We start from the raw sequence: 56,985 nt of genomic DNA on the forward strand, positions 1-56,985 counted from the left end.
GTAGCGGGCGAAATGCCGTAGTGACGGCAAAGAGAACGGATGTTCGCCCCGTCTTGCGAGGCGAACAGAACAAACTCGGTACGTAATGACATGGTATCTCTCGCATCCCAGGGCATAAGCGACTCCAAAAACGGGTTCGTATGCCTTAGTTGTAAGTGTCTACCATGTCCCCGAACAAGTGTTCATGATGTCCCCGGACCGTACACTCCCACGGGGAGAGGGAGAAAAGCAAGCGAGTTCCCTCTCCCACAGGGAGAGGGTGGTCAAGTTCCCTCTCTCGTTGGGAGAGGGGTAAGGCGTGATGCGCAAATCAGAAGCTATAACTCGCCCCTACCTGCACCGTGCGGTCGCGCCCAATCCAGCAGTTTGTCGCGTCGTAGCAGGTAAACGTCTCTTTGTTAGTGATGTTCTGCGCGCTGGCTTTCAGGGTCAGCCCTGCCAGTGACGGCATGATTTCACCCATCTGATAAGACGCGGCCAGGTCATACTGCGTGGTGCCGCCCAGTTTGCCCCGATCGTTGGTCGGCGCAATCTCCATCGGTCCGGTATAACGCGCTCCGGCTCCCAGGTTTAGCCCTTTCAGCGGCGTGCTGTCGAAGGTGTAGTCGCCCCACAGGTTAAAGGCGTTTTCCGGCACCTGCGTCGGGCGTTTGCCTTTGTACTTCTCGTCTTCGGTGTTGATCGCGTGGGTGTAGGCGTAGTTAGCGATCAGCGTCAGGTTATCGGTCGGACGGCTGATGGCCGACAACTCTGCCCCTTTCGATTCCACTTCACCGGTCTGGCGATAGTTGAGGAAGCCCGGATCGGTAGTGACCACGTTTTTCTGGCGAATGTTAAATACCGACGCAGTAAAGGTGGTGGCGTACTCTTCCAGCAGGTATTTCACCCCGCCCTCAACCTGTTTGCTGGTGGTCGGTTTGACGTCTTTGGCGGTCAGCGTGCCCTGCGGTGATACCGGCGCAAAGCCTTCGGAGTAGCTGATAAACGGTGAAATGCCGTTTTCGAAAGCATACAGCGCCCCCAGACGTTTGGTCACGCGGTCCTGCGACACCCACGCTTTATCGCCATTTTGCAGATAATCGGTGGTGACTGAACGGTAGTCGTCGTAGCGCAGACTGCCGAGCAAGTTCAGGCCGCCGAATTCAATCTGATCCTGCAGGTAGTAACCGTTCTGCTGATAGCTCAGACGGTTTTTCTGCGCGGTATACAGACCGAGCGAACCGTCGTTAACCTGTGAGTAGTCCGGGTCGCGCATATCGATGCCCGGCGTGTTAGACGCATAGCGATAGTGGAAGTGCGAGTTCAGCTTCTGATAGTCAAACCCGGCCAGCAGATGATGTTTCCAGTCGCCCAGTTCCAGCGTTTTGGTAACCTGGTTATCGATATTAACACTTTGCAGATCTTCATCGGTGGTGTAGGCAAAACGGTTCAGTTCATAGACCTGGGCGCCCGGGCCAGTGGAGTAGATGCTGCGCTGATGGGTGTCCACATCAAAATAACGCGCTTTTTGATTGAAGCCCCAGCCGCTGTCAAACTGATGTTCAAAGCTGTAGCCCAGCATCCACTGACGCTGTTTGAATCCGCTCCACTCGTCGCCCGCGTAGTCGCGTCGATCGGCGTATTTGGAACGCAGATAAGAGAGCGGCAGCGGGTTAGATGGCGTCAGGCTTGGGGAATTTTGCGCCAGCGCGTCAATCGTCAGACGCGTTTTATTATCGGGCTGCCAGGTGACGGACGGGGCCACCAGATAGTTTTCTGTGCGCGTGGTATGCGGCTGGTCGTCGCCCTCCGTCGCTTTACCCAGCAGGCGGTAGTTCCAGTCGCTGTCGGCGATTTGCCCGGTAGAGTCGAGAGTCCCCTCTTTCAGATTACGCGTCCCGGTATTGAAACCCACTTCCGTCTTCGCCGCTTTTTGCGGCTTTTTGCCCTGAATATTCACCAGCCCACCCGGCGAGCCGCCGCCGTAGAGCACGGAGGCCGGACCTTTCAAAATATCGACGCTCTCAATTAGCAGCGGGTCGATGCGCGCTTTGGTGTTTCCAGTGACGTTGTAGGGCAGTTGCAGTCCGTTGTAATACTCCTGCTCAACGGTGAAACCGCGAATTTTATATTCACTCATATAAGAGGTGTTGCCGCGCACTTCCGTCGACACGCCCGGCGCATAGCGCAGGATTTCGTTGACCGAACTGGCGTGACGCTGTTCGATCTCGGTAGCGGAAATGGTGTTGATGACCTGCGGGGTTTTACTCTCGGCCACCGCTGATTTGGTGGCGCTGTTGGTCCACTCTGGAAGCAGGCTGTCCTGTTCTGCTCCGGTGACTACAAGGGTTGATTCTTCCGCAAACGCACAGGTTTGCAACGCCAGTGTAACGGCTCCTGCCAAAGCACATACTGCAAAACGCGAGGTGTTCATAGTGTCGTCTTATTATTAGATGATACAAAGAACGACAATTATTCTCATTTCGATTAACAAAGCAATATGAGGGCAAAAAAAACGGCCCTCGCGATGAGAGCCGTTTCGGTGTTTATGCCCGTCTGAGTAAGCGGAATATCGCCAGCACAACGATCGCGCCCACCACAGCTACCAGGAAACTGTGCAGATTAAAGCCGCTAACGCTGCCACCGACGCCAAACATGGTCGCCAGCCAGCCGCCGACAACTGCACCCACAACCCCAAGCACACAGGTCAGAATAAAGCCGCCACCATCACGTCCCGGCATAATGAATTTTGCGATAACGCCGGCGATAAGACCAAAGACAATCCAGGCGATGATACCCATAGCGATGCCCTCTTGCAGATGAAATGCATGCGCTGAAAATGTTTCGCGCAAGTGACTTAAGTATAGGTCACCGCGTTAAAAGCGTTTTTTTCTCACCGACTTAATTACCTCTCATTTTTGAAAAAAAATCACCGGTTTGTATTAAGTTCCGCTCGCCATTGCCGATACTTCAGGGACAGTCCGTCAGACAATCGAGGAGCCATTCGGCGTGAGTAATTACAGTGAGCAGTTCCTGAAGCAAAATCCGCTGGCTGTATTAGGTGTATTACGCGACCTGCACAAGGGCGAAGTCCCTCTGCGCATAAGTTGGGCTACAAATCAGTTTATCAGCAAGATCCTTGAGGCTACTCCAGAACGCCTGGTCATTGACTTTGGCAGCCAGGAGTACGAAAACCGGGCAATACTGCGGGCGAAAAATATCTCTGTGATGGCGGAAACCAAAGGGGCAAAGGTTGAATTTGTGCTGCCTCTGGTGGAACAAGGTGATTATCTCGATCTCCCGGCCTTTATTACCCCACTGCCGGACAGCCTGTGGTTTGTGCAGCGCCGGGAGTATTTTCGTATTAACGCGCCGATGCATCCTTCCTATTTTTGTAAGGCCAAAATGCCGGACAAAAAAGAGATTCGCTTTCGCCTGTTCGACCTGTCATTAGGCGGGATGGGCGCATTGATGGACACACCACGACCGGACGGACTGGTAGAAGGGATGCGTTTTTCGCAAATCGAGCTGGATATGGGCGGCTGGGGACGCTTTTACTTCGACGCGCAGTTGATTGCGATCAGTGAACGCAAAGTGGTGGACAGCAAAAATGAGACCATTACCACACCACGACTGAGCTTTCGCTTTCTGAATGTCGGGCCTGGGGCCGAGAGGGAACTGCAGCGGATTATTTTCTCACTGGAGCGAGAAGCGCGGGAACGCGCGAATAAGGTGCTCTGAAACGCGCCGGACAGCCTTGCGCTGCCCGGCAACGACATTACATGGCGTCCATCGCTTTCTGTACTTTCCAGATATAGCGCGGCGCCTGTGGTGCCGGATGGTTGTTCACCACATGGTCAAAGAACTCGTCTTTGTCCATGCCGTTAATCTCTTTGATGGCCTTTTTGCGATCCGACGAGAAGGTTCGCAGTAACGCCCCCGCCCCGTTCACATACGAGACCACCAGCGCATACTGCATCACTTCCGGGTCCTCGATACCTTTCAGAATACCGTGCTCCAGAATGCTCAGATACGCGGTCCCCATCGATATATTACGTTCCGGGTTTTTCAGCTCGCTGGTCGACGGCTGACCTTTCCAGCCCATATAGCGATACACTTCGGCCCCGGCGGTGGAGGCTTTCAGCTGCATTAAGCCGACCGCATTGGATTTACTGACCAGTGTCGGGTTACCGCCGGACTCGACTGCAATGATCGCCGTCACCAGACGTGGGCTGACGCCCCAAGCCTTGCCCGCTTGTTCGCTGATTGGCATCCACTGCATCGCGCGTTTGACTGGCACTTCCGGGTTCCACGGCGGATTTTGATAATCCTGTTTTGAACTACAGCCCGCCAGCAATACCATCAAAAAAGCAAACCATCTCAATTTCACGTCATCTATCCTTATTGCGCTTACATATCCGCCCTTGAAGCAGACCGCCTACAGGCGGCATGATATAGGCATTTAGTTTCTCATTCAGCAAGGATTTGCCATGTCTCAGTTTCATCTTGTTGCCCCGTCCGGGTACTGCATTAACCAGGACGCTGCCCGGCTGGGCGTTCAGCGTCTGGAAGCATCCGGTCACAGGGTCGCAAACCAGACGATTATCCCCCGCCGTCTGCAGCGTTTTGCCGGAACCGAGCAGCAAAGAGTGGCTGATATCAACGACCTGGTCACGCTCGAAGGGAAAAACCAGATTATTCTGGCGGTGCGTGGCGGGTACGGTGCGAGCCGTTTACTGGAAACCATCGACTGGGACGGACTCGCCCGCCGTCAGCAGAAGGACCCGCTGCTGTTGTGTGGACACAGCGATTTCACGGTGATTCAACTTGGCCTGCTGGCCCTTCATAACGTCATCACCTTTTGCGGCCCCATGCTGGCCGGGAATTTTGGCGCACCGGAGCTGAATGCGTTTACCCAGGAACATTTCTGGCGTGCGTTACAGAACCCAAGGTTTAACGTGGAATGGCAGGGTAACGGCCCGGCGTGTGAAACCGAAGGACAGCTGTGGGGCGGCAATCTGGCGATGCTGGTGTCGCTCATCGGCACGCCGTGGCTGCCGCAGATTGAGAACGGCATTCTGGTGCTGGAGGATATTAACGAACATCCGTTCCGCGTCGAGCGGATGCTGTTGCAGCTGATGCACGCCGGTATTCTCTCCCGTCAGCGGGCGATTGTTTTAGGCAGTTTCAGCGGGGCGACGCCGAACGATTATGATGCGGGATATACGCTTGAAACGATGATCGATTATCTGCGAACACGTGTGGATATTCCGGTCATCAGCGGGCTGGCGTTTGGTCATGAACAGCAAACGGTGACTCTGCCGCTGGGTGCTCAGGCTATCCTTAAACACAATGAGGCTGGCACGGTATTAACGATTAGCGGTCATCCGATTATAAGCGCATAAAAAAGCCGTATTTCCACCTCAATAAAACGCTGTTTCTGTCGTTAATATGGTAGGGTTTTAGTATCAGCAACAACATTGAGGTGGGAGTAACAGAACATTGGATGCCGCAGCGATAATCAGTCTTTTCATTCTGGGTTCAGTATTAGTAACCTGCAGTATTTTATTAAGTTCATTTTCATCGCGCCTCGGCATACCTATCCTTGTTATCTTCCTGGCCATCGGCATGCTTGCGGGCATCGACGGCATCGGCGGTATTCCATTCGATAATTATCCCTTCGCCTACATGGTGAGTAACCTCGCGCTGGCGGTGATTTTGCTGGACGGCGGGATGCGCACCCAGGCCAGCTCCTTTCGCGTGGCACTCGGCCCGGCGCTGTCGCTAGCGACCGTTGGCGTACTGATCACCTCCGGCCTGACCGGGATGATGGCCGCCTGGCTGTTTCATCTGAATATCATGGAAGGCTTACTGATCGGCGCGATTGTCGGCTCGACCGATGCGGCGGCGGTGTTTTCTCTGCTCGGCGGTAAAGGGCTGAACGAACGTGTCGGCTCGACGCTGGAGATTGAATCCGGCAGTAACGATCCGATGGCGGTATTCCTGACCATCACCCTGATTGAGATGATTCAGGCGCACGAAACCGGCCTGAGCTGGATGTTTGCCTGGCATATTCTCCAGCAGTTTGGCCTCGGAATTGTGATTGGCCTTTCCGGTGGCTATTTGCTGCAGCAGATGATTAACCGTATTTCCCTGCCCGCCGGGCTGTATCCGCTGCTGGCCCTGAGCGGCGGAATTTTGATTTTCGCCCTCACCACGGCGATGGACGGTAGCGGTATTCTGGCGGTGTATCTGTGCGGTTTCCTGCTGGGCAATCGCCCGATCCGCAACCGCCACGCGATTTTGCAGAACTTTGATGGCCTGGCCTGGCTGGCGCAAATCGGCATGTTCCTGGTGCTCGGCCTGCTGGTGACGCCATCTGATTTGCTGCCGATTGCCATTCCGGCACTGATCCTCTCGGCGTGGATGATTTTCTTCGCCCGTCCGCTGTCAGTGTTTGCCGGGCTGCTGCCATTCCGCGGGTTTAACCTGCGCGAACGGATATTTATCAGTTGGGTGGGCCTGCGCGGCGCGGTGCCGATCATTCTGGCCGTGTTCCCGATGATGGCCGGGCTGGATAACTCCCGCCTGTTCTTTAACGTCGCGTTCTTCGTGGTGCTGGTGTCGCTGCTGTTCCAGGGAACCTCGCTCGGATGGGCGGCAAAAAAAGCCAAAGTGGTGGTACCACCGGTCGGATTGCCGGTCTCGCGCGTGGGGCTGGATATCCACCCGGAGAACCCGTGGGAGCAGTTTGTTTATCAGCTGAGCGCTGATAAATGGTGCGTGGGCGCGTCGCTTCGTGACCTGCATATGCCGACGGAAACGCGGATTGCGGCGCTGTTTCGCGATAACGCCCTGCTCCATCCGACGGGCAGCACCCGTCTGCGCGAGGGGGATATCCTCTGCGTGATTGGGCGTGAAACGGATTTACCGGCGCTGGGGAAACTGTTCAGCCAGTCGCCGCCGGTGGCGCTGGACCAGCGCTTCTTCGGCGATTTTATTCTGGAAGCCAACGCGAAGTTTGCCGACGTGGCGTTGATTTACGGCCTGGACGAAGGGCTGGAGTATCGCGATAAGCAGCAAACACTGGGCGAGATTGTGCAGCAACTGCTGGGCGCTGCGCCGGTGGTGGGTGACCAGGTGGAGTTTGCCGGAATGATCTGGACCGTCGCCGAGAAAGAAGATAACGCGGTGCGCAAGGTGGGCGTGCGTCCGATGGAGGATGAGCCGGAGTAGTTTTTGTGCCGGGTGAAGTGCGGTCTGGTGCCCTCACCCCGGCCCTCTCCCACAGGGAGAGGGAGAAAACACTAAAAAGGCAACCTTGCGGTTGCCTTTTGCTTTTTACCTTGTAGGCCGGATAAGGCGCAGCCGCCATCCGGCAAGATGTTACACCGTCACAACTGGTACACGAGGCGCCAGAGCGGTCAACAGCTCATACCCCACCGTCCCCGCCGCTGCGGCCACGTCATCGACTTTCACCTCGTTCCCCCACAGCTCCACCGGCGAACCGATGCCTGCTTGCGGGCATGGCGTTAAATCTATCGCCATCATATCCATCGACACCGTGCCGACAGTGCCAGTACGAACGCCATCAATCCACACTGGCGTGCCTGTTGGTGCAATGCGCGGATAGCCGTCAGCATAGCCACCCGCCACAATGCCAATCCGCTGCTCGCCCGTCGAGTGATAGCGGCTGCCATACCCGACGGTGTCGCCCGCTTTTAAGGTCTGAATACCAATGATTTCACTGCGCAGGGTCATGACCGGTTTCAGGCCGCTGTTGGCGATATCCTGCCACTGGCCCGACGGCGACGCGCCGTACAGAATAATGCCTGGACGCACCCAGTCGTAATGCGCTTCCGGGTGCCAGAGCGTCGCGGCGGAGTTAGACAGGGAGCGAGCGCAGTCCAGCCCTTCTGCCGCCTGGTTGATACGCAGCATCGCGTCGTCAATACCGTCCGGTTTTTCAGCATCGGCAAAGTGCGCCATCAGCGTCATTTCCCCGACGTTTTTCAGGGCCCGCAGCTGTTGCCATACCGTATGTACGCGATCCGGCTGGAAGCCGAGACGGTTCATGCCGCTGTTCACTTTCAGGTAGATGTCCAGCGGCGCATGCAGTTTGGCGTTTTGCAGGGCTTTAATTTGCCAGTTGCTGTGTACGCTGGTGGTCAAACGATACTTATCCAGTAGCGGCAGTTCGTCGGCGTGGAAAAAACCTTCAAGCAGCAGAATTGGCCCTTTCCAGCCGCGTTCGCGCAGCAGGATCGCCTCTTCCAGATTTAACAGCGCAAAGCCATCGGTTGCGCTCAGCGCACTCCAGATGGACTCAATTCCGTGACCGTAGCCGTTGGCTTTCACCACCGACCAGACGCGAGAGCCTGGCGCTGCACGGCGGACTATCTGCAGGTTGTTTTTCAGCGCCTGCAAATCCAGCTGAGCCAGAATAGGACGGGACATGACTGCTCCTTGTTAATTATGCGCGCCATGCAGATGCTGCGGGCGAGATGGCGTGAATCCGGACTGATAGCGCGCGGCACTTAAGTCATCAAACGGAATCGCCGGGGTGCGGCCCGAGATCAAATCACTCAGCAGTTGCCCTGAACCGCAAGCCATCGTCCAGCCCAGCGTTCCGTGGCCGGTATTGGTCCATAGGTTCTTAAACGGCGTGCGGCCCACAATCGGCGTGCCGTCCGGCGTCATAGGACGTAAACCGGTCCAGAACGTGGCCTGCTCAACAAAGCCCCCGCGCGGGAACAGATCGCGTACCACCATCTCCAGGGTTTCGCGGCGCGGTTTTAGCAATTCCGTATTGAAACCGACAATTTCTGCCATCCCGCCGACGCGGATACGATCATCGAAGCGGGTAATAGCGATTTTGTAGGTTTCATCAAGGATAGTTGAAACCGGCGCGCCGTTGTCCTCTTTCACCGGAATGGTGAGCGAGTAGCCTTTCAGCGGATACACCGGAATATCGAGCAGACCTTTCAGCATCGCCGTGGAGTAAGAGCCAAACGCCATCACGTAGGCATCGGCTTTGATCACTTCGTCGCCGCACTTCACGCCGTAGATTTTTTCGCCTTCTGACAGCAGCCGATCGACGGAGGTGTTGTAGCGGAACATCACACCCGCTTGTTCGCACATCTTCGCCAGACGCTGGGTAAAGAGCTGGCAGTCGCCGGTTTCATCGTTCGGCAATCGCAGTCCGCCCGTCAGTTTGTGTGCCACTTCAGCCAGCGCCGGTTCGACCTGCGCCAGCTGGCTGGCTTCGAGCAGCTGATACGGTACGCCGGCATCTTCCAGTACGGCAATATCGCGGGTAGCGTTTTCATACTGCTGCGCGGTGCGAAAGAGCTGGAGAGTGCCCCCCTGCCGCCCTTCGTATTCAATACCGGTAGTGTGGCGCAGCGCTTTCAGGCAGTCGCGGCTGTACTCTGCCAGGCGCACCATGCGGCCTTTGTTTTCCATGTAGTGGCGTGTATCGCAGTTGCGCAGCATCTGCCACATCCATTTGAGCTGGGAAGTCGTGCCATCAAGGCTTATCGCCAGCGGCGCGTGGCGCTGGAACATCCATTTAATGGCTTTCAGCGGCACGCCCGGAGCCGCCCACGGCGCCGCATAGCCTGGGGAGATTTGCCCGGCGTTAGCCGCGCTGGTCTCCAGTGCCGATCCCGGTTCGCGATCGATGACCGTCACCTCATGTCCTGCCTGGCTCAAATACCAGGCGCTGGTGACGCCGACAACCCCACTTCCCAGTATGACAACTCGCATAGCCACTCCATTATGAGCAAAAGAACAATCTTCTAATTACAGATTGATAACCTAGTTGAAAATATTATTCAACATACGACTTTTTTATGGTGACTTATCTCACACCTTCCCCAGCCAGCGGGGATGGCGCTTATTTAGGATCTTTTCCTGCGCGCTCTTTTTAGCCAGCAGAAAATTCTGTGAGACACCCGTTTTATGTGGGATCGAAAACGGGAAATCGCAAAGAAAAAATTTCTGTGTCAGCACGCTTTTCAATGCGTTGTTCTATGCTTGAAAAGAGGTTCTCCAGACTAGAGAGAGCTATCAACAACGAGGGCGCGCTAATGGCTACACTTGACTCCATGAACAAGGACAGCACTCGTCTCAGCGATGGACCCGACTGGACCTTCGAGCTGCTGGATGTCTATCTGGCCGAAATCGACCGGGTGGCAAAGCTGTATCGGCTGGACACCTATCCGCACCAGATCGAAGTCATTACCTCCGAACAGATGATGGACGCCTACTCAAGCGTCGGGATGCCGATTAATTATCCGCACTGGTCATTCGGTAAAAAATTCATTGAGACGGAGCGACTCTATAAGCACGGTCAGCAAGGGCTGGCGTATGAAATAGTCATTAACTCCAACCCCTGTATCGCCTATTTGATGGAAGAGAACACCATTACCATGCAAGCGCTGGTGATGGCGCACGCCTGTTACGGGCATAACTCGTTCTTCAAAAATAACTATCTGTTCCGCAGCTGGACCGATGCCAGCTCGATTGTTGATTACCTGATATTCGCGCGGAAATACATTACCGAATGCGAAGAGCGCTACGGCGTGGACGAGGTGGAAAAACTGCTCGACTCCTGTCATGCGCTGATGAATTACGGCGTCGATCGCTACAAACGGCCGCAAAAAATCTCCCTGCAGGAGGAGAAAGCGCGGCAAAAAAGCCGTGAAGAGTATCTGCAAAGTCAGGTAAATATGCTCTGGCGCACCCTGCCGAAACGCGAAGAGGAAAAAACGGTCGCCGAAGCGCGGCGTTATCCGTCTGAGCCGCAGGAGAACTTACTCTACTTTATGGAAAAAAATGCGCCACTGCTGGAACCGTGGCAGCGAGAAATCTTACGTATTGTGCGTAAGGTGAGTCAGTATTTTTATCCGCAAAAACAGACGCAGGTGATGAACGAAGGCTGGGCGACATTCTGGCACTACACCATTCTTAATCACCTGTATGACGAAGGCAAAGTGACCGAGCGCTTTATGCTCGAGTTTCTGCACAGCCACACAAACGTGGTGTTCCAGCCGCCTTACAACAGCCCGTGGTACAGCGGGATTAACCCGTATGCTCTTGGTTTTGCCATGTTCCAGGATATCAAACGCATCTGCCAGTCGCCGACGGAAGAGGATAAATACTGGTTCCCGGATATTGCCGGCTCAGACTGGCTTGAGACACTGCATTTCGCGATGCGTGACTTTAAAGATGAGAGTTTTATCAGCCAGTTTATGTCGCCGAAAATCATGCGTGATTTCCGCTTCTTTACCGTGCTGGATGATGACCGGAATAATTATCTGGAAATTTCTGCGATTCACAATGAAGAGGGCTATCGCGAGATACGCTCACGTCTCTCTTCACAGTACAACCTGAGCAATCTGGAACCCAATATCCAGGTCTGGAACGTGGATTTACGTGGCGATCGTTCTTTGACGCTGCGCTACATTCCGCACAACCGCGCGCCGCTGGATAAAGGGCGTAAAGAGGTGCTCAAGCATGTTCATCGCCTGTGGGGTTTTGACGTGCTGATGGAGCAGCAGAACGAAGACGGAAGCGTGGAGTTGCTGGATCGTTGCCCGGCGCGAGCTAATACGTTGTAGTTGTTGTGCCGCTTTTTACCGGGTGGCGGCTGCGCCTTATCCGGCCTACAAAATGCGTCTTCGTTGGGCAAAAAAAAGCCTCTCAATCGAGAGGCTTTTTTTCTGTTAATGGCCGTGAATCGCTAAATCACCCGGCAGATTCTTCTGCATCCGATGCCAGATCTCGCCGCTGTCGTGACCGTAGCGGCGCACTGTTTCGTAAACCTGATCGTGCAGGCCTTCCGTACACAGTTCACTCAGCTTATGGTAGAAACCCATCGCCAGACTGCGTGCTTCCGGATTGGCGAAGTAGTGACGACCAATGCGGGTATACAGCCCTTTCATGCCGTTGAGGATCAGTCCATAAATTGGGTTGCCTGAGGCAAACGCCAGACCACGGAAAATGTTGTAATCAAGGGTCGCGAATGCGTCAGCATGATCGTCAACCGACGTCGCCGTGGCAAGCACTTCCAGCGCTTTATCAGGATGCTGGCGGAAAGCAGTACGGATAAAGATGGTGGATATATTGGTGCGTACCGACAGCAGATTATCAATCAGCTGCGGAACGCTTTCGTGATCGAGACGGGCAAGCGTTTCAAGAATATTCAGGCCCGACGTTTCCCAGAAGTTATTCACTTTGGTCGGTTTGCCGTGTTGAATCGTCAACCAGCCATCACGCGCCAGACGCTGAAGCACTTCGCGCAAGGTGGTGCGAGTCACGCCAATCAGTTCAGAAAGTTCACGTTCAGCGGGAAGGATCGTTCCAGGAGCAAAACGGTTATTCCAGATACTTTCAATGATGTACTCTTCAGCGAAACCCGCCGGGCTTTGCGCCTTAATGACCATAGTGAGATTTCCATTACACAGCTTTAGCTAATTCACTCATCATACCAGAGGCTGACTGTGGCAGGTAGCGCAGCGATACCGGAAAAAAGGGATCACCGTTTCATTTTTATCAAATACCCGTCCCTTGCTGTGCGTCAAATTTACCCTCATTCGTTATACGCAATAATTGACACAACCAGATATACTGGCCGCGTATTAAGTCCTGGTAACGGTCTGTTCGCTATCCGGTTTGACTTTTTGCATTATAAACATCCAATTACGCTTTATTTTGCCAGGACCCTCTGACGCTTAAATCGTTTTGGTTTACACTGCGCTTTCTGAACCTGTTCCAGGGAAATGATTATGTTGCGATTTTTGAACCAGTGCTCTCGCGGTCGCGGAGCATGGTTGTTGATGGCCTTGACCGCCTTTGCGCTGGAAATGGTAGCGCTATGGTTCCAGCATGTGATGTTGCTGAAACCCTGTGTGCTGTGTATTTACGAACGTTGTGCGCTTTTCGGCATCATGGGTGCAGGGCTTGTGGGTGCGATTGCGCCTAAATCCCCGCTACGTTACGCCGGGATCGCCATTTGGTTGTACAGCGCCTGGAAAGGCATTGAGCTGGCCTGGCAGCACACTATGATGCAGCTGCACCCATCACCGTTTATGACCTGCGATTTTGCTGCTCGCTTCCCGAGCTGGTTGCCGCTGGATAAATGGCTGCCACAGGTGTTTGTGGCCTCCGGAGATTGCTCCGTTCGTCAGTGGGAATTCCTGACGCTGGAGATGCCCCAGTGGTTAGTCGGTATTTTCGTCGCTTACTTCGTGATAGCGCTGCTGGTGCTGATTGCCCAGCCGTTCAAACCGAAAAAACGCGATTTGTTTGGCAGGTAAGTCTTTCCCCCTCTCCCCGTGGGAGAGGGCCGGGGTGAGGGCATCAGACCGCACCGCACAATCCCATTAAAAAAACCCGCCTCGGCGGGTTTTTTATTTATGCATGTTTGGGATGGTTGAGAATATGGTCTTCCCAGTCCTGCACTTCTGACTCTTTCACCGCAATATGTCTGACTGAGATGCGCTCGCCATGCATCGCCGCTTTGGAGCCCGTCAACAGCGGATGCCAGTCCGGCAGCCCTTTTCCTTCCGCCAGCAGGCGATACGCGCAGGTATGCGGCAGCCATTCAAAAGTCGGGAGATTGTCGCGGGTCAGCTTGATGCAGTCCGGCTCGTATTCGAAACGGCGCTCGTAGTTGCGGCACTGACAGGTTTTGATGTTCAGTTGCTTGCAGGCGACATTAGTGAAGTAGATTTCGTCGGTGTCTTCGTCCATCAGCTTATGCAGGCAGCACTGCCCGCAGCCGTCACACAGCGATTCCCACTCCACGTCGGTCATTTCGTCGAGAGTCTTGCTTTGCCAGAAAGGGGTTTCGCTCATAAGGATGTCCACACGTCAAAAGAAAGCGCACCTTATAACCAGTCTGGCACGTGGATGCAAGTTTTGCCGCCGATTAACAGCGGCAACGGCGTTTTACAGCACGCGGGTCTTAACGGATTGCCCGTTAAAACCAATGTCGAGTTCGTCACCGCTGGCAAGCGGGCCGACACCTTCAGGCGTACCGGTGAGGATCACATCGCCCGGTTTGAGGGTAAAGTAACGGCTCATGTAGGCGATCAACGGCAGGATTTTGTGGATCATGTCTGAGGTGTTGCCCTGCTGGCGGACGTCACCGTTAATTTTCAAACTCAGGGACGTGTTCTGCGGGTCGGCGTTAAATTCTGCGGCCGGAATAAAACCGGAGATCGGACATGAATTATCAAAGCCTTTGGCTTTTTCCCACGGCTGCCCGGCTTTCTTCATTTTGCCCTGAATGTCGCGCAGAGTCAGATCCAGCGCAATGCCATAGCCCGCGATCGCTTTCTGCACGTGCTCCTCAGATGCCTGACGCAACGTGCCGCCAATCAGCACTGCCAGTTCGACTTCATGGTGAACCGAACCCAGCCCCTGCGGCAACGCCAGCGGCTGGCGGATATCGCAGAGCGCCGTTTCCGGCTTGATAAACAACACAGGCTCTTCTGGCACGGCACTGCCCATTTCCTGAATGTGCTTCGCATAGTTGCTGCCGACGCAAACCACTTTGCTCACGGGATAATCCAGTAATGCGCCTTGCCAGTTGTGATGTTGATACATGCTCGTCCCCTAAACGGTTGATATGTCACCCACGGAGTTGGCCGGGGTTATTTTATTCCGTCACCCGCGAGATGCTGTTTTAATAAATTCTCAGGAGGTGGCGGAAGCTGTAAATAATAGCCCTGTTCTTTCAGCGCAGTTTTGACTTTTTCCAGATCGGCATTCACCAGTTTTTTACGACCATCCAGCGGCAGCAGCATCGCCAGCTGCGGCGCACCGAAGCCTTTCATTAATTCTTCCGGCACGCGGGAAAAATCGTCTTTTTTCTCGACATAAAGATAGGTCTGGTCGCGTTTAGTACTTCTGTAGATCACACAAAACATGTTTTTACTCTGAATTATCGGTGGTTGCTTGCCTCAATATACCAGTGACTATAACATGCCTGATACTCTTCGGAATATCGCAACGAATGTGCTGCGATTAACAGCAAATTGAGTAAGGCCAGGATGTCAAACACGCCCATCGAGCTTAAAGGCAGTAGCTTCACCTTATCAGTGGTTCATTTGCATGATGCAAAACCCGAGGTTATTCGTCAGGCGTTAGAAGACAAAATCGCGCAGGCCCCCGCTTTCCTGAAACACGCCCCTGTGGTGGTGAACGTCAGTGGTCTGGTCGCACCTGTAAACTGGCAGCATTTGCAACAGGCGGTCTCCTCGACCGGTCTGCGTATTGTCGGCATTAGCGGCTGCAAAGATGCCCGACTGAAAGATGAAATTGAGCGCGCCGGGCTTCCTCTTCTGACCGAAGGGAAAGAAAAAGCCGCGCGTTCTGCGCCAAAAGAAGCCCCAACACCCCCGCCGCCCGCGCAAAACGTTACACCAGTCACAAAAACGCGAATGATTGATGTGCCGGTTCGTTCCGGTCAGCGCATTTATGCACCAAACTGTGATCTGATTGTAACAAGCCACGTGAGTGCTGGCGCAGAGCTGATTGCTGATGGCAATATTCACGTCTACGGTATGATGCGGGGACGCGCGCTGGCGGGTGCCAGTGGCGATCGGGATGCGCAAATTTTCTGTACCCATCTGACGGCGGAGCTGGTTTCCATCGCAGGTGAATATTGGCTGAGTGACAAGATCCCAGCCGAATTTTATGGCAAAGCGGCGCGTCTGCGTCTGGCAGAGAACGCTTTGACTGTTCAACCGTTGAATTGATCCCTTTTTAACAAGGAATTTCTATGGCACGCATTATTGTTGTGACTTCGGGTAAAGGAGGCGTTGGCAAGACCACCTCCAGCGCGGCCATCGCTACTGGTTTGGCCCAGAAGGGAAAGAAGACAGTTGTTATCGACTTCGATATCGGCCTGCGTAACCTCGACCTGATCATGGGCTGCGAGCGTCGCGTGGTGTATGACTTTGTTAACGTCATCCAGGGCGATGCGACCTTAAACCAGGCGCTGATTAAAGACAAGCGCACGGAAAACCTCTTTATTCTCCCGGCCTCTCAGACGCGCGACAAAGACGCGCTGACCCGTGAAGGCGTGGAGAAAGTGCTCGACGAGCTGAAAAAGATGGAGTTCGACTTTGTGGTCTGCGACTCCCCTGCCGGTATCGAAACCGGTGCGCTGATGGCGCTGTACTTCGCTGACGAAGCCATCATCACCACCAACCCTGAAGTGTCGTCCGTGCGTGACTCAGACCGTATTCTGGGCATTCTGGCCTCTAAATCGCGTCGCGCGGAGAATGGTCAGGACCCGATTAAAGAGCACCTGCTGCTGACCCGCTACAATCCGGGCCGCGTCAACAAAGGTGACATGCTGAGCATGGAAGACGTGCTGGAGATCCTGCGCATCAAACTGGTCGGCGTGATTCCGGAAGACCAATCCGTATTACGCGCCTCTAACCAGGGTGAGCCGGTTATCCTGGACATCATGGCAGACGCAGGTAAAGCATACGCCGATACCGTTGATCGTCTGTTGGGAGAAGAACGTCCTTTCCGCTTCATTGAAGAAGAGAAGAAAGGTTTCCTCAAACGCCTGTTCGGAGGATAAGTTATGGCATTACTGGACTTTTTTCTCTCGCGGAAAAAAAGCACCGCTAACATCGCAAAAGAGCGACTGCAAATTATCGTTGCGGAACGCCGCCGCAGCGATGCTGAACCTCACTATTTGCCTCAGCTGCGCAAAGACATCCTGGAAGTGATTTGTAAGTACGTGCAGATCGACCCAGAGATGGTGACCGTGCAGCTTGAGCAGAAGGATGGAGATATTTCGATTCTGGAGCTGAACGTGACGCTGCCAGAAGCGGAAGAATCACGCCCGTAGCAGCATTGTAAACATGTCGTTTGTAGGCCGGGTAAGCGCGCAGCGCCACCCGGCAAATTCCCCGGTGGCGCTTCGCTTACCGGGGCTACAAAACCAACATATCCTCTGTTTACTGCGGATAGGTTTCCAGCAGGGTTTTCAGTCGTTCGCCCATCAGTTCCCCGCGCCAGCCCGCGATCAGTTCCGGCAAGCCATTGTTCGGTTTTAACTTCCAGTGCCAGTTCAGCAGCTGATTGATCTGACGGCGTGAGGCCAGCAGCTCAGGGCTAATCTTATTTTCCGTTCCCACTTCCAGCACCAACGCTTTGATATCTTTAAACGCTTTGCGATAGCCTGGCATGTCCATCAGATTTAACAGCGGTTCAGGCAGTTGGTCTTCTGGCAATTCCTGCGCTTTTGCAACCAGTGCCAGCAGCGTTTTACCGTGGAAGCGAATTTCGCTACCGGATAAACCAATGCTGTCCAGTTCACCCATGCTGCCCGGCATGTAACGCGCCACGGCCCACAGATGCTCTTCACGCACCACAAAGTTCACCGCCAAATCGCGCTCGCGCGCTTTGCGCAGACGCCAGTCGGCCAGTAATTGCAGGCAGGCAAGCTGGCGCGTACGCAGCTGCCAGGCATTGGTGATTTCGCGCCAGGCATCTTTCGGATCGAGAACTTCCTGACGACGCTGCTGGGTCATACGGCATTCGTTGAGCGCCGCATCCAGCCAACCCGCCTCTTCGGCCTCTTTCATCAACTGGCCGCAGATCGGCAGCAGGTAAAATACATCGGCGGCCGCATAATCGAGCTGACGCTCGGTCAGCGGACGAGCCAGCCAGTCGGTGCGTGATTCGCTCTTGTCGAGTGCAATCCCGGTGTACTCTTCCACCATTGCGGCAAAGCCCCAGGAAAGCGGACGGCCTGAGAAGGCGGCGAGGATTTGCGTATCAATCAGCGGCTCCGGCATCACACCGAAGGTATTCATGAACACTTCCAGATCTTCACTGCCCGCGTGCAGATATTTGGTGACAGCCGTATCGAGCAGCAGTTCGCGCATCGGCGTCCAGTCCGTAATCCCTAGCGGATCAATCAGCGAGACTTTCTTGCCGTCGTACATCTGAATCAGACCCAACTGAGGATAGTAGGTCCGCGTGCGAACAAACTCGGTATCCAGAGCGATGGCGGGAAAATCGCGGGTGACGTCGCACAGCGTTGCCAGCTCGTCGTTGGTGGTGATCATCTGGTAGTTCAAAACGATTTCTCTTTGGTTTGCGCCCATAAAAAACGCCGGCTAACCGGCGTGTGATGGCGACTCACTCGAAGCTTAGGCTTTATTGTCCACTTTGGCGCGGGCTTCGTCACGTAATTCTCGTCGTAATATCTTCCCGACGTTCGATTTTGGCAGCTCGTCGCGGAACTCAACCAGCTTTGGCACTTTGTAGCCGGTGAGCTGACGGCGACAGAAGGCGACCAGTTCGTCTTCTGTTAGCGAGGCGTCTTTTTTGACCACGAAGATCTTCACCGCTTCACCACTGCTGCCGGACGGTACGCCGACGGCAGCCACTTCCTGCACGCCGTCGTGCTGCATCACCACGTCTTCGATTTCGTTCGGATAGACGTTAAAGCCGGAGACCAGGATCATGTCTTTCTTGCGATCGACAATGCGCAGGAAGCCCTCGTCGTCCATCACTGCGATGTCGCCCGTGTAGAGCCAGCCATCTTTGATGATCTCGTCCGTCGCGTCAGGACGCTGCCAGTAGCCGAGCATCACCTGTGGGCCTTTGACGCACAGTTCACCCGGCTCGCCGTGCGGCACTTCGTTACCTTCGTCGTCGACCAGTTTGGCTTCCGTCGACGGTACCGGCAGACCAATACTACCGCTGTGATAATCGATATCATGCGGGTTGACGCTGACCAGTGGCGCGCACTCCGTCAGACCGTAGCCCTCCAGCAGATACTGCCCGGTGAGTTTCACCCAACGGTCTGCAACCGCCTGCTGAACCGGCATCCCGCCGCCCGCAGAGAGGTGCAGCGAGGAAAAGTCGAGCTGCTGGAACTCTTTGTTATTGAGCAGCGCGTTAAACAACGTGTTGACGCCGGTCATCGCGGTGAAAGGATATTTCGCCAACTCTTTCACCAGCCCCGGAATATCGCGCGGGTTAGTGATGAGTAAATTCTGTCCGCCCAGCTCGATAAACAGCAGGCAGTTCATCGTCAGAGCAAAAATGTGATACAGCGGCAGCGCCGTGACGACCAGCTCTTTGCCGCGATGCAGCAGCGGGCCGTAGGTCGCGTTGACCTGTTCGAGGTTCGCCAGCATGTTGCGGTGGGTCAGCATCGCCCCTTTTGCTACGCCGGTGGTGCCGCCGGTGTACTGCAGGAAGGCCAGATCGTCTGACACCACTTCCGGTTTCACGTACTGCATGCGATACCCGCTGTGCAGCGCCCGGCGGAAGGAGATGGCATCCGGGAGATGGTATTTCGGCACCAGACGCTTGACGTATTTAACGACAAAGTTAACCAGCGTGCCTTTGGCGGTCGAAAGCTGATCGCCCATTCGGGTCAGGATCACGTGGCGGACCTGGGTCTTATCAACCACTTTTTCCAGAGTATGGGCAAAGTTAGAGACAATAACGATAGCCGCCGCGCCGCTGTCGTTGAGCTGGTGTTCCAGCTCACGCGGGGTATACAGCGGGTTCACGTTAACGACGATCATCCCCGCGCGCAAAATACCGAATAGCGCCACCGGATACTGCAGCAGGTTCGGCATCATCAGCGCGACGCGGTCGCCCTTCTTCAGCCCCAACCCTTCCTGTAAATAGGCCGCAAACGCCCGACTGCGTTCTTCCAGTTTGCGGAAGGTCATCACTTCGCCCATGTTCACAAACGCAGGCTGATCCGCATAGCGCGAAACCGAGTGCTCAAATAATTCAACCAGGGATTGATAACGGTCAGGATTGATCTCCGCAGGCACATCTGCGGGATAACGGTTAAGCCAAACCTTTTTCAATGCATCACCTCTGAAATGAGTGTTCGTCGTCATCACAACCCCGATAATAAACAGTTCGTTAACATTATATTAACTCAGCGTACCAGTTTATTAATTGTTCGGATTTAAGGTTGCGAAGCGCGTCACTCTTTTTTTGTGTTTCGTCCGTAAAAAACAGAGACAGCGGCTGAGCCGCTGTCTCTTATCTAAATATAACAGTAACTTACTCGGTAACGATGGTCTGCACTTGCGCCGGGCCTGGGTTGTACCAACCCCATCCACCGTAGCCGCCATAGCGATAAGGGTGTGGTCCCCACATCCACGGGTCCATCGGCTGCGGCGGTAGCATGACCTGCTGTGTCAGGTGCCAGCGTTTATAACCGTTCGCCTGCATGGTCATGAATTTATACGGCGTGTTGCCGATTTTGCCCTGTACCGAACCGGTAATCGGCCCGACGACCGTCACCAGCTGACCACGAAAATCCACCGGGTCGAGGAAACCGTTCACGTCGGCGTAAATGCGCCCACGTGAGGGTTCGCCAAGGGTTGGTCGTGCCCCGCTGTCCAGCGGTACCGTCGCAATTTCAAGGCGGGTTTTGCCCTGCTGGTTCTGGATATCGACCACTTTACCGCCGAAGCGCGCTTCCTGGCCGACGTACAGTTCAGGGGCATTCATCACCCGCACCAGATCCTGCTGCGGCGTTGGGCTGCTCCCTTTGATCGCGTCAGGAACGGTGACACATCCACTTAATGCCACAGCGATAGCGCCCGCTATGAAGAGGCGTACAACTTTTGTTTGAACCGCCATGATGCGACTCCCTTTTCTCAGTGCTTATTACTGAGATTCACGCCCTGCCCGGAAGTTTCTTCCAGGCCACTTCATTTCGCAAATAAACTGGCTCAGCGTGTTCAACGGCCACGGTTTTTCCCGCCGCCAGCAGCTGACAGGCGATCGGCAGCATGTCTTCGGCATGCGGAAGTAACACCTGACCATCGACTAACGAGAGACCGCTGTTTTTTGCCATATCCGGCCAGGCTGGCCAGCCTGTACCGACTGTAGCCCAAACGCCCGTAAGGTGTTTCAACCGTTCAGCAACGGCCTCAGGTTTGAGCACCGATTCGGTCTCTTCCCCGTGCCAGACGCCCTGCTCATCGCGGGTGTATTCCGCCCAGTAGACTTCGCCCATGCGGGCGTCAATAGCGGCCAGCACGCGCGTCGCGCCCGTCATGCGCCATGCGCCCTGCGCCATCGTGGCCAGCGTCGAGACGCCGATCATCGGGAGATTGGCACCCAGCGCCAGGCCCTGAGCGATACCAATGCCGATGCGCACACCGGTGAAGCTGCCTGGCCCACGGCCAAACGCCAGCGCGTCGAGTTCAGTTAAGGAGGTGTTGCCCTGGTGAAGGATCTCTTTCACCAGCGGCAGAATACGTTGGGTATGTTCCCGGGGGCACTCTTCAAAATGGGCAAAGAGGGAACCGTTATCCCACAGGGCTGCCGAGCAGGCCTCTGTAGCGGTATCAATAGCCAGAATTCGCATGGGTCTCGCGCTCTCGCAATAGTCAGTCACAAAATGGCGCGCATCTTAGCACACCCCAAGGGAAATTACTCCGCCGTTGGATTCGCCAGGAAACGCACCGCGCGATTAATGTCCCGCGTACGCGGTGCGGGCGGCAGGCTGGCGAGGAATGTCGCGCCGTACGGGCGCATCACCAGACGGTTATCGCAGATAACCAAAACGCCTCTGTCATCCGTATCACGGATCAGACGCCCGACGCCCTGTTTCAGGGTAATGACCGCATCCGGCAACTGGACGTCATCGAAGGGATCGCCCCCGCGCAGACGGCAGTCTTCCATCCGCGCTTTCAGCAGCGGATCGTCCGGCGAGGTAAACGGCAGTTTGTCGATGATGACTAATGATAGCGCATCGCCGCGCACGTCCACTCCTTCCCAGAAGCTGCTGGTCGCTACCAGCAGCGCATTTCCGGCGGTGACGAACTGCTGCAACAGCTGGCCTTTGCTGGTTTCGCCCTGTAACAGCACGGGCAACGTCATGGTGGCGCGGAATTGCTCGGCCAGATCGCGCATCATGGCGTGCGAGGTGCACAGCATAAAGCAGCGGCCATTGTTGGCTTCGATCATCGGTTTGAGCATCGCTGCGAGATGTTTCGCCGCGCCCGGCTGGTTCGGTAGCGGTAAATTGCGCGGCACACAGAGCAGCGCCTGAGTTTCGTAATCGAACGGGCTGGGCAGCAGGAGCGAATCCGACTCCTCAATGCCGAGGCGTTCGGTGAAATGGTGCAGGTCGTCGTTCACGGAGAGCGTCGCGGAGGTGAAGATCCAGCTCCCTGGCTTTTGCGCCATCACCTCTTTGAACTTATCGGCGACGGTCAGCGGCGTCAGTGCGAGGGTAAACTGGCGGGCGGTGCATTCGTACCAGTAGCTAAAGCCGGGCTGGTTGATCTCTTTCAGGCGTTTCAGGCGCGTACGATACAGCGTGGCACGTTCGAAAGCCGCATCGAGCAGCGCGCTGCGCCCAAGCGACAATTTCGCGACGTCGTAGCAGAGTTCCAGCGCATCATCGAGCAAGAGCAGCGCGCGCTGGATGTTGCTGTCGGCTAACAGCTCGCGCAAGTTCCCACGATAGCCAGGCTCACCCAGCTGCATACGGAAATCCTGCGCGCTTTGCGCCAGCCGGTCGGCACACTTTTGCAGCTGTTGGGTGTCGCGCAGTTCGGTGCGATAGGCAATGGTGAAATCTTTGGCGAGATCCTGAAGCTGGCGGCTGGAGAGCGACTGACCAAAATACTGGCTGGCGATGTCCGGCAGCTGATGGGCTTCATCGAAAATCATCACTTCCGCCTCCGGGATCAGTTCGCCGAAGCCGCCGTCTTTGACCACCATATCCGCCAGGAACAGGTGATGGTTCACCACCACCACGTCGGCGTCCATCGCCGTTTTACGCGCTTTGACGACGAAGCAATCTTTATACAGCGGGCAGTCGCTACCCAGGCAGTTGTCGTTGGTGCTGGTCACCAGCGGCCATGCCTGAGAATCTTCGGCGACGCTGGCGCAAGTGCTGATATCCCCGTCGGTAGTCTGATTGGCCCACGCGCGAAGAATGATTACATCGCTCAGCGTATTGACCGGCAGATCGCCCCCGGCCAGCGCCTGCTGTTCGAGGCGCTCCAGACACAGATAGTTCGAACGCCCCTTCAGGAGCGCCAGTCGGCCTTTGTATTTCAGGGCTTTTGCTACCGTCGGCAAATCGCGGCTGTAGAGCTGATCCTGCAACGCTTTCGAGCCGGTGGAGATAATCACTTTTTTCTTCGCGCGCAATGCAGGGGCAAGATAGGCGTAGGTTTTGCCCGTCCCGGTCCCCGCCTCGACCACCAGCGACTGGGTATTTTTGATGGCGCGGGTGACCGCTTCTGCCATGTGTCGTTGCGGCTCACGCGGTTTAAAACCGGGAATCGCCTGCGCTAACTGACCGTCTGCTGAAAAATCGTCTGCCACGTTGCTCTCTCACTGTATTTTTGCACAGGGATTATGTCAGCCCGCCCTCTCCTGTGCCAGTCGAAATAGACGTTGACGGAACATTATGGCAGTCTTGCGGCCTGAAGCCATTTATGAGGAAAGGTTTATGACAATTGTGCGCATTGATGCCGAAGCACGCTGGTCTGACGTTGTGATTCACAACCAGACGCTCTATTACACCGGTGTACCGGAAAATCTGGACGCCGACGCGTTTGAGCAAACGGCCAATACGCTGGCGCAAATTGACGCGATTCTGGAAAAACAGGGCAGCGATAAATCACGCATTCTGGATGCCACCATTTTCCTGGCGAACAAAGACGATTTTGCAGCGATGAACAAAGCCTGGGATGCGTGGGTTGTGGCGGGTCACGCGCCTGTACGCTGTACGGTACAGGCCACGCTGATGAAGCCGCAGTATAAAGTTGAGATCAAGATAATCGCGGCGGTATAAGACGATTACTCGTCTTCTTCTTCGTCATCCTCGAAACGCGCCACGATCCGATCGCCGGTATGGGTGGCGCGAATTTCCTGGGCAACGGTGGTAATCGCTTCGCCGCTGCTCATCCCCTGGGACATCAGCTCCTGAATTCGCTCGACCGCATTTTGCTGCTGTTCGTGACTGAGGGAAGGTAAACCTGCAAACATGATCAACTCCTGCTAAATTATCTGCGCTAATACATTCACGCAGCCCGGTAGTATGCCACACATGAACCCGTTACCCCCTACTGTCATTTCATTATCCTGGCGTCATGACGCCGCCGAATTTTGGTTTGCACGCCTAAGTCATCTCCCGTGGGCGATGCTTCTGCATTCAGGGCACGCGGATCATGCCTTTAGCCGCTTTGATATCCTGGTGGCCGACCCGCTCACTACGCTTTTGACGCACGGCGGCACGACGCGTATTTCGTCTGACGCTGAACGCATCTGCGGCGATGACCCGCTGTTGTTGCTTGAGCAGGAAATTAACGCCTTGCCGTTCGTCGCCTCGGCGAATGTGGACATGCCCTTCCAGGGCGGCGCACTGGGGCTGTTCGGCTACGATTTAGGCCGTCGATTCGAAACCTTGCCAGACCATGCGCAGAATGATATTTCCCTGCCGGACATGGCCGTCGGGCTTTACGACTGGGCGGTGATTGTCGATCACCACAAAAAAACCGTTTCCCTGCTTAGCCATACCGACGCCCACGCGCGGCTGGCGTGGTTAGAGGCGCAACAGCCCGTTTCACCCTCTAATTTTACCTTAACATCCGCCTGGCGATCCAACATGAGCGCTGACGCGTACGCCGATAAATTCCGGCAGGTGCAGGCGTATCTGCACAGCGGTGATTGTTATCAGGTAAACCTCGCCCAGCGTTTCCAGGCAAGTTTTACCGGCGACGAGTGGCAGGCCTTTACACACCTGAACGCCAGCAATCGCGCGCCGTTCAGCGCGTTTCTGCGTCTGGAACAGGGCGCGGTCCTGAGCCTGTCGCCAGAGCGTTTTATTCATCTCGCCGAGGGCAAGATTCAGACGAGGCCGATCAAAGGCACCCTGCCGCGCCTCGCCGACCCGCAAGCCGATAAGCAGCAGGCGGAAAAACTCGCGGCGTCACCGAAAGATCGCGCCGAGAATCTGATGATTGTCGATCTGATGCGCAACGACATTGGTCGCGTGGCAGCGCCCGGCAGCGTGCGCGTGCCCGAGTTATTCGTCGTAGAGCCCTTCCCGGCGGTGCATCATTTGGTCAGCACTATCACGGCACAACTTCCCGCCAGCCGTTCGGCCTGCGACCTGCTACGCGCGGCGTTTCCGGGTGGCTCGATCACCGGCGCGCCGAAAGTGCGCGCCATGCAGATCATTGATGAATTAGAACCTCATCGTCGCAACGCCTGGTGCGGCAGCATCGGGTATGTGAGCGTCTGTGGGACAATGGATACCAGCATCACTATCCGCACTCTGACGGCCTGCAACGGGCAGATTTATTGCTCTGCAGGCGGCGGCATTGTGGCCGACAGCCAGTGTGACGCGGAATATCAGGAAACCTTTGATAAAGTGAACCGCATCCTGCATCAACTGGAGAGCTAACGTTTGGATACCCACGATTTGACCCTGGATGATTTTCTGTCGCGCTTTCAGCTACTGCGCCCGCAGGTAAACCGCGACACGCTGAACAGCCGCCAGGCAGCGGTATTGATTCCCGTGGTGCGCCGCGAACAGCCAGGATTGTTACTCACCAAGCGCTCGTCACATCTGCGTAAACATGCTGGCCAGGTGGCATTTCCTGGCGGCGCGGTGGATGCGTCTGACGCCTCTCTCATTGCCGCCGCACTGCGCGAAGCTCAGGAAGAGGTGGCCATTCCGCCGGAGGCCGTTGAAGTGATTGGCGTGTTGCCACCGGTAGACAGCGTGACCGGTTTTCAGGTGACGCCCGTCGTGGGGATTATTCCGCCCAATCTTCACTATCACGCCAGCGAAGATGAAGTGGCAGCGGTGTTTGAAATGCCGCTGGCAGAAGCACTGCGTTTGAGTCGTTATCATCCGCTGGATATTCAACGGCGTGGGCACGATCATCGGGTGTGGTTGTCGTGGTATCAGCATTATTTTGTCTGGGGCATGACGGCAGGCATTATCCGTGAGCTGGCGCTGCAAATCGGCCTGAAGCCTTGACTATACTTTACATTCCGATTTTTTCTGCGCGTTTGCGAGTGACGTCGCATCATTAGTAAATCAGGGGTTATTCATTAGTTTAATTCATGTGAATAGTTAAGCCGACCTACAGGTTCCCTCTTACACTATGCGCAGTTATAACATCGTTACTGGAACCCCGGTAACCCTGTCAGGAGTGAGAAAGTGATTAGTATATTCGACATGTTCAAAGTGGGGATTGGCCCGTCTTCTTCCCACACTGTAGGCCCAATGAAGGCCGGTAAACAGTTCGTCGATGATCTGGTCGAAAAAGGATTACTGGAAAGCACTACCCGCGTGGCCGTTGATGTTTACGGTTCGCTCTCTTTAACGGGTAAGGGCCACCACACCGATATCGCCATTATTATGGGTCTGGCAGGTAACATGCCGGACACAGTGGATATTGACGCCATTCCGGCGTTTATCCGCGACACTGAAACACGCGGTCGTCTGCTGCTGGCTAACGGCAAGCACGAAGTGGATTTCCCCCACGACGACGGTATGCGTTTTCGTAGCGACAACCTGTCGCTGCATGAAAACGGGATGCAGATCCACGCCTTTAATGGCGACAAAGTGATCTACAGCAAAACCTATTACTCGATCGGCGGTGGTTTTATCGTCGATGAAGAGCATTTCGGCAAAGACGCGGTGAGCGACGTTAACGTTCCTTATCCGTTCAAATATGCCCAGGATATGCTGGACTACTGCAAAGAGACCGGCCTGTCACTCTCCGGCATGGTGATGCAGAACGAACTGGCGCTGCACAGCAAAAAAGAGATCGAAGACTATTTTGCTAACGTCTGGCAAACCATGCAGGCGTGTATCGATCGCGGGATCAACACCGAAGGCGTATTGCCTGGGCCGCTGCGCGTACCGCGTCGCGCCTCTGCCCTGCGTCGTATGCTGGTGACGACCGATAAGTTCTCCAACGATCCGATGAACGTGGTCGACTGGGTGAATATGTTCGCACTGGCGGTGAACGAAGAGAACGCCGCCGGTGGCCGCGTGGTAACAGCGCCAACCAACGGTGCCTGCGGTATCGTTCCGGCTGTGCTGGCCTATTACGATCACTTTATCGAACCGGTCACCCCGGATATCTACATCCGCTATTTCCTCGCAGCGGGTGCAGTGGGCGCGTTGTACAAAATGAATGCGTCCATTTCCGGTGCCGAAGTCGGCTGTCAGGGCGAAGTTGGCGTGGCCTGCTCAATGGCCGCGGCTGGCCTGTCTGAGCTGCTGGGTGCAAGCCCGGAGCAGGTGTGCGTGGCGGCGGAAATCGGCATGGAGCATAACCTCGGTCTGACCTGCGACCCGGTTGCCGGCCAGGTGCAGGTGCCGTGCATCGAGCGTAACGCTATCGCCTCGGTGAAAGCGATCAACGCCTCGCGCATGGCGATGCGCCGCACCAGCGAACCGCGCGTGTCGCTGGATAAGGTCATCGAAACCATGTACGAAACCGGTAAAGACATGAACGCCAAATACCGTGAAACCTCACGCGGCGGTCTGGCCATTAAGGTGCAGTGCGACTAAGCACTCCATTGATTATTCTCTCTCGCCCATCTGCAACGGATGGGCGATATTTATTCGCTTTCTCGTCACCGTAACATTTCCCCACTACACTTTCTGTGTTGCCCTGGCTCCTGTGCTGGCGGCTTATCGAGCCCCCTTTCATGCAGAATGCGCAAAGGATCATTAAAAGCTATCGCCGAAACCGCATTATGGTCTGTGTGCTGGTGGCTTTTATTACGCTCTTTCTGACCCTCGGCATTCGGTTTATTTCACAGCGCAATTTAAATCAGGAACGTATTCACACCTTTGTCAGCCACTCGGTGAATGCGCTGGATAAGATCCTGATGCCGCTGCAGGCGGGCCGAGAAACCTTGCAAGCTCTGGTCGGATCGCCCTGTCCTGACGCCCATCTGGCGCTGCGTAAACGGGCCGCAACCCTGCAAACCGTGCGTTCTATTGCGCTGATTAAAGACGGTATCCTTTACTGCTCCAGCATTTTTGGCGATCGCGATGTTCCCATCCGCCAGGTGCAACCCGATCTGCCCTCCAGCCAGCCGCAACTGGTCCTGTCGACGGACAAATCGCTGCTCAAAGGCAGTCCGATTCTGATCCAGTGGTATCCGGTTTCCGACAGCGGAGAAGATGGCGTGATGCAGATTGTGAATATCGATCTGATCACCAAAATGATGCTTGAGCCGCAGCGCCCGCTGATCACCGATGTGAGTCTGAACGTCGGGAACAAATTCCTGCGTTACGGGCAGAACGTCGCTGACACGCTGGCAGTCACGCAAGACGCCATGATCCTGAGCCAAACATCAGGCCATTTCCCCTTCACCATCACCGTCAGCGGGCCGGGTGCCAGCGAACTGGCGCTGATCAATCTTCCCTCACAGCTTCCGCTGGCCGTCCTGCTGAGCCTGCTGCTGGGCTATATCGCCTGGCTTGCCACTGCCAGTCGCATGAGTTTTACCTGGGAAATAAACCTTGGACTGGCCGCGCGGGAGTTCGAACTGTTCTGCCAGCCGTTGCTCAATGCCCGCACGCAGAAATGCGTCGGAGTGGAGATCCTGCTGCGCTGGAATAATCCTCGCCAGGGCTGGATTTCCCCCGACGTGTTTATTCCGCTGGCGGAGGAACATAATCTGATCGTTCCGCTGACACGCTACGTGATTATGGAAACCGTCCGTCAGATTGGCTATTTTCCGGCGAACAAAGGATTTCATATCGGCATTAACGTCGCAGCCAGCCACTTTCGCAATGGCGTGCTGCTCCAGGATCTGAATCGCTACTGGTTTAGCGCCCGTCCAAAACAACAGTTGATTGTCGAACTCACCGAGCGCGACGCGCTGCTGGATGTGGATTATCGCATCGTGCGGGAACTGCATCGTAAAGAGGTGAAGCTGGCGATTGATGATTTTGGTACTGGCAACAGCTCACTTTCATGGCTGGAAAAACTGCGCCCGGACGTGCTCAAAATAGACAAATCGTTTACCACCGCGCTGGGTACTGATGCAGTGAATTCGACAGTGACAGATATCATTATTGCGCTGGGGCAGCGGCTGAATATCGAGCTGGTCGCCGAGGGCGTGGAAACGCAGGAGCAGGCGCGCTATTTGCGCCATCACGGGGTCAATATCTTGCAGGGTTTCTTGTATGCGCGACCGATGCCGCTGAAGGATTTTCCGCAGTGGCTGGCAGAGAGTTCACCTCCGCCAGCACCGCGTAACGGGCATATCCTTCCGGTTATGCCGTTGCGTTAAACCTGATTACTCTTCTTCGTCGTGGTCGGACTGCTCTTTAACAATACGCACCATGTCTACGCGGTAATCGTTCGCCTGTACGATGGTGATTTGCAATCGCGGCAGTTCAATGATGTCGCCAACACGTGGGATCTGGCCGTTAACCGCAATGACTAACCCGGCAACGGTGGCAATATCTTCTTCATCGTTGATGATATTGTCGAGGCCCAGCGTATGTTGCAGAGCGTGCAGATCGGTGGTGCCTTTCACTAACCAGCCGTCGCCATCAGCAACAATTTCTGGCGTTTCATCGGCATCCGGGAATTCACCGGCAATCGCTTCCAGCACGTCCAGCGGCGTCACAAGGCCCTGCACCACACCAAATTCGTTGGTCACGATAACAAAGCTACCGCGCGCACGGCGCAGGACGCCCAGCAGATTGATCGGGTCCAGCGTTTCCGGGACCACAATTGCCGGAGAGGCCGCCGCGATAGCTTCCACGTTAACGCCTTCTTCCAGCGCCACCAGCATTTCTTTCGCGCGAACGACGCCGATTATCTCGTCCAGTTCACCGCGACATACCGGGAACAGGCTGTGCGGTGAGGAGAGCAACTGCTGGCGAATTTCATCCACGCTCAGGTTGGCATCTACCCAGCTAATTTCACCGCGCGGGGTCATGATCCCACGCAACGAGCGTGACGCCAGCGACAGCACGCCGTTAATCATGTAACGCTCTTCTTCAACAAACGCGCCTTCTGGCACCGGCACCGGGTTACGGTTCGCGGTTTCAGGCTGGACGTTGGTCTGGCGGCGACCGCCCATCAGACGCAGGATGGCGTCAGCGGTACGGGCACGCAGCGGCTGATTAGACTGCTGTTTGATAAAGTTACGGCGCGCAATCTGGTTAAACAGCTCGATAAGAATCGAGAAGCCAATCGCGGCGTACAGGTAGCCTTTAGGAATATGGAAACCGAAACCTTCTGCGACCAGGCTCAGGCCAATCATCAGCAGGAAGCTCAGACACAAGACCACAACCGTCGGATGTTCGTTCACAAAACGCGTCAGCGGCTTAGACGCCAGCAACATCACGGCCATTGCAATCACTACCGCGGCCATCATTACCGGCAGATGGTTCACCATGCCGACAGCGGTAATCACCGCATCCAGCGAGAAGACAGCATCAAGCACCACAATCTGCGCGACAACCACCCAGAAACTCGCATACCCCTTACCGTGTCCGTCGTCGTGCTGTCGGTTTTCCAGCCGTTCATGCAACTCGGTTGTCGCCTTGAAGAGCAGGAAAAGTCCCCCCACCAGCATGATCAAATCACGGCCGGAGAAGGTGAAATCCATCACGGTAAACAACGGTTTGGTCAGAGTGACCATCCACGAAATGACGGACAACAGCGCAAGTCGCATGATAAGCGCTAACGAAAGGCCGATTAAACGCGCTTTATCGCGCTGTTTTGGCGGCAGCTTATCCGCAAGGATGGCGATAAACACCAGGTTGTCGATACCAAGAACTATCTCAAGAACAACCAGCGTGAGTAATCCTACCCAGATTGACGGGTCCATTAAGAATTCCATGAAAAGCTCCTGCTAAAGGAATGACTAAACGGCGCCCCGAAAACAGTGGGCGAAATGACGGTAGACGTGTGCAATGGGTGGCGAGGTTCGCCGGCGAGCGAGGCGCAAAATGGCCTGTTAGATGACTGACGTCGGTGACGGTCCATACGGTGGGCTGTAGCCCTATACTCCTGGTAATTAAACGGAGGCTAAACATATCAGAGACAATAGCTTTTTAGCAAAGATTTACTTTCCTTTGCAAAGTTATGTTACAGAGTCGATTTTCATTTGAGATAAATCTGCTCTGTGAAGCTAAATTACGGATCTTCATCACATAAATTATTTTTTCACTATCTAAAATAAATCCCGGAAGTCTTAGTTAACTTAACTATAACCCTTATCTGAATCGATTCGGTGCGCCGAAAACGTTTCTCAGTACGCCTGCGGGCAGGCGTATTAATGATAATAAAAGGAGGTAGCAAGTGACCATTGCTATTGTAATAGGCACACATGGTTGGGCTGCAGAGCAGTTACTCAAAACCGCAGAAATGCTGTTGGGTGAGCAGGAAAACGTCGGCTGGATTGATTTCGTCCCTGGCGAAAACGCTGAAACGCTGATTGAGAAATACACTGCTCAACTGGAGAAGCTGGATACCAGCAAAGGCGTGCTGTTTCTCGTTGATACATGGGGTGGCAGTCCGTTTAACGCCGCCAGCCGCATTGTCGTCGATAAAGAGCATCATGAAGTTGTCGCTGGCGTAAACATCCCGATGCTGGTGGAAACGCTGATGGCGCGTGACGACAACCCGAGCTTTGACGAACTGGTCGCTCTGGCTGTTGAAACCGGTCGTGAAGGTGTGAAAGCGCTGAAGGCACAACCCGTAGAAAAACCTGCTCCGGTTGCTGCTGCCGTGAAATCTGCCGTTCCCACCAAACCTATGGGCGCGAACGATTACATGGTTATCGGGCTGGCGCGTATTGATGACCGCTTAATCCACGGCCAGGTGGCAACGCGCTGGACCAAAGAAACCAACGTGAAACGCATTATCGTCGTCAGCGACGAAGTGGCCGCCGATCACGTTCGTAAAACCCTTCTCACCCAGGTTGCTCCTCCGGGCGTTACCGCACACGTCGTGGACGTCGCTAAGATGATCCGCGTGTATAACAACCCAAAATATGCCGGTGAACGCGTAATGCTCCTGTTCACCAACCCGACAGACGTTGAGCGCGTTGTGGAAGGCGGCGTGAAAATCACCTCCGTGAATATCGGTGGTATGGCTTTCCGTCAGGGCAAAACGCAGGTAAACAACGCGATTTCCGTCGATGAAAAAGATATCGAAGCCTTCAATAAGCTGAATGCACGCGGTATTGAACTGGAAGCCCGTAAAGTTTCCACGGATCAGAGACTGAAAATGATGGATTTGATCGGCAAAGTTGGGAAATAACCCAGGCGCTGATTTTTCACATAAAGCTTATGTTATAGGAGAAGTACAATGGAGATTACCACTCTTCAGATTGTGCTGGTGTTCATCGTCGCGTGTATTGCGGGTATGGAATCCGTACTTGATGAATTTCAGTTCCACCGTCCACTGGTGGCCTGTACGTTGATTGGCGCCGTTCTCGGCGATATGAAAACCGGTATTATCATCGGTGGTACGCTGGAAATGATCGCTCTGGGCTGGATGAACATCGGTGCGGCAGTTGCGCCTGATGCGGCACTGGCATCCATCATTTCTACGGTTCTGGTTATTGCCGGGCATCAAAGCATCGGTGCCGGTATCGCACTGGCTATCCCACTGGCAGCAGCTGGCCAGGTTCTGACCATCATCGTTCGTACTATCACCGTGGCCTTCCAGCACGCGGCGGACAAGGCGGCAGATAATGGCAACCTGACGGCGCTCTCGTGGATCCACGTCTCGTCCCTGTTCCTGCAGGCAATGCGTATCGCTATCCCTGCGGTTATCGTTGCCATCTCTGTTGGTACCAGCGAAGTGCAGAGCATGCTGAACGCGATTCCAGAAGTCGTGACCGGCGGTCTGAACATCGCGGGTGGCATGATCGTGGTGGTTGGTTATGCGATGGTCATCAACATGATGCGTGCAGGCTACCTGATGCCGTTCTTCTACCTCGGCTTTGTTACCGCGGCGTTCACTAACTTCAACCTGGTTGCTCTGGGTGTGATTGGTGCGGTGATGGCGATTCTGTACATCCAGCTGAGCCCGAAATATAACCGCGTCGCGGGTGCACCAGCGCAGGCTGCTGGTAACAACGATCTCGATAACGAACTGGACTAGCAGGTGAGCGAAATGGTTGATATGACAAAAACTACCACCGAGAAAAAACTCACTCCGGGTGATATTCGTGGCGTATTCCTGCGTTCGAACCTGTTCCAGGGTTCATGGAACTTCGAACGTATGCAGGCGCTGGGCTTCTGCTTCTCTATGGTACCGGCGATTAGACGCCTGTATCCGGAAAACAACGAAGCACGTCGCCAGGCGATTAAACGTCACCTGGAATTCTTTAACACCCATCCTTACGTTGCGGCTCCGGTTCTCGGCGTAACCTTAGCGATGGAAGAGCAGCGTGCGAACGGCGCAGAGATTGACGATGGTGCTATCAACGGTATCAAAGTTGGTCTGATGGGTCCGCTGGCAGGCGTGGGTGACCCGATCTTCTGGGGTACCGTGCGTCCGGTCTTCGCGGCACTCGGCGCGGGTATCGCGATGAGCGGCAGCCTGCTCGGTCCACTGCTGTTCTTCATTCTGTTCAACGCAGTCCGTCTGGCGACCCGTTACTACGGCGTGGCTTACGGCTACCGTAAAGGTGTCGATATCGTTTCTGATATGGGCGGCGGCTTCCTGCAGAAACTGACTGAGGGGGCGTCCATTCTCGGCCTCTTTGTCATGGGGGCCCTGGTGAACAAGTGGACGCACGTGAACATCCCGCTGGTGGTGTCGACTATCACCGGCCAGGATGGGCAAACGCGTGTAACCACCGTGCAGACCATCCTGGACCAGCTGATGCCGGGCCTGGTGCCACTGCTGCTGACCTTCGCCTGTATGTGGCTGCTGCGTAAGAAAGTGAACGCCCTGTGGATCATCGTTGGCTTCTTCGTCATCGGTATCGTGGGTTACGCTATCGGCCTGCTGGGTCTGTAAGTTTTTGCTTTATCCACCGGGGGCTTGCCCCCGGTTTTTTATTCTGGAGGACGAATGACGGTTACGGACATCGTACTGGTTCTGTTTATTGTTGCCCTTCTGGCGTACGCCATTTATGACGAATTCATTATGCCCCGCCGCCACGGCGAGACATTGCTCAGCGTTCCCCTTCTGCGACGCGGTCGGGTTGATGCGTTTATCTTTGCTGGCCTTCTCGCCATCCTGATTTACAACAATGCCATGAGTCATGGAGCATTATTAACCACATGGTTATTATGTGCGCTGGCATTAATGGCGATTTATCTCTTTTGGATCAGGGCGCCTAAGGCAATCTTTAAACGGGATGGTTTTTTCTTCGCCAATGCGTGGATAGAATATAACCGTATTAAAGAGATGAATTTATCCGAAGACGGTGTGCTGGTGATGCAATTAGAACAACGCCGATTGCTCATCCGGGTGAAGGATATCGATGATCTTGAGAAAATATACAAAACAATGGTTAAAACTCAATAGGTTATATTTATAGCAATGGCTATATATTGTCCCTTTCGAATATGTGCAATATATAGCCTCAGCTATATTCCAGACTGAATTAACTTATATTTATTAACGTTATTCTCACCGATAAATCTAAATGAAAATCGTTATCAACTGGTTAATGTAATAACACATTCCTGTTGTTGTTTTATATTCTAAAAATATGTTAAGGTTGCGCCCGTCGTTGGGGAGTAGCCGATTTCCCGTCCCAGGGAAATGTACGTGTCAACATACTCGTTGAAAAACGTGGTGCGTACGGATCGCTTACTGCACAGTTTCTGTGCATTGAGGTCAGGCGAGACCATAGATACATCAACTGCTGTTTACTGGGGGCAGTGATGTGTCATATGGATATCCCCGGTCTGGACGCTTTTTATGAATATCTCCGCTACGATCCTTCTCGCTTTCGGCATGTCCATGGACGCTTTCGCGGCTTCGATGGGAAAAGGTGCCACTCTCCACAAACCAAAATTCTCTGAAGCCCTGCGCACCGGTCTTATTTTTGGCGCCATTGAAACGCTCACCCCGCTTATTGGCTGGGCGATGGGTATGCTGGCCAGCCAATTTGTTCTGGAATGGAACCACTGGATTGCCTTTATTCTGCTGGCGTTCCTCGGCGGGCGTATGGTCATTGAAGGGTGTCGCGGAAATACCGCTGAAGACGAAGCGCCGATTCACCGCCACGGTTTCTGGCTGCTGGTGACCACCGCGATTGCCACCAGCCTTGATGCGATGGCCGTCGGTGTCGGTCTGGCGTTTTTGCAGGTGAATATTATCGCCACCGCGCTGGCTATCGGCTGCGCGACGTTGATTATGTCGACGCTGGGCATGATGGTCGGTCGATTTATCGGCCCGCTGTTAGGTAAGCGAGCCGAAATTCTGGGCGGTATTGTGCTAATCGGAATTGGCGGACAGATCCTCTGGTCGCACTTCTACGGTTAACTCTCGCGCTGCCAGCAGTGAAGACTAAAATCTGTCTGGCAGCGGAACTGTTCTTGTTTCCCTAAAGTTTCCCACACTTCCGGTTTTGCCCGCCACGCGAACGGTGTCATCTGAAGTAGCGCCACCGCCTCTTCGCCTTGCAGATCCATTTCGTAACCCAATGACTGTTCATGCTTCAGCGCAAAACCTGCCAGCTGTTCTGAATGCGGGGCGTGCAGACGTACTTCGTCATAAATCAACCCTTTCATTTCCATCAGGTGTTTCGGTCCTGGCGTAACGGTCAGCACCCAGCCGCCGGGTTTAACCACCCGCGCCAGCTCTTGCGCTTTGCACGGGGCGTAAATACGAATAATGGCGTCCTGACTGGCGTCTTCAAACGGCAGGCGATGGCTGGAGGCAACACAAAATGTCACCTGAGGATAGCGCTTCGCGGCGGCACGGATCGCTGATTTAGACACATCAAGGCCGACAGTTTCTGCACCTTTACTCTTAGCGACATCCGCGAACGCCGCCGTGTAATAGCCTTCACCACAGCCAATATCCAGAATCGACGTCGCGCCTTCACCCAGCACATGGGTAAGCCAATTAGCGACAGCGTCACGCAGCGGCTGATAATGTCCGGCTTCCAGAAATGCGCGACGGGCCTGCATCATCTCAGCGGAATCGCCCGGATCGCGCGAACGCTTATGCTGAACCGGCAGCAAATTCACGTACCCTTCTTTCGCCTGGTCAAACCGGTGCCCCTGCGGACAGGTATAGCTGTTTTCTTCGCGCGTCAGCAACGCGTGGCATAGGGGACAACTGAATGACATGGTAACTCCAGACAATAGCAAAGGGCGAAAGTGTACCGCTATTCGCCCTTGTATAAAACGCCTGGCTTAGCGCATGACGATAAGATGGCTGGAATCGGGCGCTAAGCCGTCGGGTTCGACATTTTCGATGCGCAGGACATCGCCCATAATCTGGCTAAACACCGGGGCTGACACTGCGCCGCCATAATAGCTTCCATTTTGCGGATCGTTAATAACGACGGCCAGCGCAAATCTGGGGCGACTGGCCGGAGCGACACCCGCCGTGTAGGCAACGTATTTGTCGACATACTTCCCGTCATCACCGATTTTTTTCGCAGTACCGGTTTTTATCGCCACGCGATAATCCCGCACTGCCGCTTTAATACCGCCTCCGCCAGGGAGTGCCACGCTTTCCATCATATGTTCGACCTGATGAACAATCTCTTCAGGCATGACCTGATGCCCCATGACAGGTGGATCGATTCGCGTGATTGACAGCGGACGCTCAAGGCCATAGCTGCCGATGGTGGCGTAAACGTGCGCCAGCTGCAGCGGCGTGACCATCAGTCCATAACCAAAGGCAAATGTCGCCCGATCAAGCTGGCTCCAGAATTTACGCTGCGGAAGTAAGCCGCTGCTCTCACCGGTCAGCCCCAGGCCTGTGCTTTCACCAAAACCGAAACCCTGATAGGTATCTAACAAATGTTGTATTGGCATCGCCAGCGAGAGCCGCGACACCCCTGTATCGCTCGACTTTTGCAAAATGCCGGTCAGCGATAATTCAGGATAGTAGCCCACGTCGCGGATTCGGTGGCCGTCAAGCATGTACGGATGCGTATCTATCACACTGTCAGGCTGAACCAGACCCTGATGCAATGCCGTCATCAGCACCAGAGGTTTGACGGTTGAGCCAGGCTCGAAGGTATCGCTGATAGCACGGTTACGGAAATCATTCAGCGTTGCGCCTTCCCGATTGTTGGGATTAAAGTCTGGGAAGCTCGCCATCGAAAGAATTTCCCCGGTCTGCACGTTAATCAGTACCGCCGCGCCCGACTCGGCTTTATTCCACGCCACTGCGTTGTCTAATGCATCTTCGGTGATTGTCTGCAGTCGCTCATCGATACTGAGCTGAATATTGTGCGCAGGCACCGGAGAAAATTCCGTCAGGTTTTCAATGACATGCCCGTAGCGATCTTCTCTCACTCGCCTGACACCCGGCTGGCCAGTCAGTTGGCTATTAAAGCTCTTTTCGACGCCCTCAATCCCCTGCCCGTCAATGTTGGTAAAACCGAGAAGATTGGCCGCCACATGCCCGGCAGGATAAAAGCGACGTGACTCATCGCGTAAATTAATCCCCGGCAAGTTGAGTTTATCGATCCATTGCGCCTGTGAAGGGTCAACCTGGCGGGCAAGATAGATGAAACGTCCCTGTGGAGTGCTATTGATGCGCGCAGCCAGAGTGCTAAGAGATATGTGCAGGGCGCTGGCTAGCGCCTGCCAACGATCGTCAAAACCGACTCCGCCTTTCGCCAGAATTGTTTTCGGGTCAGCCCACACTGCTCTGACCGGCACACTTACCGCCAGCGGTCGACCTTCTCGGTCGGTAATCATTCCCCGTGGTGCGTTGATCGCGACTTCTCGCAGGGAGCGCATATCTTCCTGTTTAACCAGGTTGTCAGGTTTGATGATTTGTAGCCAGGCGACGCGACCCAGCAGGAATGCGAGACTAAAGAAAATGGCAAGGCAAAGCAGTGCAAAACGCGCCGGGGTGAAGTTACCGGCAGGGATAGAGAGTTTCTTTTTCACCCGAGCTCCAGGTCTAATTAACAGCGCCTTGATTTAACGAGAAAAAGAGTTCCTTTGGTGCGAAAACAATGCTTCTAACCTCGCAGCTTTGCAACAAACTACTAACAGAAGTGAAGAAGGTAACATTTTGAAAAAAAAGGATTAAAAAAGCCCCGCAGAAGCGAGGCTTTATGTCTGAGAGCGAAACGCAATAGCGCTTCTAAATCAGCAGGGATTCGATCAGATAGCGGTTACGTTAACAGCAGCCGGACCTTTCTGGCCGTCCTGAATTTCGAACTCAACGTTCTGGCCTTCAGCCAGAGTTTTGAAGCCGTTACCCTGGATTGCAGAGAAGTGTACGAACACGTCTTTGCTGCCATCAGCAGGAGTAATGAAGCCAAAACCTTTAGACTCGTTGAACCACTTAACTTGACCTTTAATCTTTGCCATTTGCAAAATTCCTTAGATTGTTTTCTTAGCCCGCAGGCATTAACTTAGATAAAACTGAGACATTACTGATTGAGGCACTAATATAAGGTTCGGCAGAGAAGCGGTATTCAACGACAACGTGTTTACTCAGGACTTCTTTACTGAAAATGCCACACATAAACAGAACTGTACCTCGTTTGACCCAAAACGTGTTATTACATACAACGAAAATTATGGCAAGCCATTTTTAAACGTGTCTAGATCCGCCGCACAAACTCTGATGTTACTTTGCTACATTATGCACAACTGCACGCACACTAATAGCACAGCCACCGGAGTTAGCCCGCCTGACAGCAACCTTCATAGCCACTGTAATCTATAGCAATTTTACCTTAGCTCAATCTTTGATACAGATCCAGAGTGCGTCGAATGTTTATTGAGCGCAATGATTGAGTTAGAACAATTTGCGAAAAGTTATGCTGAAATCAACGTAAGGGTTTGAGTTTCTCAATGAAATAAACCGGTTATTTGTTGTTCAGCTTCTTCATATAAGTCTGAAACTCCCGTTTTCTGTATTGCACCAAAATAATGAAAGTTTAGTGACACTGCTTCAAAAGAAAGCAAGAAAAACGTTTCGATGGAAATACGCGACAAGTGACAGGGTTGTAATAGAGAATATATTCAGCGAGGCGGCGAAAGATCACAGGGATAAATATTGACCAATTTTCAATATTCTAAAGTTGTCATTAATCGGGGCTACATTACTCAGCGCCTGAGTGAGCTCCAGCACCGGCTCGTCGAGAGACTCATCGGCCAGCTCAAACACGCCCCAGTGGATCGGAAAGGCGAGCGGCATTGCCATTTGTTGCCAAAGTGCGATGGCGGATTGCGGGTCCATATGATGAGAGGCCATGAACCAGCGCGGTGCATACGCACCAGCGGGTAAAGCAGCGGCGGTGATCTCCCCCAGCCTTTCAGGAATGTCGAGCAGCTGAGGGGAATATCCCGTGTCGCCGCTGAACCAGAAACGCTGAGTCGTCCCTTCGAATACCCACCCGCACCACAGCGAGCGGTTACGATCCCAGAATGTCCGCATACTCCAGTGCTGGGCCGGCACAGCGGTCAGGGAAATGCCCTGAAAGATCGCACACTGCCACCAGTCAAGCTCAGTGATATTTTTAGCACCGCGACGACGAAACCAATCGCCTAGCCCCAAAGGAACGAAAATGGCGAGTTCAGGAAAGCGACGCAGTAGAGGGCGAATAGTGGCAGAATCGAGATGATCGTAGTGATTGTGAGAGATGATTAATGCATCAATTCGTGGAAGGGAATCCACGCTAATGGCAGGCGGTGTTTTGCGTTCTGGCCCAGCGAATGGCAAGGGTGAAGCGCGCCTGGACAATACCGGGTCGGTCAGCAGATATTGTCCATTTAAACGTAAAAGCACGCTGGCATGCCCCAGCCACCACACGCCATCTTCTGAGCGTTCATTCAGTTCGACCGGCTGCCACCATTGTTGAATAAAATGGTCATAGCCGAGTGAAGGCGATTTCGGTAAACCCGCCTCTTTTCGCTCTTTACGCCAACGTTCAACGTCACCCGGTTGATGACCCGCAGCGTCAATATTGCGAAAACCGTCAGGGCTGTGATGTTGTAGGGAGGGGTTATACCAGGGATTTTTCCAGACCATAGCCGCCTCCCCCTGCTCTGCGTGTTAGCGCTCAGCCACCAGACGAATGAAATCATCTTCGTCTTCTTTGGCCGCTTCAACCGGTGCTTTAGGCACGTCTTTCTCTTCAGGCTCATTGGCTTCGCACAGTCGGCGAAGCAACGCATTCTGGCGCTTCTGCTGGTCAAGCAGCGCTTCCAGCAGCTCAATCTGTTCATTGGTACGCGAACTGGCACGATTCACAAAGAACCAAAACACCAGCCCGATAACCATAACAATCACAGAGATCACCATTGAGGCTACGTTCAGTAGCCCCGAATTCACTAACTCACCCATTTTACCACCTCAATAAAAACGCCATTTTAGCACTGACGCAGAGGAAGGGTACCATCTGTTAGAAAAATGAGTACTACCAGGGGATGAATTGATTGATCGCGCAAATGCCACTAAAAAACTGTACATCCTGATCGCACATCACATTGATCGTCTGTGTCCATAAAATGACGCATGCAATCAGCACAACGATCAGAATTACCCAGCGAAATTTTTTCACTCCACACTCCGTCTTATTACCTGATATCTCCAGGTTATCACGGTTATCTTAAACAAAAACTAACTGTACCTTCATCAGAAAATTTTCAGAATTATGCACTTGTTTCATAGAGTAAAACTATTACGCTTAATAGCATTATTAGCAAAAAAAAAGAGGCATCAATGCGATTCATTATTCGGACAATTATTGTCCTTGCTATTGTGTGGATTGGTTTATTACTTTCTGGATACGGCGTGCTGATGGGAAGCACAGAAAACGCAGCAGGACTGGGCATTCAATGTAAGTACTTGACCGCTAATGGCGTCAACACTGCACAGTATTTGCACACTGACAGCGGTATTATCGGTCTGTCCAATTGCCCTGTGCTGCGTAAAAGTAAGATGGTCGTGGATAACGGTTAATCTGGCTTGCCACCGAATAAAAAAACGCCGCATTTTTAGCGGCGTTTTTTATTGGCTGATTTTAGAACGGATAGTCGTTATAGCCCATCTGTTCAGAAATCTTGCGCGCCGCCGTATGCAGCATTTCAACATACTCGTGCAGGCGCTCTTCCGAGAAACGCAGCGTCGGGAAAGAGATGCTCAGGCCCGCGATAACCACACCAAAGCGATCAAACACAGGGACGCCGATACAACGTAAGCCCTCTTCCTGCTCCTGGTTATCTTCGCCATAGCCCTGCTCGCGGACTTTATCCAGCACAGTCAGCAACTCATCGGTGCTGGTGATGGTGCGTTCAGTACTGCGCTTGTATTCAACACCTTCGAGGATTTCTTTAACTTCCTCGCGGTCACGCCACGCCAGCAGAACCTTACCGATAGCGGTACTGTAAAGCGGGTTACGACGACCAATGCGTGAGTACATACGCAGGTTGTACATGGAGTCGATTTTGTGGATGTAGACGATGCTGTCTTCATCCAGCGCGCCCAGGTGGACGGTCTCTTTCGTCAGGCGTGAAAGTTCACGCATTTGAATGTCAGCGCTGCGAATGAGATCCACATTTTGCAGAGCACGGGCACCCAGTTCGAACAATTTCAGGGTCAGAGAATATTTCTCAGATTCACCTTCCTGTGCCACATAGCCCAGAGATTTCATGGTTTGCAGAAAGCGATAAACGGTGCTTTTCGACATCATCACACGCTGCGACAACTCTGTAATACCAATCTCGCGCTCTTCACCAAGCGCCTGTAAGATGCCAAACACCTTCAGCACGGAAGAAACAGAATCTGGCTGTTTATCCAAATCTGCGATAGCCATTAATCACCTCATTGCGAGTGTTTTATAAAAATCAGAACCGGTTTTTATTATAAATTCGTGACCGGCAAGCTGCAATCAATCTGCGTTTACTTCGTTACAAATCTGCGACATAAAACCGAAATAACGATGCTAAAATAGTTACCCTGAGAATAATATCACCCTGAGCGTTTCATTTCCCATGGAAAAAAATCCCTCTGATGGTTTGCCCTTGCCGCAACGGTACGGTGCAATTGCTACCATTATTATCGGTATCTCAATGGCTGTCCTTGACGGCGCCATTGCAAACGTGGCACTTCCTACTATCGCCAGCGATTTGCACGCTTCCGCCGCCAGTTCCATTTGGGTGGTCAATGCGTACCAGATTGCTATTGTTGTTTCCCTGCTCTCTTTCTCATTTCTTGGAGATATGTTCGGCTATCGCCGCGTCTACCAATGCGGCCTGGCTGTGTTTACTGTCACGTCCCTGTTTTGCGCACTTTCTGACTCTCTGCACACGCTCACCTTTGCGCGTATCGCACAGGGATTTGGCGGCGCGGCACTGATGAGCGTGAATACCGCGCTGATACGCCTTATCTACCCGCAACGTCACCTTGGACGTGGGATGGGGATTAACTCGTTCATTGTGGCGGTTTCTTCTGCCGCCGGGCCAACCATTGCAGCAGCCATTCTCTCGGTCGCGTCGTGGCAGTGGCTGTTCCTGATTAACGTGCCGCTGGGGATTATTGCCCTACTTTTTGCCCTGCGCTATCTGCCTGAAAACAGTGCCAAAAGCTCGATGCCGCGCTTTGACCTACCGAGCGCAGTGATGAATGCCCTGACCTTTGGCTTGCTGATAACAGCACTCAGCGGCTTTGCCCAGGGACAATCTCTGGCATTAATTGCTGCTGAGATTGTCGCCATGCTGGTCATCGGTTTCTTCTTTGTCCGCCGCCAGCTGGCACTGCCCACCCCGCTTCTGCCTGTCGATCTGCTGCGCATTCCGCTGTTTTCCCTCTCGATTGGCACGTCCATTTGCTCTTTCTGCGCCCAGATGCTGGCCCTGGTCTCTTTGCCCTTCTTTTTGCAAGGCGTGATTGGACGCACTGAAGTCGAAACCGGTTTACTGCTCACCCCGTGGCCGCTGGCGACTATGGTGATGGCTCCGCTTGCGGGCTATCTCATTGAACGGGTTCATGCGGGATTACTGGGTGCGTTAGGATTAGTGGTGATGGCGACCGGACTGTTCGCGCTGGCAATGCTGCCAGCGGCACCGACGGATCCGGATATTATCTGGCGCATGATCCTGTGCGGGGCCGGTTTTGGCCTGTTCCAGTCACCGAATAATCACACCATCATCACCGCCGCTCCGCGTCATCGCAGCGGTGGTGCCAGCGGAATGCTAGGCACCGCGCGTCTGTTAGGACAAAGCTCAGGGGCCGCGCTGGTGGCGCTAATGTTTAACGTCGCCGGACAAAATGGCACGCATGTCGCGCTCTTTACAGCCGGAACGCTAGCCACACTCGCCGCCGTCATCAGCGGCCTGCGCGTTACGCAACCTCGCGTTGAGGCATAAAAAAAGCCGGGTGGCAATTTCTGCTCAACCCGGCTTCTATTTCGTACTGCTCGGTTACTTAATGTATTCCCCACTGCGCAGCGCTTCGATACGCTTATCCAGTGGCGGGTGAGTCATAAAGAGCTCACTCAGCGATTTTGATTTACCGTTGATGCAAAATGCCATCATGCTGGTTGCTTCCTGCGGCTCATAGCTGGTTTTCAGGCGCTGGAGTGCGGCAATCATCTTCTCGCGACCCACCAGTTTTGCTGAACCCGCATCCGCATGGAACTCACGATGACGGGAGAACCACATGGTAATGATACTTGCCAGAATACCGAACACCAGTTCCAGCACCATGGCGACCGCGAAATAGATCAGCGGGTTGCCGTTGCTTTCTTCACCGTCATCACGGTTGCCGCCCATGAAGCCTGCTGCAATCTGCGCCAGAATACGCGAGATAAAGATGACGAAGGTGTTTACCACGCCCTGAATCAGGGTCATGGTCACCATGTCGCCGTTGGCGATGTGGCTGATTTCATGGGCAATAACGGCTTCAGCTTCATCACGGCTCATATTCTGCAGCAGACCGGTGCTCACAGCCACCAGCGATGCATCACGACGAGCCCCCGTTGCAAAGGCGTTAATATCCGGTGCGTGATAAATCGCTACCTGCGGCATAGCGATACCCGCCTGGCGCGACTGCTGTGCCACGGTATTCATCAGCCACTGTTCCATATCGTTACGCGGCTGTTCAATAACTTCGCCACCGACCGACTTCAGAGCCATCCACTTCGACATCAGCAGAGAAATAAACGATCCACCAAAACCGAACAGCAGCGCCATAATCAGCAGGCCTTGAACGCTGCTCGATTGGATCCCTGTCAGGCTTAGCACAAGCCCGAATACCACCATAACCGCAAGGTTGGTGACCAGGAAGAGCGCGATTCGCATCATAATTTTCTTTTAACCTCTGTTTAACAAAACGCACTATGCGATTACCCACATCGTATGGGTATTGTGGCTATTTTCAAGGATTCGAGGGGCGTAAGTCACCAGAAAGACACAACTTTACATTGTTTATTGGCTTACTGACGGGACGATGCAGAACTAAAAAAAACAGGCACAATTTCTTGTGCCTGTTGGGGACTTATTTCGCCGGAGCGGGCTGTTCAGCCGGTTTGCTCTTTTCCTGATTTGCCAGGTCGAGAGCGATATGCACCGTCTCGTCAAGGTAAGGATCAGGCTCCTGGTAATCCTTCGGCAGATCTTCCAGGTTTTTCAGCAATGGCTTGCCTTCTCGTTTGAAACGGTCGTTGATGCGCGCCAGTCGGGTGGCATCATCTTCGTTGTTTTCTTTCTCACGCTGAGCGTAGTTAAGAGAAACGATATTCCGCTTATCTTTCAGGGCATTAAAGCGCGCAATGTCCTTCATGATGTACTGGAATTCCGGGTCTTTAGCGATACGATCGTTATGCGCTTTCAGCAACTCAGGTCCGAACTGGGTCATGTCGCCTGATTTCACGAAGGTGGCAGCATTAATGCTATCCCACGGCAACGCGTTATCTTCAAACTTCTCGCCCGTTTCTGTCTCTTCGGTGCCCGTCGGCATCATGATGTCCGGCGTCACGCCTTTACGCTGTGTACTGCCACCGTTCACGCGATAGAACTTCTGAATGGTGTACTGTACAGAACCCAGCGCAGGCCATTCAGGGCGCAGCATCTGATCGTAAATGCGGTTCAGGGAACGGTATTGCTGCACCGTACCTTTACCGAATGTCGGTTCGCCGACAATCAGGGCACGACCATAATCCTGCATAGCCGCCGCAAAGATTTCAGATGCCGAAGCACTGAAACGATCGACCAGCACAACCAGCGGACCTTTGTAGTAAACAACGCCGTCGGTGTCAGCATCTTCACGCACTTTGCCATTGTTATCACGTACCTGAACCACAGGACCAGACGGGATAAACAGGCCAGAAAGCGAAACTGCTTCGGTCAGCGCTCCGCCGCCGTTGGTACGCAAATCAATGATAACGCTACTGACATTCTGCTTTTCAAGCTTCTGAAGCTGTACTTTGACATCATCGGTCAGACCGACATAGAAGCCAGGAATATCAAGGACGCCAACTTTCTCTTTGCCGACCGTTTTCACGGACATTTTCACCGCGCGGTCTTCAAGACGGATGCGCTCGCGAGTCAGCGTAACAATACGGGTTTTGGTGCCTTTACCTGCAGGCAAGATCTCAAGGCGAACCTTGCTGCCTTTCGGGCCTTTAATTAATGCGACGACATCGTCCAGACGCCAGCCGATCACATCGACAATGTTCTGCCCTGTCTGACCGACGCCCACGATACGGTCGCCGACGCTAATCGTTTTACTTTTCGAAGCCGGGCCACCTGCCACCATGGAGTTGATGACCGTATAGTCTTCATCCATTTGCAGCACCGCACCAATACCTTCCAGAGACAGGCTCATTTCGGTATTGAATTGTTCGGTGTTGCGCGGGGAAAGGTAGTTTGTATGCGGGTCGATTTCGTGCGCAAAGGCAGTCATTGCCAGAGAGAACACGTCTTCGCTGTTGGTCTGCGCCAGACGGCGAATCGCCGATTTGTAGCGACGAGTCAGCGTTTCGCGAATCTCTTTCTCATCTTTACCGGTGAGTTTGAGGCTCAGCTCATCGAACTTAACTTTGCCGTCCCACAGCGCATTCAATTCAGCTTCATCTTTCGGCCACGGCGCTTTGCTGCGGTCAAGATTGAAGTTATCGTTGCCGGTGAAGTCCATTGGACGTTCCAGCACTTTCAGCGCGTATTGATAACGTTCAAAACGACGCTTCTGGGAAAGATTGTAGAGATCGTAGAACAGATCGAGTTTACCGCTGCGCAGCTCATCACCGACGTCGGTTTTACGTTTTGCGAACTGTTCAATGTCACTGGCCAGCAGCACATTGTGACTGTAATCCAGCAGGTTCAGATACCGATCAAAAATTTTGGCCGAAAAGGCCTGATCGAGATCGAACTGACGATAATGTGAACGGGTGAAACGCGAAGTTACGCGCTCACTCACCGTTGCGTGCTGAGTCTCTTCCTTTAACACCGGAATTTGATCTGCACGCGTAATATCGTCCACTGCGAAAGCGTGGCCTGTTATTGCAAACAGGCCAGCCAGCGCGGTGATCTTAAAAAGAGTGTTCATGCCAGGCTTGGCCTCCGTTTCAGAACACCAGGTGTTCTGCGCGTACAATCATTGACATACCAGAAGTCAGCTGCACACGAACGCCATCTTTGGTGATTTCGAGTACGGTGGCATCCATCGCATTGTTACCCGCTTTCACCTTCAGCGCCTGACCAACGCTCAGAGCGTTAATGTCTGAAACCGGAGTGAGGCGTTGTTCTTCGCGAGGCGCACGCTGTGCTTTAGCGGCTGGTTTATCAGCACGCGGTTTACGATCGCTGTTTTCATTACGACGCGGAGCCGGACGAGGTTTACGCTCACGACGTGGAGCCTCTTCCTGACCATTTGCCGCAGCCGCTTCGCGTTTTTTCGCCTGTTGCTCAGCACGCTGTGCCTGAACGCGCGCTTTGGCTTCTTCAAGCTGCTTACGTGCATGTTCAACATGCTGCTCGTCCAGCTCGCCGCAAGGGTTGCCGTCGAGATCGACACGGGTCGCGCCCAGCTTGATACCGTAAAGGTAACGCCAGCTTGACGTATAAAGACGTAAGGCAGAACGCAGTTGAGTTTTGCTGAGACTCATCTCACCCTCAACGCGCGCTACCAGATCCTGAAAAATACCAATTTTCAGGGGGCGAGCTTCGCCTTCAGCAGTGAAACACTGTGGGAAACGCTCAGCCAAAAAGGCAATGACTTCTTTACTACTATTCAACTTAGGTTGATTTTCCATGAAATTTCCTGATTACAACGGACGTTGCCAACTTGCCGCAGGCATGAACAGGCGACATTATAATGACGCCATCAGTAAATGCTACGTTATCCGTTGATTATCCTGCGACGCTCGCAAAGAATTTTTGATAATCGGTCGCGATTAATACGTTTTCAAGATTTGCAACCAGTTCACGCAGGCCTTGCTCGTCCTCGGCATCAAAGCGTCCGAAGACGGTGCTGTCGATATCCAGTACGCCAATAATCTGATTTTTTACGGTCAGCGGCAGAACGATTTCGGAATTACTCGCCGAATCGCATGCAATGTGTCCGTCGAAGGCATGTACATCTTCAACGCGCTGCACCTGATTTTGCGCCACCGCAGTACCGCACACGCCACGTCCCACCGGAATCCGCACGCAAGCAAGCTTGCCCTGGAATGGCCCGAGCACCAGCGTCTCCCCTTCCAGAAGGTAGAAACCCGCCCAGTTCACATCTGACAGTCGTTCAAACAGCAGCGCACTGGTGTTAGCCAGCGTGGCTAAAAAACTGGTCTCACCTGTCATCAATGCCTGGAAATCGCGGTTCAAATCCGCGTAGAATTCTGTTTTGTTCATTAATCAATCACTTGGTTGTCTTACAAAAAATGAGCATAGCCTATTAAAATAAACATTAAATGCGCTCATTCTCAAGATGAATCCCGAGATGAGTTAATATAACGTTAATTAATCCTTTTATGCGCGACTGATGGCACTCAATACTCGAAAACTTACGCCGGCAAAAAAGATCACTGTCCACTCGGTCAGCGATGCGCTACCTCGTGCACATTATCAGCGTTGCCCGCAGTGCGATACGCTTTTTATGTTGCCGAAGATGAAATCACATCAGAGTGCATATTGCCCGCGCTGCGACGCTAAAATACGCGATGGACGCGACTGGTCGTTGACGCGCCTGGCGGCGATGGCCGTTACCATGATTCTGCTGATGCCCTTTGCCTGGAGCGAGCCGCTGCTCAAGCTGTATCTGCTTGGCGTGCGTATCGACGCCAACCTGCTGATGGGAATCTGGCAGATGACCCGGCAGGGCGATCCGCTCACTGGCGCGATGGTGCTGTTTTGCACCGTCGGCGCGCCAATGGTGCTGGTGGCCGCCATTGCTTACCTGTGGTTTGGCAATATTCTGGGCATGAATTTACGCCCGGTTCTGCTGATGCTGGAGAAGCTCAAAGAGTGGGTAATGCTGGATATCTATCTGGTCGGCATTGGCGTAGCGTCAATCAAAGTTCAGGATTACGCCTTTTTACAGCCCGGCATCGGCCTGTTCGCCTTCGTCGCTCTGGTGTTACTGAGTATTCTGACGCTCATCCATCTGAACGTGGAACAACTCTGGGAGCGCTTTTATCCTCAGCGCCCGGCAACGCGGCCTGACCCAAATCTTCGGGCCTGTCTCGGCTGCCATTTTACCGGTCTGCCGGATGCTCGCGGTCGTTGTCCGCGCTGCCACATTCCGTTACGTCTGCGTCGTAAGCAGAGTCTGCAAAAGTGCTGGGCCGCGCTGATTGCTTCCATCGTGCTGCTGCTTCCCGCCAATCTGTTACCGATTTCTATCATTTACGTTAACGGTGCACGGCAGGAAGACACTATCATGTCGGGTATTGTGTCGCTGGCGAACAGTAACTTCGCCGTGGCGGGGGTGGTATTTATTGCCAGTATCCTGGTGCCCTTCACCAAAGTCATTGTCATGTTCACCTTGCTCATCAGTATTCAGTTCAAGTGTGAGCAAGGGTTACGCACGCGCATCCTGCTACTGCGGTTTGTCACGTGGATTGGCCGCTGGTCAATGCTGGATCTGTTCGTTATTTCGTTAATGATGTCGCTGATCAATCGCGATCAGTTACTCGCTTTTACTATGGGACCCGCGGCTTTTTATTTCGGCTCTGCGGTGATATTGACTATTCTTGCAGTGGAATGGCTGGATAGCCGCTTACTTTGGGATGCACATGAGTCAGGAAACGCCCGCTTCGACGACTGAAGCGAGAATTAAAACAAAACGCCGCATTTCGCCATTCTGGTTGCTGCCCGTCATCGCATTGATGATTGCGGGGTGGCTTATCTGGACCAGCTATCAGGATCGCGGTAATACCATCACTATCGATTTCCAGACGGCGGACGGCATCGTCGCGGGGCGAACCCCTGTGCGCTTCCAGGGCGTCGAAGTGGGAACGGTCGAGGATATCCGGCTTGGCAAAGATCTGAACAAAATTCAGGTTCGCGCCAGCATTAAAGCCGATATGCAGGATGCCCTGCGCACTGAGACTCAGTTCTGGTTAGTGACACCCAAAGCCTCTCTGGCGGGAGTTTCCGGGTTGGACGCGCTGGTTGGCGGCAACTATATCGGCATGATGCCCGGAAAAGGTGAGCCGCAGGAGCATTTCACCGCCCTGGACACTCAACCCAAATACCGGCTGAACAACGGCGATCTGATGATCCATCTGCACTCCCCGGACTTAGGTTCGCTGAGCAGCGGTTCGGTGGTCTATTTCCGCAAAATCCCGGTTGGACGCGTGTATGACTATGCCATTAACCCCAATAAACAGGGCGTCACCATTGATGTGCTCATCGAGCGCCGCTTCACTAGTCTGGTGAAAAAAGGCAGCCGTTTCTGGAATGTTTCGGGCGTTGATGCCGACGTCAGTTTCAGCGGTGCCAAAGTGAAGCTCGAAAGCCTTGCGGCGCTGGTCAACGGCGCTATCGCCTTCGACTCACCTGAAAATTCTGATACTGCTGCTGCGGATGACAACTTCGGCCTGTATGCCGATTTGGCCCATAGCCAGCGCGGCGTTATCGTGAAGCTGGCCCTGGCGGATGCCAAAGGACTTAACGCCGGTTCAACGCCATTGATGTACCAGGGTTTGCAGGTCGGGCAACTCACTAAACTGACCTTAAATCCAGGCGGTTCTGTCACGGGCGAAATGACCGTCGATCCGAGCGTGGTCGATCTTCTGCGCGAAAAAACGCGCATTGAGCTGCGTAATCCGAAGATTTCCTTGAGCGATGCCAGCATCAGCAGTTTGCTAACGGGCAGCACGTTTGAGTTGATTCCAGGCGAAGGCCAGCCCAACAGTAATTTTGTTATCGCACCGGCTGATAAAGCATTACTGCAAAAGCCAGGCGTGATGACGTTAAACCTGACCGCGCCAGAAAGTTATGGTATCGACGCAGGGCAACCGCTGATATTGCACGGCGTGCAAGTGGGTCAGGTACTTGAGCGTAAGCTGACAGAAAACGGCGTTACCTTCTCGGTTGCGATCGATCCGCAATACCGCGACCTGGTGCATGGCGACAGCAAATTTGTGGTCAACAGTCGGGTGGACGTAAAAGTCGGTCTTGATGGCGTGGAATTTCTCGGCGCAAGCGCCAGTGAGTGGATTAACGGCGGTATTCGTATTCTGCCCGGTCAGAAAGGGGCCATGCGCGAGAGCTATCCGCTCTATGCCAATCTGGACAAAGCGATCGAAAACAGTCTGAGTGATTTACCGACTACGACGTTGACGCTGCGTGCCGACACCCTGCCCGATATTCAGGCTGGCTCCGTGGTGTTATATCGCAAGTTTGAAGTCGGGGAAGTGATCACCGTGCGCCCGCGTGCCGACGCGTTTGATATCGAACTGCATATCAAACCGGAGTATCGCAATCTCCTCACCGCTAACAGCGTGTTCTGGGCCGAAGGCGGTGCAAAAGTGCAGCTTAACGGCAGCGGATTAACCGTGCAGGCGTCTCCCCTCTCCCGCGCACTGCGGGGTGCCATCAGCTTTGACAACTTAAGTGGCGCCGGTGCAAATCAGCGTAAAGGCGATAAACGTATTCTGTATCCGTCAGAAACAACTGCACGCGCGGTCGGCGGTCAGATTACGCTGCATGCCTTTGACGCAGGGAAACTCGCGGAAGGCATGCCAATTCGCTATCTGGGCATCGATATCGGGCAAATCCAGAAGCTGACATTAATTACTGCACGTAATGAAGTGCAGGCCACGGCGGTGCTTTACCCGGAATACATGCAGAACTTTGCCCGTACCGGCACGCGTTTCTCGGTAGTGACACCGCAGATTTCCGCCGCTGGCGTTGAGCATCTCGACACCATTCTGCAGCCATACATTAACGTTGAACCGGGTAACGGCAACGTGCGTCGCGAGTTTGAGCTGCAGGAAGCCACCATCACCGACTCTCGCTATCTCGATGGCTTAAGCATCGTGGTGGAAGTACCAGAAGCCGGTTCGATGAGTATCGGCACGCCGGTGTTGTTCCGTGGTATTGAAGTGGGTACCGTGACGGGGCTAACGCTGGGCACACTGTCCGATCGCGTGATGGTCGGGCTACGTATCAGCGAGCGTTATCAGCATCTGGTGCGCAACAACTCGGTATTCTGGCTGGCATCGGGCTATTCCCTTGATTTCGGCCTGACCGGTGGCGTGGTGAAAACCGGGACTTTCAATCAGTTCATTCGCGGCGGCATCGCCTTTGCCACTCCGCCGGGCACACCGCTCGCACCTAAAGCGCAGCCGGGCAAACACTTCCTGTTGCTCGAAAGTGAACCGAAAGAGTGGCGTGAATGGGGAACCGCCCTGCCACGTTAATCGAACGCTCCGGTGTCAACGCACCGGAGCGTTTATGGTACACTTCGCGCTTCATCTTTTCCCTGTGGTACGCCCGTGGCTCAACATTCCGTGTTTCTTCCTGACGAATTCCTGGCGCAAATGCGCGAGGCTCTTCCCGCTCATCTCTCAATGGATGATTTTATCGCCGCCTGCCAGCGTCCGTTACGCCGCAGCATTCGCGTAAACACACTTAAAATCAGCGTCGACGATTTCCTGACTCTGGTTTCGCCCTACCGCTGGCAGCTGACGCCGGTTCCGTGGTGTGCGGAAGGTTTCTGGATTGAACGTGAGGACGAAGACGCTCTCCCTCTCGGGAGCACCGCTGAGCATTTGAGCGGGCTGTTTTACATTCAGGAAGCCAGCTCAATGCTGCCCGTAGCCGCACTGTTCGCCGAGGGAAACCAGCCTGCGCGCGTCATGGACGTCGCCGCCGCTCCGGGCTCCAAAACCACGCAAATTGCCGCCCGCATGGGCAATCGCGGGGCGATTCTGGCCAATGAATTTTCAGCCAGCCGGGTAAAAGTCCTGCACGCCAACATCAGCCGCTGCGGGATCAGCAACGTCGCCCTGACCCACTTTGATGGCCGCGTGTTCGGCGCAGCCGTGCCAGAATCATTCGATGCGATCCTGCTTGATGCCCCGTGTTCGGGCGAAGGTGTCGTGCGTAAAGATCCCGATGCGTTGAAAAACTGGTCCGTCGCCAGCAACCTTGAAATTGCCGCCACCCAGCGCGAATTGATCGACAGCGCGTTTCACGCCCTGCGCCCGGGTGGGACGCTAATTTACTCCACCTGCACCCTGAATCGTGATGAAAACGAGTCAGTTTGCCTGTGGCTGAAAGAACAGTACCCGGACTCCGTCGAGTTCCTGCCGCTGGAATCGCTGTTCGATGGCGCAAAAGAAGCGCTAACGCCAGAAGGTTTCCTGCACGTTTTCCCGCAGATTTTCGACTGCGAAGGCTTCTTTGTTGCTCGTCTGCGCAAAACGGCAGCTATTGACGCTTTACCGACGCCTAAATTTAAAGTCGGCAACTTCCCATTCGCGCCATTGAAAACCCGTGAAACCGCGCAAATCACCGACGCGGCCAACAAAGTCGGGCTCCAATGGAGTGAAAACCTGCGCTTATGGCAGCGCGATAAAGAGATCTGGCTTTTCCCGGTCGAAATCGAGCCGCTGATTGGCAAAGTGCGTTTTTCCCGCATTGGATTGCGCCTGGCGGAAGTGCATAACAAAGGTTATCGCTGGCAGCATGAAGCGGTGATCGCGCTGGCGGGTGACGAAAATACATTCGCCCTGACACACAAAGAGGCTGAAGAGTGGTATCGCGGACGCGATGTCTACCCGGATCTCACGCCACCGGCTGACGAAATGATCGTCACTTACCAGGGCTTCCCGCTGGGGCTGGCGAAGAAAGTCGGTTCCCGATTGAAAAACAGTTACCCACGTGAACTGGTTCGCGATGGTCGCCTGTTTACCGGTAACGATCTCAGCGAATAAAAAACCGCACAATTTCACTGGCGCTTTTGCTCTCCTGCACTACGCTGAAAAATGGGCGATCACACTGGTCGTACCAGATTTTAAGCAAAACTGCGGAGAGCAATATGACAAAAACCAGCGTACGTATTGGCGCTTTTGAGATCGACGATGCGGAGTTGCGCGGCGATAATCAGGGCGATCGAACGTTAACCATTCCCTGTAAATCCGATCCGGATTTGTGTATGCAACTCGATGCCTGGGATGCCGATACCAGTATTCCGGCAATTCTTGATGGCGAACATTCCGTACTATACCGCGAACATTACGATCAGAAGTCCGATGCCTGGGTCATGCGCCTTGCCTGATTCCAAAAAGAACCCGCCCGAAGGCGGGTTATTTATGCCCTCAATATTTCCCCTGCGATAAATCCTCCCCTACACTAACCATTCGGATCGCCAGATCAGAGGATGAGATGTTCGCACTGGTACTGTTTGTTTGTTATCTGGATGGCGGCTGCGATGACATCGTGATTGATGTCTATAACAGCGAAATGCAGTGTGTTGTCTCCAAGAAAGAGCAGCGCATTCGCCACGGCGGTTGCTACCCGGTCGAAGAATTTATCGATGGATTCTGGACTCCGGCCCAGGAATACAGTGACTTTTAGCTACTGGAGTTGCGCGAGGGTGAAGGTGCCGCCAAACACAGCGCCGGTATCGATATAGTGCAGATTATTGAAGTCATATCGCTTTGCTATCGGCGTATGCCCGAACCAGAAATGGTCCGCTCCGGTTATGCCCTCGCCCCTGCCAGCCATCAAACCCGATAAACGCGACCTGTCCCACAGCACCCGTTGTTTACTGACAGACTTGTCACGGACATAGACCGACTCCGGGTAATCGGCATGAGCAATTACGTTAAGGCCATTAGCGCACAAAATTTCAATAATATGCGGTAATTCCCGGCACGCTTCGAGCAAAGCAATGGCCGTTAATTTTTGCGGGTTCGACAGTCTGGAAAACCATATACCGCCATTGATCGTCCAGAGCGCAAAATCATTATTCCCGAGCGCATCAAGAGCCATTTGTTCATGATTTCCCCGTACGGCGCGAAACCATTTTTCAGGTATCAGTTGCAGGCATTTAACGCTGTCAGGCCCTCGGTCAATGAGGTCACCGACTGAAATAAGCAAATCCTCATAAGGATTAAAATGACGCTGCTTCAACTCATCCATAAGCTGTTGCCAGCAACCATGAATGTCGCTCACAACCCAGATATGACGCCATTCTTGACCATCGAGTATTTGATACATAGGCCCTCCCTATAAGAGTATAGCTAATACACTTTTTAGCGTTCTGACTCGACGATGTTGCCAACTTCAATCATCGTTAAACGAAGCCGAAATAAAGGTTTAGCCACTCTTAAATCGTTCCAGTCTGGCCTTTAGAATAGAGAAAGAATTCTAAAGAGGTCTCCATCGTGTCTAATACCAGCCTGCCAATCGATGTAACGGAAGCACAGCCCGTCAATATTATTTCCTCCCTGACAAATGGTCAGCTTATACCTGGCCCGATCTGGAGGAAGCGTGACTATCGCATCAAGTTCTTCCTGCGCTCATTGCTGTTCTGGTCTTCGACAAATCGCATGCTGACCGCTCTGGCACATCGTGCGGATTTCTATCGCCTTCTGGCCGCACAGGTGACGCTGCCGAGCAAAACGCACCGTCAATATCTGACGCGCGGGATGAATGCAAACCAGCGTGCCGAGGCCATCGTTCATCACTATGAATGGCTCGATGCCTTGCCGGATGCTAATCTGGCGACCGCACTGACTCATCCGACGGCTCATCCGGTGCTCAATTTTCAGGCTAAAGATGACGCGAGTTATACCGTTTATGCATCGTCGGCCAGCAAAGCAGAGCGCGAAGGTGAAAGTACGCTATGGCTACGTGACGAAGAAGACACCCTGCTGGCGAGTCTGACGTTTAGCGTTGTTCCCGAAGGCGACAGTTCTGCGCTGGTGATCGGCGGATTGCAAGGCCCGCGTCGTGGAGTCACGCGCGAAACGATCAAAAAAGCCACTCGCGCCTGCCACGGCCTGTTCCCGAAACGGGTTCTGATGGAGGTGATTTTTAACCTTGCCGCCAAAAGCAATATCGCTGCCATTTATGGTGTCAGCGACGAAGGACACGTTTTCCGCGCCCTGCGCTATCGCCTGAGTAAAGGCCGCCACTTCCACGCCAGCTATGATGAGTTCTGGGCGTCCATCGACGGTAAGAAAATGTCCGCGTATCGCTGGCAGCTTCCACTGCAGATGGAGCGTAAATCTCTTGAGGATATCGCCAGTAAAAAACGCGCCGAATATCGCCGCCGTTTTGGCCTGCTGGATGAAATCGCAGAAGGCATCAACGCCCGCTTTTAACCGAGGTGGGGGTGAACGCCTCCACACAAAAATTTAACAAAACCGCCAAAAAGCGCTGGACTTTCGCCCGCCTGATTGTGGTATGGTTAATTTCGAGGCGCAGGATGTTCCTCATCTGCCATGAGTGAAAACAGGAAATAACGTTCACTTTCATGCAGATAAAAAGAGACCGAATACGATTCCTGTATTCGGTCCAGGGAAATGGCTCTTGGGAGAGAGCCGTGCGCTAAAAGTTGGCATTAATGCAGGCTCAAGTCGCCTGACACTTTAAGAATAGATGACGACGCCAGGTTTTCCAGTCCGCAGCAAAAGTGGTCAGAAAATTTCGCGATTGAGCATCCCAAAACAAAAAAACCGCACTGCTTCCTGTCAGAAGCCTGCGGTTTTTTTATTGGAAACCTAAGATTAACAGAGCGTGTTGGCACGCTCGATAAACGGGGCGAGGCTCATCTTCTGGCTCGGGTTTGTCGGGTCGTCAATCTGGATAATGCTGATGGGCTGGCCGTTGCTCTTGCCGCTGGCAACCTGCTGCTCGGCAACATCATTAAGCGGGTATTGCACCAGGGTGCTCGGATTGATGGCATAGAGTGCGTGGCCTGGACGGCAGGTCAGCATGACCTCTTCGCGGTTAAAAGCCCACTTATCTTTACCCACTTCAAAGCGGCTCACGGTAATCACCTGCGGAGCAGCAAACGCGGAACCGGCGCACGCCAGCAAGACGAGAGAAAGAACTGTTTTTTTCATACGTTTTAAACCTTGTCAGAAAGGCTCCCAGGTCGCGAACAGACTGACGATTGCCAGCACCAGCGCCCCCAGAACCACCTCAGCCTGTGTCATCCAGATAAAGAGTTGTTGTTCGCGCCCCGATTCAGGACGAAATCGCGGAACCAAAAGATACCGATTCAGCAGCGCAATAACCACCATCATCGCCACCAGCGCACATTTCACCAACAGTAATTGCCCATATTCCGTGCGCCACGGCCAGTTCAGGCCGAGGATCAGCAGCATATTGACTACACCGGTCAGGATCACCCCCGCCACCGCATAATGCCCGAT

The 56,985-nt window shown here is 53.8% G+C and carries 56 protein-coding genes and 2 pseudogenes (1 of these 58 only partly in view); 26 read left to right on the top strand and 32 right to left on the bottom strand.

All coding sequences use genetic code 11. The features are described from left to right. The 3 genes and pseudogenes from C3708_RS14900 to C3708_RS14910 form a co-directional block, all read right to left on the bottom strand. A pseudogene (locus C3708_RS14900) lies at positions 1–128 on the bottom strand (IS481 family transposase); the annotation flags it as partial. Between the two features lie 182 nt (positions 129–310). Further along, positions 311–2,413, bottom strand: coding sequence for a TonB-dependent siderophore receptor (locus tag C3708_RS14905; RefSeq protein ID WP_095282319.1), 2,103 nt, complete (start codon positions 2,411–2,413; stop codon positions 311–313). Positions 2,414–2,525: 112 nt separating this feature from the next. Beyond that, positions 2,526–2,780: a GlsB/YeaQ/YmgE family stress response membrane protein gene (locus C3708_RS14910; protein ID WP_095282320.1), complete on the bottom strand. Its 255-nt coding sequence runs from the start codon at positions 2,778–2,780 to the stop codon at positions 2,526–2,528. A 208-nt stretch (positions 2,781–2,988) separates the two neighbouring features. Here C3708_RS14910 and C3708_RS14915 point away from each other — a divergent pair, with 208 nt between their 5' ends. Further along, positions 2,989–3,720, top strand: a complete 732-nt coding sequence (locus C3708_RS14915; RefSeq protein ID WP_095282321.1) for a flagellar brake protein — start codon at positions 2,989–2,991, stop codon at positions 3,718–3,720. A 37-nt stretch (positions 3,721–3,757) separates the two neighbouring features. On the opposite strand, the gene emtA is transcribed toward C3708_RS14915, so the two are convergent. After that, complete coding sequence (gene emtA, locus C3708_RS14920) at positions 3,758–4,369, bottom strand: membrane-bound lytic murein transglycosylase EmtA (RefSeq protein ID WP_095282322.1); 612 nt, start codon at positions 4,367–4,369, stop codon at positions 3,758–3,760. Between the two features lie 100 nt (positions 4,370–4,469). Between emtA and ldcA the strand changes: the two genes are divergently transcribed. Together ldcA and C3708_RS14930 are read left to right on the top strand one after the other, a co-directional pair. Then, positions 4,470–5,384 carry a muramoyltetrapeptide carboxypeptidase gene (gene ldcA / locus C3708_RS14925; protein ID WP_103949641.1) on the top strand — a complete coding sequence of 305 codons (915 nt, stop codon included), beginning with the start codon at positions 4,470–4,472 and terminating at the stop codon, positions 5,382–5,384. A 97-nt stretch (positions 5,385–5,481) separates the two neighbouring features. Then, positions 5,482–7,215 carry a potassium/proton antiporter gene (locus C3708_RS14930; RefSeq protein WP_095282324.1) on the top strand — a complete coding sequence of 578 codons (1,734 nt, stop codon included), beginning with the start codon at positions 5,482–5,484 and terminating at the stop codon, positions 7,213–7,215. 150 nt (positions 7,216–7,365) lie between these two features. Here the strand turns inward: C3708_RS14930 and dadX are convergent, their stop codons facing one another. Then, positions 7,366–8,436 carry a catabolic alanine racemase DadX gene (dadX, locus tag C3708_RS14935; RefSeq protein ID WP_103949642.1) on the bottom strand — a complete coding sequence of 357 codons (1,071 nt, stop codon included), beginning with the start codon at positions 8,434–8,436 and terminating at the stop codon, positions 7,366–7,368. Between the two features lie 12 nt (positions 8,437–8,448). Then, on the bottom strand, positions 8,449–9,747 hold the full coding sequence (locus tag C3708_RS14940) for a D-amino acid dehydrogenase (RefSeq protein ID WP_103949643.1): 1,299 nt from the start codon (positions 9,745–9,747) through the stop codon (positions 8,449–8,451). A gap of 323 nt (positions 9,748–10,070) precedes the next feature. On the opposite strand from C3708_RS14940, the gene C3708_RS14945 reads away from it, so the two are divergent. Next, a complete protein-coding gene (locus tag C3708_RS14945) occupies positions 10,071–11,603 on the top strand; it encodes a SpoVR family protein (protein WP_103949644.1) in 1,533 nt (510 codons plus the stop codon). 105 nt (positions 11,604–11,708) lie between these two features. Here the strand turns inward: C3708_RS14945 and fadR are convergent, their stop codons facing one another. Continuing rightward, on the bottom strand, positions 11,709–12,428 hold the full coding sequence (fadR, locus tag C3708_RS14950; protein ID WP_095282328.1) for a fatty acid metabolism transcriptional regulator FadR: 720 nt from the start codon (positions 12,426–12,428) through the stop codon (positions 11,709–11,711). 342 nt (positions 12,429–12,770) lie between these two features. On the opposite strand from fadR, the gene dsbB reads away from it, so the two are divergent. Then, on the top strand, positions 12,771–13,301 hold the full coding sequence (dsbB, locus tag C3708_RS14955) for a disulfide bond formation protein DsbB (RefSeq protein WP_095282329.1): 531 nt from the start codon (positions 12,771–12,773) through the stop codon (positions 13,299–13,301). 97 nt (positions 13,302–13,398) lie between these two features. On the opposite strand, the gene C3708_RS14960 is transcribed toward dsbB, so the two are convergent. The 3 genes from C3708_RS14960 to C3708_RS14970 form a co-directional block, all read right to left on the bottom strand. After that, the gene (locus tag C3708_RS14960; RefSeq protein ID WP_100779838.1) at positions 13,399–13,842 is read right to left on the bottom strand and encodes a YcgN family cysteine cluster protein; all 444 of its coding nucleotides are present in this window, start codon (positions 13,840–13,842) and stop codon (positions 13,399–13,401) included. A gap of 93 nt (positions 13,843–13,935) precedes the next feature. Next, on the bottom strand, positions 13,936–14,595 hold the full coding sequence (locus C3708_RS14965; RefSeq protein ID WP_095282331.1) for a fumarylacetoacetate hydrolase family protein: 660 nt from the start codon (positions 14,593–14,595) through the stop codon (positions 13,936–13,938). 47 nt (positions 14,596–14,642) lie between these two features. Then, positions 14,643–14,918 carry a YcgL domain-containing protein gene (locus C3708_RS14970; protein ID WP_095282332.1) on the bottom strand — a complete coding sequence of 92 codons (276 nt, stop codon included), beginning with the start codon at positions 14,916–14,918 and terminating at the stop codon, positions 14,643–14,645. Positions 14,919–15,041: 123 nt separating this feature from the next. On the opposite strand from C3708_RS14970, the gene minC reads away from it, so the two are divergent. From minC to minE, 3 genes are read left to right on the top strand one after another with little or no spacing between them, the layout of a single operon-like run. Continuing rightward, positions 15,042–15,749 carry a septum site-determining protein MinC gene (minC, locus tag C3708_RS14975; RefSeq protein WP_095282333.1) on the top strand — a complete coding sequence of 236 codons (708 nt, stop codon included), beginning with the start codon at positions 15,042–15,044 and terminating at the stop codon, positions 15,747–15,749. A 23-nt stretch (positions 15,750–15,772) separates the two neighbouring features. After that, positions 15,773–16,585, top strand: a complete 813-nt coding sequence (minD, locus tag C3708_RS14980; RefSeq protein WP_095282334.1) for a septum site-determining protein MinD — start codon at positions 15,773–15,775, stop codon at positions 16,583–16,585. A gap of 3 nt (positions 16,586–16,588) precedes the next feature. Further along, complete coding sequence (gene minE, locus C3708_RS14985; RefSeq protein ID WP_010432714.1) at positions 16,589–16,858, top strand: cell division topological specificity factor MinE; 270 nt, start codon at positions 16,589–16,591, stop codon at positions 16,856–16,858. A gap of 109 nt (positions 16,859–16,967) precedes the next feature. Here minE and rnd read toward each other — a convergent pair whose 3' ends face one another. The 5 genes from rnd to C3708_RS15010 form a co-directional block, all read right to left on the bottom strand. Continuing rightward, positions 16,968–18,095 (bottom strand): ribonuclease D, encoded by a 1,128-nt coding sequence (rnd, locus tag C3708_RS14990; RefSeq protein ID WP_095284303.1) that lies wholly within the window; start codon positions 18,093–18,095, stop codon positions 16,968–16,970. A 72-nt stretch (positions 18,096–18,167) separates the two neighbouring features. Further along, positions 18,168–19,853 (bottom strand): long-chain-fatty-acid--CoA ligase FadD, encoded by a 1,686-nt coding sequence (fadD, locus tag C3708_RS14995; protein ID WP_133159622.1) that lies wholly within the window; start codon positions 19,851–19,853, stop codon positions 18,168–18,170. A gap of 202 nt (positions 19,854–20,055) precedes the next feature. Next, positions 20,056–20,640 (bottom strand): Slp family lipoprotein, encoded by a 585-nt coding sequence (locus C3708_RS15000; protein WP_095282336.1) that lies wholly within the window; start codon positions 20,638–20,640, stop codon positions 20,056–20,058. Positions 20,641–20,677: 37 nt separating this feature from the next. Continuing rightward, on the bottom strand, positions 20,678–21,373 hold the full coding sequence (gene tsaB / locus C3708_RS15005; RefSeq protein ID WP_103949645.1) for a tRNA (adenosine(37)-N6)-threonylcarbamoyltransferase complex dimerization subunit type 1 TsaB: 696 nt from the start codon (positions 21,371–21,373) through the stop codon (positions 20,678–20,680). Between the two features lie 65 nt (positions 21,374–21,438). Then, entirely contained in the window at positions 21,439–23,349 is a 1,911-nt protein-coding gene (locus C3708_RS15010; RefSeq protein WP_095282338.1) for an ATP-dependent DNA helicase, read from the bottom strand. 127 nt (positions 23,350–23,476) lie between these two features. Here C3708_RS15010 and C3708_RS15015 point away from each other — a divergent pair, with 127 nt between their 5' ends. After that, positions 23,477–23,821: a RidA family protein gene (locus C3708_RS15015; RefSeq protein WP_095282339.1), complete on the top strand. Its 345-nt coding sequence runs from the start codon at positions 23,477–23,479 to the stop codon at positions 23,819–23,821. 5 nt (positions 23,822–23,826) lie between these two features. Here C3708_RS15015 and C3708_RS15020 read toward each other — a convergent pair whose 3' ends face one another. Continuing rightward, positions 23,827–24,015, bottom strand: a complete 189-nt coding sequence (locus tag C3708_RS15020) for a YoaH family protein (protein WP_095282340.1) — start codon at positions 24,013–24,015, stop codon at positions 23,827–23,829. A 61-nt stretch (positions 24,016–24,076) separates the two neighbouring features. Here C3708_RS15020 and pabB point away from each other — a divergent pair, with 61 nt between their 5' ends. From pabB to C3708_RS15040, 4 genes are all read left to right on the top strand, one after another. Beyond that, entirely contained in the window at positions 24,077–25,435 is a 1,359-nt protein-coding gene (gene pabB / locus C3708_RS15025; protein ID WP_103949646.1) for an aminodeoxychorismate synthase component 1, read from the top strand. 3 nt (positions 25,436–25,438) lie between these two features. Beyond that, the gene (locus C3708_RS15030) at positions 25,439–26,017 is read left to right on the top strand and encodes a CoA pyrophosphatase (protein WP_103946060.1); all 579 of its coding nucleotides are present in this window, start codon (positions 25,439–25,441) and stop codon (positions 26,015–26,017) included. A 183-nt stretch (positions 26,018–26,200) separates the two neighbouring features. Next, positions 26,201–27,565 (top strand): L-serine ammonia-lyase, encoded by a 1,365-nt coding sequence (sdaA, locus tag C3708_RS15035; protein ID WP_095282343.1) that lies wholly within the window; start codon positions 26,201–26,203, stop codon positions 27,563–27,565. Between the two features lie 140 nt (positions 27,566–27,705). Then, positions 27,706–29,304 carry an EAL domain-containing protein gene (locus C3708_RS15040; RefSeq protein ID WP_103949647.1) on the top strand — a complete coding sequence of 533 codons (1,599 nt, stop codon included), beginning with the start codon at positions 27,706–27,708 and terminating at the stop codon, positions 29,302–29,304. Between the two features lie 6 nt (positions 29,305–29,310). On the opposite strand, the gene yoaE is transcribed toward C3708_RS15040, so the two are convergent. Further along, positions 29,311–30,870, bottom strand: coding sequence for a CNNM family cation transport protein YoaE (yoaE, locus tag C3708_RS15045; RefSeq protein WP_095282345.1), 1,560 nt, complete (start codon positions 30,868–30,870; stop codon positions 29,311–29,313). Positions 30,871–31,331: 461 nt separating this feature from the next. On the opposite strand from yoaE, the gene manX reads away from it, so the two are divergent. The 5 genes from manX to mntP all read left to right on the top strand — a co-directional run bounded on the left by manX (position 31,332) and on the right by mntP (position 35,486). Next, positions 31,332–32,294, top strand: a complete 963-nt coding sequence (gene manX, locus C3708_RS15050) for a PTS mannose transporter subunit IIAB (protein WP_095282346.1) — start codon at positions 31,332–31,334, stop codon at positions 32,292–32,294. A gap of 48 nt (positions 32,295–32,342) precedes the next feature. Then, positions 32,343–33,143: a PTS mannose transporter subunit IIC gene (manY, locus tag C3708_RS15055; protein WP_022648448.1), complete on the top strand. Its 801-nt coding sequence runs from the start codon at positions 32,343–32,345 to the stop codon at positions 33,141–33,143. A 12-nt stretch (positions 33,144–33,155) separates the two neighbouring features. Further along, positions 33,156–34,007, top strand: a complete 852-nt coding sequence (locus C3708_RS15060) for a PTS mannose transporter subunit IID (RefSeq protein ID WP_095282347.1) — start codon at positions 33,156–33,158, stop codon at positions 34,005–34,007. Positions 34,008–34,061: 54 nt separating this feature from the next. Further along, a complete protein-coding gene (locus C3708_RS15065) occupies positions 34,062–34,520 on the top strand; it encodes a DUF986 family protein (RefSeq protein WP_095282348.1) in 459 nt (152 codons plus the stop codon). Positions 34,521–34,919: 399 nt separating this feature from the next. Then, positions 34,920–35,486: a manganese efflux pump MntP gene (gene mntP, locus C3708_RS15070; protein ID WP_095282349.1), complete on the top strand. Its 567-nt coding sequence runs from the start codon at positions 34,920–34,922 to the stop codon at positions 35,484–35,486. Here mntP and rlmA read toward each other — a convergent pair. The 7 genes and pseudogenes from rlmA to mgrB form a co-directional block, all read right to left on the bottom strand. Next, positions 35,483–36,298 (bottom strand): 23S rRNA (guanine(745)-N(1))-methyltransferase, encoded by an 816-nt coding sequence (gene rlmA, locus C3708_RS15075; RefSeq protein WP_103946062.1) that lies wholly within the window; start codon positions 36,296–36,298, stop codon positions 35,483–35,485. The two genes, mntP and rlmA, sit on opposite strands and share 4 nt — an antisense overlap. A 66-nt stretch (positions 36,299–36,364) precedes the next feature. Then, positions 36,365–38,083, bottom strand: coding sequence for a peptidoglycan glycosyltransferase FtsI (gene ftsI / locus C3708_RS15080; RefSeq protein ID WP_165790681.1), 1,719 nt, complete (start codon positions 38,081–38,083; stop codon positions 36,365–36,367). Between the two features lie 219 nt (positions 38,084–38,302). Then, complete coding sequence (gene cspE, locus C3708_RS15085) at positions 38,303–38,512, bottom strand: transcription antiterminator/RNA stability regulator CspE (RefSeq protein ID WP_001062678.1); 210 nt, start codon at positions 38,510–38,512, stop codon at positions 38,303–38,305. Between the two features lie 12 nt (positions 38,513–38,524). Further along, positions 38,525–38,669, bottom strand: a pseudogene (locus tag C3708_RS15090) (DUF2627 domain-containing protein). A 522-nt stretch (positions 38,670–39,191) separates the two neighbouring features. After that, positions 39,192–40,181 (bottom strand): MBL fold metallo-hydrolase, encoded by a 990-nt coding sequence (locus C3708_RS15100; protein ID WP_095282352.1) that lies wholly within the window; start codon positions 40,179–40,181, stop codon positions 39,192–39,194. 24 nt (positions 40,182–40,205) lie between these two features. Further along, complete coding sequence (locus tag C3708_RS15105; RefSeq protein ID WP_095282353.1) at positions 40,206–40,496, bottom strand: YebO family protein; 291 nt, start codon at positions 40,494–40,496, stop codon at positions 40,206–40,208. Positions 40,497–40,569: 73 nt separating this feature from the next. Then, positions 40,570–40,713: a PhoP/PhoQ regulator MgrB gene (gene mgrB, locus C3708_RS15110; RefSeq protein WP_095282354.1), complete on the bottom strand. Its 144-nt coding sequence runs from the start codon at positions 40,711–40,713 to the stop codon at positions 40,570–40,572. Between the two features lie 161 nt (positions 40,714–40,874). Here mgrB and C3708_RS15115 point away from each other — a divergent pair, with 161 nt between their 5' ends. After that, positions 40,875–41,114 carry a YobH family protein gene (locus tag C3708_RS15115; protein WP_095282355.1) on the top strand — a complete coding sequence of 80 codons (240 nt, stop codon included), beginning with the start codon at positions 40,875–40,877 and terminating at the stop codon, positions 41,112–41,114. Positions 41,115–41,175: 61 nt separating this feature from the next. Here the strand turns inward: C3708_RS15115 and kdgR are convergent, their stop codons facing one another. Then, positions 41,176–41,967, bottom strand: coding sequence for a DNA-binding transcriptional regulator KdgR (gene kdgR / locus C3708_RS15120; protein ID WP_095282356.1), 792 nt, complete (start codon positions 41,965–41,967; stop codon positions 41,176–41,178). 178 nt (positions 41,968–42,145) lie between these two features. Here kdgR and C3708_RS15125 point away from each other — a divergent pair, with 178 nt between their 5' ends. Beyond that, on the top strand, positions 42,146–43,519 hold the full coding sequence (locus C3708_RS15125) for an MFS transporter (protein WP_103946066.1): 1,374 nt from the start codon (positions 42,146–42,148) through the stop codon (positions 43,517–43,519). A gap of 54 nt (positions 43,520–43,573) precedes the next feature. On the opposite strand, the gene htpX is transcribed toward C3708_RS15125, so the two are convergent. The 4 genes from htpX to C3708_RS15145 all read right to left on the bottom strand — a co-directional run bounded on the left by htpX (position 43,574) and on the right by C3708_RS15145 (position 47,998). Beyond that, the gene (gene htpX, locus C3708_RS15130; RefSeq protein ID WP_103949649.1) at positions 43,574–44,455 is read right to left on the bottom strand and encodes a protease HtpX; all 882 of its coding nucleotides are present in this window, start codon (positions 44,453–44,455) and stop codon (positions 43,574–43,576) included. Between the two features lie 193 nt (positions 44,456–44,648). After that, positions 44,649–46,697, bottom strand: coding sequence for a carboxy terminal-processing peptidase (gene prc / locus C3708_RS15135; RefSeq protein WP_103946067.1), 2,049 nt, complete (start codon positions 46,695–46,697; stop codon positions 44,649–44,651). Positions 46,698–46,716: 19 nt separating this feature from the next. Further along, positions 46,717–47,403, bottom strand: coding sequence for an RNA chaperone ProQ (gene proQ, locus C3708_RS15140; RefSeq protein WP_095282360.1), 687 nt, complete (start codon positions 47,401–47,403; stop codon positions 46,717–46,719). A 97-nt stretch (positions 47,404–47,500) separates the two neighbouring features. Continuing rightward, positions 47,501–47,998 (bottom strand): GAF domain-containing protein, encoded by a 498-nt coding sequence (locus tag C3708_RS15145; RefSeq protein ID WP_095282361.1) that lies wholly within the window; start codon positions 47,996–47,998, stop codon positions 47,501–47,503. A 130-nt stretch (positions 47,999–48,128) separates the two neighbouring features. On the opposite strand from C3708_RS15145, the gene yebS reads away from it, so the two are divergent. From yebS to C3708_RS15170, 5 genes are all read left to right on the top strand, one after another. Next, positions 48,129–49,412, top strand: coding sequence for a membrane integrity lipid transport subunit YebS (yebS, locus tag C3708_RS15150; protein WP_095282362.1), 1,284 nt, complete (start codon positions 48,129–48,131; stop codon positions 49,410–49,412). After that, positions 49,381–52,014, top strand: a complete 2,634-nt coding sequence (locus tag C3708_RS15155) for a PqiB family protein (protein WP_103946068.1) — start codon at positions 49,381–49,383, stop codon at positions 52,012–52,014. Before yebS ends, C3708_RS15155 begins: the two co-directional genes overlap by 32 nt. 75 nt (positions 52,015–52,089) lie before the next feature. Then, entirely contained in the window at positions 52,090–53,532 is a 1,443-nt protein-coding gene (rsmF, locus tag C3708_RS15160; protein ID WP_103949650.1) for a 16S rRNA (cytosine(1407)-C(5))-methyltransferase RsmF, read from the top strand. 104 nt (positions 53,533–53,636) lie between these two features. After that, positions 53,637–53,876, top strand: coding sequence for a YebV family protein (locus C3708_RS15165; protein WP_095282365.1), 240 nt, complete (start codon positions 53,637–53,639; stop codon positions 53,874–53,876). A gap of 107 nt (positions 53,877–53,983) precedes the next feature. After that, the gene (locus C3708_RS15170; RefSeq protein WP_095282366.1) at positions 53,984–54,175 is read left to right on the top strand and encodes a YebW family protein; all 192 of its coding nucleotides are present in this window, start codon (positions 53,984–53,986) and stop codon (positions 54,173–54,175) included. Here C3708_RS15170 and pphA read toward each other — a convergent pair whose 3' ends face one another. Next, positions 54,176–54,820 (bottom strand): protein-serine/threonine phosphatase, encoded by a 645-nt coding sequence (pphA, locus tag C3708_RS15175; protein ID WP_103949651.1) that lies wholly within the window; start codon positions 54,818–54,820, stop codon positions 54,176–54,178. It abuts the gene before it with no gap. 167 nt (positions 54,821–54,987) lie between these two features. On the opposite strand from pphA, the gene C3708_RS15180 reads away from it, so the two are divergent. Next, complete coding sequence (locus C3708_RS15180) at positions 54,988–55,929, top strand: VirK/YbjX family protein (RefSeq protein ID WP_103946071.1); 942 nt, start codon at positions 54,988–54,990, stop codon at positions 55,927–55,929. Between the two features lie 405 nt (positions 55,930–56,334). On the opposite strand, the gene C3708_RS15185 is transcribed toward C3708_RS15180, so the two are convergent. Beyond that, positions 56,335–56,673 (bottom strand): YebY family protein, encoded by a 339-nt coding sequence (locus C3708_RS15185; protein ID WP_103949652.1) that lies wholly within the window; start codon positions 56,671–56,673, stop codon positions 56,335–56,337. 15 nt (positions 56,674–56,688) lie between these two features. Then, positions 56,689–56,985 carry the 3' portion of a copper homeostasis membrane protein CopD gene (copD, locus tag C3708_RS15190; RefSeq protein WP_095282370.1) on the bottom strand. 576 nt of this gene lie beyond the right edge of the window, so the window shows 297 of its 873 coding nt (coding positions 577–873); its start codon lies beyond the right edge, outside the window; it ends in the stop codon at positions 56,689–56,691.

The organism is Lelliottia sp. 7254-16, from assembly GCF_002922995.1.
GTDB classification, from domain to species: domain Bacteria; phylum Pseudomonadota; class Gammaproteobacteria; order Enterobacterales; family Enterobacteriaceae; genus Enterobacter; species Enterobacter jeotgali.

What these genes read in the sequence shown, in the direction of transcription:
- C3708_RS15060 (WP_095282347.1), top strand. Translation starts at nt 33,156, where the DNA reads ATGGTTGATATGACAAAAACTACCACCGAGAAAAAACTCACTCCGGGT.
- C3708_RS14965 (WP_095282331.1), bottom strand. Translation starts at nt 14,595, where the DNA reads ATGTATCAACATCACAACTGGCAAGGCGCATTACTGGATTATCCCGTG.
- pabB (WP_103949646.1), top strand. Translation starts at nt 24,077, where the DNA reads ATGAACCCGTTACCCCCTACTGTCATTTCATTATCCTGGCGTCATGAC.
- ldcA (WP_103949641.1), top strand. Translation starts at nt 4,470, where the DNA reads ATGTCTCAGTTTCATCTTGTTGCCCCGTCCGGGTACTGCATTAACCAG.
- C3708_RS15100 (WP_095282352.1), bottom strand. Translation starts at nt 40,181, where the DNA reads ATGGTCTGGAAAAATCCCTGGTATAACCCCTCCCTACAACATCACAGC.
- C3708_RS14905 (WP_095282319.1), bottom strand. Translation starts at nt 2,413, where the DNA reads ATGAACACCTCGCGTTTTGCAGTATGTGCTTTGGCAGGAGCCGTTACA.
- pphA (WP_103949651.1), bottom strand. Translation starts at nt 54,820, where the DNA reads ATGTATCAAATACTCGATGGTCAAGAATGGCGTCATATCTGGGTTGTG.
- minE (WP_010432714.1), top strand. Translation starts at nt 16,589, where the DNA reads ATGGCATTACTGGACTTTTTTCTCTCGCGGAAAAAAAGCACCGCTAAC.
- C3708_RS14960 (WP_100779838.1), bottom strand. Translation starts at nt 13,842, where the DNA reads ATGAGCGAAACCCCTTTCTGGCAAAGCAAGACTCTCGACGAAATGACC.
- C3708_RS15000 (WP_095282336.1), bottom strand. Translation starts at nt 20,640, where the DNA reads ATGGCGGTTCAAACAAAAGTTGTACGCCTCTTCATAGCGGGCGCTATC.
- C3708_RS15115 (WP_095282355.1), top strand. Translation starts at nt 40,875, where the DNA reads ATGCGATTCATTATTCGGACAATTATTGTCCTTGCTATTGTGTGGATT.
- C3708_RS15065 (WP_095282348.1), top strand. Translation starts at nt 34,062, where the DNA reads ATGACGGTTACGGACATCGTACTGGTTCTGTTTATTGTTGCCCTTCTG.
- C3708_RS15125 (WP_103946066.1), top strand. Translation starts at nt 42,146, where the DNA reads ATGGAAAAAAATCCCTCTGATGGTTTGCCCTTGCCGCAACGGTACGGT.
- dadX (WP_103949642.1), bottom strand. Translation starts at nt 8,436, where the DNA reads ATGTCCCGTCCTATTCTGGCTCAGCTGGATTTGCAGGCGCTGAAAAAC.
- C3708_RS15145 (WP_095282361.1), bottom strand. Translation starts at nt 47,998, where the DNA reads ATGAACAAAACAGAATTCTACGCGGATTTGAACCGCGATTTCCAGGCA.
- prc (WP_103946067.1), bottom strand. Translation starts at nt 46,697, where the DNA reads ATGAACACTCTTTTTAAGATCACCGCGCTGGCTGGCCTGTTTGCAATA.
- C3708_RS15185 (WP_103949652.1), bottom strand. Translation starts at nt 56,673, where the DNA reads ATGAAAAAAACAGTTCTTTCTCTCGTCTTGCTGGCGTGCGCCGGTTCC.
- C3708_RS15105 (WP_095282353.1), bottom strand. Translation starts at nt 40,496, where the DNA reads ATGGGTGAGTTAGTGAATTCGGGGCTACTGAACGTAGCCTCAATGGTG.
- C3708_RS14970 (WP_095282332.1), bottom strand. Translation starts at nt 14,918, where the DNA reads ATGTTTTGTGTGATCTACAGAAGTACTAAACGCGACCAGACCTATCTT.
- yebS (WP_095282362.1), top strand. Translation starts at nt 48,129, where the DNA reads ATGGCACTCAATACTCGAAAACTTACGCCGGCAAAAAAGATCACTGTC.
- minC (WP_095282333.1), top strand. Translation starts at nt 15,042, where the DNA reads ATGTCAAACACGCCCATCGAGCTTAAAGGCAGTAGCTTCACCTTATCA.
- htpX (WP_103949649.1), bottom strand. Translation starts at nt 44,455, where the DNA reads ATGATGCGAATCGCGCTCTTCCTGGTCACCAACCTTGCGGTTATGGTG.
- rlmA (WP_103946062.1), bottom strand. Translation starts at nt 36,298, where the DNA reads ATGTCATTCAGTTGTCCCCTATGCCACGCGTTGCTGACGCGCGAAGAA.
- C3708_RS14945 (WP_103949644.1), top strand. Translation starts at nt 10,071, where the DNA reads ATGGCTACACTTGACTCCATGAACAAGGACAGCACTCGTCTCAGCGAT.
- mntP (WP_095282349.1), top strand. Translation starts at nt 34,920, where the DNA reads ATGAATATCTCCGCTACGATCCTTCTCGCTTTCGGCATGTCCATGGAC.
- tsaB (WP_103949645.1), bottom strand. Translation starts at nt 21,373, where the DNA reads ATGCGAATTCTGGCTATTGATACCGCTACAGAGGCCTGCTCGGCAGCC.
- cspE (WP_001062678.1), bottom strand. Translation starts at nt 38,512, where the DNA reads ATGGCAAAGATTAAAGGTCAAGTTAAGTGGTTCAACGAGTCTAAAGGT.
- proQ (WP_095282360.1), bottom strand. Translation starts at nt 47,403, where the DNA reads ATGGAAAATCAACCTAAGTTGAATAGTAGTAAAGAAGTCATTGCCTTT.
- C3708_RS15020 (WP_095282340.1), bottom strand. Translation starts at nt 24,015, where the DNA reads ATGTTTGCAGGTTTACCTTCCCTCAGTCACGAACAGCAGCAAAATGCG.
- yoaE (WP_095282345.1), bottom strand. Translation starts at nt 30,870, where the DNA reads ATGGAATTCTTAATGGACCCGTCAATCTGGGTAGGATTACTCACGCTG.
- C3708_RS14940 (WP_103949643.1), bottom strand. Translation starts at nt 9,747, where the DNA reads ATGCGAGTTGTCATACTGGGAAGTGGGGTTGTCGGCGTCACCAGCGCC.
- C3708_RS15155 (WP_103946068.1), top strand. Translation starts at nt 49,381, where the DNA reads ATGAGTCAGGAAACGCCCGCTTCGACGACTGAAGCGAGAATTAAAACA.
- dsbB (WP_095282329.1), top strand. Translation starts at nt 12,771, where the DNA reads ATGTTGCGATTTTTGAACCAGTGCTCTCGCGGTCGCGGAGCATGGTTG.
- manY (WP_022648448.1), top strand. Translation starts at nt 32,343, where the DNA reads ATGGAGATTACCACTCTTCAGATTGTGCTGGTGTTCATCGTCGCGTGT.
- C3708_RS14910 (WP_095282320.1), bottom strand. Translation starts at nt 2,780, where the DNA reads ATGGGTATCATCGCCTGGATTGTCTTTGGTCTTATCGCCGGCGTTATC.
- kdgR (WP_095282356.1), bottom strand. Translation starts at nt 41,967, where the DNA reads ATGGCTATCGCAGATTTGGATAAACAGCCAGATTCTGTTTCTTCCGTG.
- minD (WP_095282334.1), top strand. Translation starts at nt 15,773, where the DNA reads ATGGCACGCATTATTGTTGTGACTTCGGGTAAAGGAGGCGTTGGCAAG.
- fadR (WP_095282328.1), bottom strand. Translation starts at nt 12,428, where the DNA reads ATGGTCATTAAGGCGCAAAGCCCGGCGGGTTTCGCTGAAGAGTACATC.
- C3708_RS15165 (WP_095282365.1), top strand. Translation starts at nt 53,637, where the DNA reads ATGACAAAAACCAGCGTACGTATTGGCGCTTTTGAGATCGACGATGCG.
- C3708_RS15170 (WP_095282366.1), top strand. Translation starts at nt 53,984, where the DNA reads ATGTTCGCACTGGTACTGTTTGTTTGTTATCTGGATGGCGGCTGCGAT.
- C3708_RS15040 (WP_103949647.1), top strand. Translation starts at nt 27,706, where the DNA reads ATGCAGAATGCGCAAAGGATCATTAAAAGCTATCGCCGAAACCGCATT.
- C3708_RS15015 (WP_095282339.1), top strand. Translation starts at nt 23,477, where the DNA reads ATGACAATTGTGCGCATTGATGCCGAAGCACGCTGGTCTGACGTTGTG.